We start from the raw sequence: 57,671 nt of genomic DNA, 5'->3' as shown, positions 1-57,671 counted from the left end.
GGGGCCGAGGTCGCACCACAACCCCGTGCCGCCCGGGAGCAGGACGGGTTCGAGCCCGAGGCCGACCAGGTGCTCGCGGACGACAGCGGTGGTGCGGCGCTCCTCGAACGAGAGCTCGGGATGCGCGTGCAGGTCGCGACGCCAGGCCACCAGCTGGTCCTCCGCGGTCCCCCGCGCGGCGGCCGGGACCCGCGCAGGCGTCCCGGGCTGTGCCGGAGTGAGGCGTGAATCGTTGCCGTGCACCGGGATCGGACCGGACAGGTCGGCACTGCGGCCCGCGGTCTCGGAGACCAGCAGATCGACCACATCCGTCAGACGACCGCGCCGGCGCAAGGCGCGGCGCTGGCGCGCGGCCGAGCTGCCCTGGTGCAGCGCAGCGGCGCACAGCTCCGACACCGTCTCCCAGTCCCCGTGGTCCTCGAGCTGAGGACGCAGCGACCGAACCAGGGACCGAACCATCTCGGCGGCCGGTCGAGGTGACCCGCGCTCGACGTCGACGAGTTCCGCCTCCAGGCCGGAGCGGGCCGCCCGCCACAGCGCGGCGCGGGCCAGCGTCGGTGAGATCACGACACCCGGGTCCCCGGCCCGCAGGGCGGTCACCTCACGCTCGACCAGGGAGCGAAAGAGCCCGGCCACCAGCACGACGGTGTCCAACCGCGGGCAACTGTCGCACACCCGCAACTCCAGGGTGGGCCACCGGGTCGACGGGCGCACGTCGAAATACACCATGCCCGGATCGCTGATCACACCACTCGAGACCAAGTCCGCGACCAGCGCGTCGTACGCCGCGACGGAGTCGACCGGCGCGGCCGGGCCCGTGGTCGGCCAACGCAGCCACGCCAGGGCCCGCGCGCTCGCGTAGCCGGTGTCCGAGCCGTCCGCCCAGAACGGCGAACTCGCGCTGAGCGCCAGGAAAATCGGCAGATGGGAGACCACTCTGGTGGCGACCTGCACCGCCTCGTCCCGGTCGGGCAGGTCGACGTGCACCTGGGTACCGCAGATCAGCTGTTCACGGGCCAGCAGCTGATAGTCGGCCAGCATGTGCTGAAACCGCGGTGAGCCGGTGACCTGCATCTCGGTCGGAAGCATCAGCGGCACCGCCCCCGCGGCCGCCACACCGATCCCCAGGGACTCCGCCGCGTCGACCAGGGTTCGACGATGCCCGACGAGGTCGGCACGCAACTGCGACAAGTCGTCGAACACGCCGCTGTTCGCCTCGACGACGCACCGCTGCAGCTCGCCGACAAACCGATCGCCGGGAAGCCGCGCGAGCAACTCCTGCGCCCGTGCAGTCAGGCGCCGGGTCTTGCGGTCGACGAGTTGGAACTCCTCCTCGACACCCACCTTCCGTGGGACGCTGCCGAGCACCTCGTCAGCCTAGCCCTCGAGACCGGATGGTTGGCGGCACCAGGCCTCGTCGGTGGTGCTGTCACACCCCGCGATCAGGTCCCCCTCCGGACCGGGTTGCTGCCGGGGACCAATTCAACCGCCGGAGTGATTAGGGGGCGAAGCATCGCTGACATCGGGTACCGGCGTGGCGGAGGATGAAACAGACCGGTCTCGCGGACTGGGAACGCGAGTACTACGGTCCTCACCGTCAGCGGCTGCGCCGGGTGAGAACCGCATACGCCGCTGTCAAGAGTCACCGGCCGGGACACCTCGCCTGGGCTCTGGAAGCATTTGTGGTCGGGACCTGGTTGCCCCTACCGATCCACTTCGTGGGCGCGAACCTCGCCATGCCGGCCGGCCGCGACGATCTCGCCGTTGGCTGCTCGAACCGCTCGAACTTCGCAGTCATCGCCCGCCGGCCCGAGGGTGGTGTCTACCACGGCACGGGTATCCGGGGAAGTGCGGGCGGAGCAGGCAGCGGAGGCAGCTGGATCTGCGGCAGACCGGGGATCAGGGGTCCGTGCCCGGCGGGGGTCGGCGCTGCGGGCACCGGGGCGGACACGCCCGATCCTTGGTCCGCGGCCGACGGCACCGAGACCGCGGCGCGGGGCGGTTCGACGGACACCGCCGCAGGCGGTGCGGCCTCGTGCACGGCCGGCGCCTCCGCGCTGGGCGCAGCAGGCTCCGGGACCGCCGGGCGGGGCGGGTCGACGGACACCGCCGCCGGCGGTGCGGCCTCGTGCACGGTCGGCGCCTCCGGGGTGGTCGCGGTCGGCACCGGCCCGGTGTCGCCCGGTGTGCCCTGCAGAGTGGTCACCAGTCCGAGTCCGAGACCGATCACGGTGACCGCGGCCACGGCACCGCCGGCGAGAGCCGAGCGTCGGGGCTTCCCCGCCGCGACCGCAAGCGCGTCCGTCGCCGCCGGATCCGGCTCCAGGGGCGCCGGGTACGACTCCGCGAGCAGTGCGGCACCTTCGGCGGCAACCAGCTCGGGCTGGTCGGGGACGATGACCGGCAGGTTCAGCCAGGTCTGTATCACCGACTGGACCAGCGGGATGCGGGCACCGCCCCCGATGAGGACGACGGCGTCCGCGACCCGGCCCGACTGGCCGACCACCTGGCGGGTCAGACGCGCCGACGCCTCCACCGGCTGCGCGATCAGCGACTCCAGACCGTCCTGCGACAACAGCAGCAGGCCCCCGTCGCCGGGCATGCACACGGCCCCGTGATCGGACAGGCGCTCCTTGACCTCGCGGCAGCGGTCGTCGAGCGCGCGCTGCGCCGCCGCGTCGGCGGGTTCGTCGACGCGGCGCTGGTCGAGTTGGTGGTCGCGGATGAGTTCGTCGACGAGATCGCCGCTGATCTCGTCGGTGCGGGCCCGCGACAGCACCATTCCGGTGGACCGGTCCATCACGGTGACGGTGAGTCCGGAACTGCCGAGGTCGTAGAGGACGAGGGTCGCGTGGTCCGCGAGCGCACCCGACTCCTCGAGCATCCGCAGCGCCGCCGTCTCCCCGGGCACCAACTGGACGTGCTGGATCTGGTGCCGGGCCAACGCCGCCGACACCGCGTCCGCCTGCTCCCGATCCCGGTAGGCGACCGCGACCGCCGGCGGGTGGTCGTCGCCGGACCGCTCGGCGAGCACGATGCCGACCGATTCCGCGGCGAGTTCCTCGGGTCGCGTCTCCTCGGCGCCGACGGCCCACCACCTGAACTCCGGCGCGTCGACGCCCTCCTCATCCGGGCACGCCAGCCTCACCGCACTCGCGCCGACAGAAACACCAAGACTCGAACCCATAACCAAACCATAACGGTTCGGTCACGGTCTCTCGAATCGGGCCCGAAGCGGCACGCGCGCAATGCAACACGGCCACACCCAGTCGTGACGCCACAACTGCGCACCCGTTGAACGCCGTGGCAGTTGCCCGCACCAGTTGTGTCGCACTCGCGGCAACGAACCCACGTCGCGTCATCCACCCGCATTCCGAATGAGCACGGGTGGCAGGAAGCCGGACCGGGCCCGCCTACGCGGGTTCGAGGTCGCGCTCGAACTCGATTTCGTCCCGAAGCGGGATCTTGTAGTAGCCCACGTCGGGGATGTCCGGCTTCAGGGTCCGTCTCGCCTCGTCCACTGCGCCGCATCGAACGGCCGCCAGGCGGAATCCGCGCCGCTGGTAGAACTGCATCGAGTCGAGGTTGTCGTTCGTCGTGACCAACCACAGTCGCGAACAGCCTCGTGCACGGGCGACTTCGGCGATGCGTTCGAGGAGGGCCGTGCCGACGCCGCCCCATTGGCCGGATGCGCGCATGTTCACGATTTCGCAGTTCGTGCCGTCGATGTCGTAGATCAGCACCCCGACCGTCTCGTCGTCGCTCGATGCGATCAGGGCCGGGCGGTCGCGTGCGTCGATCAACTCGCCGCGCCGGGCGATCTGCGTGGTGCGCTGCGCCTGGAGGAAGGACGTCAGGCGTGGCTCTCCTGCGGGTACCTCATAGATGTCGACCATCGTCCCTATTTTCCTCGCCCCACCGAGGCTGGACCAGATCTCGTGGGTGACGAACAGCACCGCCGTCCCGTGGGTGCGGCGGCGCCGGGCACACGAGACGACGATCACCGGGACTCCCGCGCTACGTGTTGGCCGAGCGGGCACCCCTGTCGACGTTCGGGGCTGCCCGGCGCGCCGGCCCGCACAGCCTCCCTCCCATGCGTACCGCCGCTCGACTCCTCCGCGCCCGACCATGACGGCGCCGACGTCTCTGCTGGTCAGAGTTCGCCGAGGAGAGCAGTGATGTTGTCGCCCAGGGCCGCGCGTAGCAGGTCCGGATCGCCGCCGTCGAGTGGGAGGGCACCGGCGTCGAGGTGCACGGTGGCGCGCGCCAGCTCGCGCAGGGCACGGTGAATCGCCGCCTCCGGCACCGCCACGGCGAGTACACCGTCATGGTCATTGTCGGTGGCGGTCCGTTCGATCATCAACGACCAGGCGGCGATCAGGGCGGTCGCCTTGCCGCCTGCGTGCCCGATGTCCTCACGATCGAGCCGAGCGGCAGCGGCTGTGATCGCGAGTTCGGAGGTGGCGGCCAGGCAGGCGAGGGTCCGGGCCACGACCGCAAGCGGCACCGTGTGGGTGACCGGGATGTCGAGGAGCTCCTGACCGGGCTCCCCCTTCGCGAACCCCGCGGAGGCCTCCCGTGCCATGTCCCGGATGTCGCCCTCGGAGATCCGGGTGCGTGCGGTGTTCACCGTCACGCCGAGCCGGAGGGCGACCTGGGCGGTGTGCCGGTCGATGATCCCGGCGACCGTGGTCCGAGGCGCGGTCAACCCGTGCCGTCGGGCCTCGTCGAGAAAGACGTCGATGAACTCGTCCGACCAGTTGTTCCGTGGACTCACCACAGCTGACCCTCACGAACGAACCCGTGACGGCGACACCGCCACACCCACCCACGATGCGTCGGCGACAAGGACCGCTTCCCGCATGTCCGAGTCCCGGACGAGGTCTGTCCTGCGTTGCCGACGTGAGGCGAGGTGGTCGTTGACCGCATCGGTGGTGACCCTTCCCTGTTTCGGTACTCCCGAACCGGGACGCCGGACCCCAGCGCGACAACCGAGGCCGAACCGAACCTGGCCGGTGGCTCGATCGGGGACCGGTCGCGTGTGGGGTGATGGTTCATGCGTTGTTCGTGTCCTTCCCCTTGTCGACCCCGTGGGGTGTTCGTGTCCGGGTGCATGGCGTGGTTGAGGCGGCGAGCGCCGGGCCCGGTGCCTGCGGGTTACAGGCCGGCGGCGTGCTCGAGGGCGCCCAGTTCGTCGTCGAGGTGGTCGAGGATCGGTGTCAGGCGGGGCAGGGCGCGCCGGCAGCCGGTGAGCCCGAACGCGATGTCGTCGTCGGTACTCGTGCAGGTGATGTTGAGGGCCTGGCCGTCGACCGGGATCGAGAGCGGGTACAGCGCGGTCATGCGGGCACCGTTCCAGTACTGCGGGGTCTTCGGGCCGGGCACGTTGGAGATCATCACGTTCGCCGGGCGGATCGGCCCACCGAGGCCGAACATCCCCAGGGCGACGGGGGCGATGCCGAGGGCGCTCATCGCCAGGATCTGGGTGCGGCTGCGGGTGCGCATCGCGGCCTTGCCCTCGGTCATCGACGCGCGCACCGCCTCGAACCGGCGGGCGGGGTCGGCGAGGTGGGTGCCCAGGTTGCACGCCAGCATCCCGATCTCGTTGCCGGTCTTGGTTTCCTGCTGTTCGCCGCGCAGGGAGACCGGGACCATCGCGATCAGTGGGCCGGCGGGCAGGGCGCCGAGTGCGCCCATGAAGGTGCGCAGCGCGCCGGAGCACATCGCGAGCACCACGTCGTTGACGGTGGCGTCGGCATGCTTGGCGACCAGGCGCAGGCGTTCGATCGGCCACGACCGGGCGGCGAACTGCCGGGCGCCGCCTATCGGCACGTTGAGCATCGACTCGGGTGCGGTGAGGGTGAGCGGTCCGCCCTGTCCGCGGCGGGCCGCGTCCACGGTCCCGGCGAGAGCGGGCAGCAGCCCGGCGACCTCCCCGACGGCGCCGCGCCCGGCGCGCAGGACCGCCGCGGGCAGGCCGAGCGGGGTGAATCCGCCGACGGCACCGGAGGACGTGCCCGGCACCACCCCTGGTTCGGGGCGCTCGCGCACCAGCGGCTCCCACGGTGCGGGCATCCCCGATACGTCGGGGTCCTCGCTGAGCGCGCTGCGCAGCAGTGCCATCGCCGAGACGCCGTCGGCCAGGGCGTGGTGGATCTTCATGTACACCGCGAGGCGTCCGTCTGCGAGCCCCTCGATCAGGTGCATCTCCCACAGCGGACGGCCGCGGTCGAGCAGTCCGGCGTGCAGGCGCGAGACCAGTGCCATCAGCTCCGCGATGCCTCCCGGTGCGGGCAGGGCGTCGTGGCGGACGTGATATTCCAGGTCGACCTCGACATCGCTCTCCCACCCCCACTGCCCCAGCGTGGATACCGACCGGCGGGCCCGTTTGCGCAGCAGCGGCGCCACCACGCCCCGCGTCAGGGCCGTGTCGAGCATCGCCCGCACGTCCCTGGCCTCACCGCCGTCCGGCGGTTCGAACAGGGCCAGGCCCCCGACGTGCATCGGATGTTCGCGGGACTCGCCGAGCAGGAACATCGAATCGGTCGGCGACATCGGGTACAGCACGGGTTCGGCCTTTCCGCCAGCCTGTACCCGGACCGAGGCGGTCCGGTCCCCCGGGACCATGGCATGTGGCGTGTTCTCGGTGGTGTCCAGCGAGTCGGTCTGCTCGCTGCCGGGGACGCTCGTCGGGGAGTGCGTTCGGCTCGGGCCCTACCCCAGTTCTGCTTCTCTGCGGCATGCGCGTGACGGAGCAGGACGAGCATCACCCGCTCCTCCACGATGAGGCCCCGAAACGAACCCCGTGTGAACTCCGGCCGCTGCGGAGGTGAGCAATGGCCGACGAATCACGCAGAGTGGCGACCGAGTGACCTCCGGTAGCGCACAGGGAGGGCGAGGGCTGCTCGTCAGGGCTCGTCGCGGGATGCACGACGCGTCGTCAACGCGCCTCACGCCGGGCGCAGCTCCCGCCACCCCGGTCTCGGCTCGGAACCGTCAGGCAGTTGGGTCGAGGCGCGCTTCAACTGTCGAAACCATATGCCGCGCAGCCCATTACACTTGCCGATGACGACCGTCACACAGTTCGGCCCGGCGGTGGCCCTGTTGCCGGTCACCGGATCGCGAACTGCACCGTCCCGAGATCGCGGTCGCCAGTACCTCAGGCCGCCGGTGCCGGCCGTCCGAGCGGATCGACCCAGCACAGCTGCGACAACTGGAGACACCCGCATCTGTGGCTCAAGCCCACTACGTCCGACGCAATGGTCCACTGCGTCGGAAGAATCCGGATGCAGAACCGATCCACACCCGTAGTCGTGTTCGGTCCCGGTGACGGGTGCGTGCGGCCGTCGTGGTGCGGACGAACTCGCCGATCTGCGCGATCGCGCGCTGTGCCTCGGGGATGACGTCGGCGGCCACGTGGAAAACGTGGATCTGCCGGTCCCACACCTCGAGCGTGACCGGGACCCCCGCCGCCGCGAGGCGCTGGGTCATCAGTTCCGCGTCGGGGTAGAAGATGTCGGTGGACCCGACCTGGATCAACACTGGCGGCAGCCCCTCCAGGACGCCGTCCACGGGCGAGACACGCGGTTCCCTCGCGCCGGTGGGCCCCCGGTGATCGACCCGGTCGGCCACGCCGGCGAGCGCCGCGAGAACCGAGCGCGGAAAGACCGCACACCGGTCGGCGCCCGGGTGGGCGAGTTTCCCCGCGGGATCCATGTCCATCAGCGGTGACAGCGCGACCAGGCCTGCCGGACGCGGCAGGCCCAGATCGGCGAGCGCACGCGCCGTCATGAAGGTCAGGTATCCGCCTGCCGAATCACCGGCGATCACGATCTGCCCCGCCCCGAACCCCTGCCCGAGCAGCCACCGGTAACCGTCGACGCAGTCGGCGACAGAATCACCGATCGGATGTCTGGGCATCATCCGGTAGTCGACACTGAGCACGGCGGCCCCGGCGGAGGCGGAGATCCGCGTGGCCAACCGCCGGTGGGTGTTCAATCCGCAGGTGAGGAACCCGCCGCCGTGCAGATACAGCACCACCGTCTCGCCGACCACGTTGCGGGCGTGGATCCATTCGGCGTCGCAGTTCTCGAGGCGCACGCGTTGGTGGGTGGCGCCCGCGAGGGGCGGGAGGATCTTCGCGGCATGGTCGATCACCCCGGCGGGCCACAGGGGACTCGGCCACTGCGCCCACACCCCGAGCAACGGTTTGACCGTCATCCGCAGCGTGTGTGCCAAGACCTGGGACCGAAGGCTGGCACCGGGAAAGTAGTCGGGTTCCGCGGCGGCCGCGAGAACTGGAGGACGCCTCCTCGTGATGCGGCGGATGGACCGCCCCGACGGCGACGGCGTTCGATTGAGTGACAATGCGACTCCCGGCGTCTGTGGACAGTGGACACACTGCCATCCGGGTCACCGAAAGCGCGCGAACCACGACCGACACGACCGGGGTGTCGGACGTGCTTCCGTCGGGCACCGCGCCGGCGACCGCCCGCAACTTCGTCGATTGCACACGCCTAGTCGTCGGTGCCGTCGGGGAGCGCGAAGACATCGGGGAAGCCGACATGCACCATGATCTGCCGCATCCCCGTCAATCCGCGCTGGATGGCGACCATTCCGCGGACGAATGACGGGTCTCGGTCGCCATGACCGCGAGCCACCTCACCCCAGGTGTTCCACAGCTCCCAGTCCAACACGGCCAAGACCCGCAGTGTCTCCCCCGGTGGATCCGCAAAGCTCATCGCGCCCAGCGCCCGAGCCCATGCCCGGGCGCTGTCACGCGGTAGTCCGACCGGGGTTTCGTACTCGAGTACGAAGAGCAGTCTTCCCTGGTACCTCTCGAACAGCTTCTCCGCCGCGGCCGAACCCGGGAGATCGGTGTCATCCACCGAGAGCTCGGGTGGGGGCACACCCAGCGTCCATCGCGCTCTCCCGTGATCGTGATCGAGGGTCGCGTCCCACACTGCACTCGATCGAGCCGCCAGGTCGTTCTCGAATGTCCGCTCGGAGTACCGCCGCTCCAGGTAGGCAGCCGAGTCACCGATCCCGTCCCCATCCGAGCTCACAGCCGCCACATCTCCGCAACTCCAAGCAGCTCCCGGGAGAATCGAGTCGCTGCGCCTATGCGTCCCACCAAGTCTCGTCGACGGACACGCGGTGAACCAGCACCCCAGGGCTCGATCACACCCACCCTGATCCCTGGCGCGGCCCGGCCTGCGCGGTGGACCACCGACGTCGGCTGGGTCAACTGACGGCCCAGGCGGCCATGTCCGCCCGATCGCACGGAACTCCGCCGACCCCGGAGGCCGGCGGAGTCCGTCACACGCGGTCCCGGGGCGGCGGCCCCGTCAGAGGGTCTGGGTCGACGACCCGGTGAACCACTGGATCGACTGCACGAGCGCGTCGAGGAGGCTGGTCGTCGGGGTCTTCACGATGTCGTGGAGGTGCAGGACGGCGTCGAACATGGGATCTCCTTCGGGTTGCGGGATGGGTGACGGTCGACGGGTCAGAGCTGGATCGGCGGACCGTACACGGCGAACGAGTCGTCGGTCTCCTTGGTGGACGCCGTCCACTGCGAGTACGTCCGCACCGTGACGGGGCCGGCGGCACCGTTGATCTGGAAGTGGATGTTGTCGAGGTTGACGTTGGCGTTGCCGGAGGACAGGGTCTTCTTGTTCAGCGAGATCGCGACGATCTGACCGGGCCGGATCGGGACCACCCAGTTCGCCTCGAGGGGGACAGCCAGCGACATCGTCAGCGTCGGCAGCCCACCGACCGGGATGCCCAGGGCCTCGAGCGGGGTGATGCCCGCCTTGCCGCCGAGCGACACACCGTTGGAGACGTCCACCATGTAGCCGACCTGGACACCGACGTCGACGGTGCCCGCGGTGATCGGGGCGCCGCCGCTGGAGTGGAAGGCGGTGTTCCCGCCGAAGAAGACGTCCTTGTCGAACGGGGTGCCGTTGAGTGGGATCACGTCGTTGAGCCACTGCCCGGACTGCACGATCTCGAGGTTCGTGCCCAGGACCGTGGTCTTGGTGGCGGAACTGTCGGCGATCCGGAGGACCTCGGCGTTGGCGGTGCCGCTGCCGACGGCGAAGGTGAGGGCGGCCAGTCCGGCCAGGGCGGCGGTCCGGGTGAGGGAGGTGACACGGGGCGACATTGCTCTCCTGTCCTGGTTCATCTCATGTCCGTCGTGAGGATTCGCCCAGGTGCGCCGCGGTCGCATCGGAGCGGACGGTCGGGAGTTGCGGGGCCCGGGACCTCTGGTGGATCCCGGGCCAGCATCGCCCGGTTCCGCGAACCGGGCGCGAACAGTGGGCGAACGGACGGTGACGGACCGCGTATCGTTCGATGCTCGGGATCCGGACCGGTTGGTACACCACAGTCGTTGCGCACCAGCGGAATTCGACATTTCACCCGATCGGCTCACCGACTCCGCGGCGGAGCGGCGCCGGTCCGGGCGGTCCCGGCCCCGAGCCGGGGACGCTGCGGCAGCCGCTCGTTCGATACCCTGACCTGAGCATGTCCACCACATCCCCCTCCGCCACGCCCGGCCCCACCCGCCGCGACCTCGGGCGGCAGCTGAGCGAACTGACCCTCCGCGACGAACACCGGCTGCGTCGGCGCCTGGACCGGGCCCGGACCCCCGAACAGCTCGACGCGGTCGCCGCCGAGGTGGCGCGAGGGCAGGCCCGGATCGCGACCCGGCGCGCCCACGTCCCGAAGACGAGCTACCCGGACGCGCTGCCGGTCAGCGCCCGGCGCGACGACATCGCCGCGGCGATCGCGTCACACCAGGTGGTGATCGTCGCCGGCGAGACCGGCTCCGGTAAGACCACCCAGATCCCGAAGATCTGCCTGGACCTCGGCCGCGGCATCCGCGGCGTCATCGGCCACACCCAGCCGCGGCGTCTGGCCGCCCGCACCGTCGCCGAACGGATCGCCGAGGAACTCGACACCCCCCTCGGCGACGCCGTGGGGTACACCGTCCGGTTCACCGACCAGGTCTCCGACGGCACCCTGGTCAAGCTGATGACCGACGGCATCCTGCTGGCCGAGATCCAGCGGGACCGCCTGCTGCGCCGCTACGACACGCTGATCATCGACGAGGCGCACGAGCGCAGCCTCAACATCGACTTCATCCTCGGCTATCTCCGGCAGCTGCTGCCCCGCCGCCCGGACCTGAAGGTGATCATCACCTCCGCGACGATCGACCCGGAGCGGTTCGCCGAGCACTTCGCCGTCGACGGGGTGCCCGCCCCGATCGTCGAGGTGTCCGGCCGCACCTTCCCGGTCGAGATGCGGTACCGCCCGCTGACCGTGCACGTCGGCGAGCAGACGATCGACCGCGACCCCGTCGACGCGGTCGGTGAGGCCGTCGAGGAACTCATGGCCGAGGGCGACGGCGACATCCTGGTGTTCCTCTCCGGCGAACGGGAGATCCGCGACACCGCGGACGCGTTGGGCGAACGCAAGATCCGCGGACTCGACATCCTGCCGCTGTACGCACGGCTGTCCGCGGCCGAGCAGCACCGGGTGTTCGAGCCACACACCGGCCGCCGCGTGGTGCTGTCCACCAACGTCGCCGAGACGTCGCTGACCGTCCCCGGCATCCGGTACGTCGTCGACCCAGGCACCGCCCGCATCTCCCGGTACTCGGTGCGCACCAAGGTGCAGCGACTGCCGATCGAGGAGATCTCGCAGGCCTCGGCCCGGCAGCGGGCGGGTCGCTGCGGCCGTGTCGCCGACGGTGTCTGCATCCGGCTGTACTCGGAGGAGGACTTCGACTCCCGGCCGGAGTTCACCGAACCGGAGATCCTGCGCACCAACCTGGCGTCGGTGGTGCTGCAGATGACCGCGCTCGGTCTCGGCGACATCGCCGCGTTCCCGTTCGTGCAGCCGCCGGACCCCCGGGCCGTCCGCGACGGCGTCGCGCTGCTCGAGGAGCTCGGTGCGCTCGTTCCGGCCCGCAAGGACGCGCCGGCCGAGCTCACGCCGGTCGGGCGCGAACTCGCGCAGATCCCGGTGGACCCGCGGATGGCGCGCATGCTCGCGCAGGCCAACCACACCGGCTGCCTGCGCGAGATGCTCGTGATCGTCTCCGCGCTGTCGATCCAGGACGTGCGCGAACGACCGGCCGAACACCAGCAGGCCGCCGACGAGAAGCACGCCCGCTTCGTCGAACAGGGGTCGGACTTCCTCGCCTACCTGAAGCTGTGGGAGTACCTCCGCACGCAGCGGAAGGAACTGTCGTCCAACCAGTTCCGCAAGATGTGCAAGGCCGAGTTCCTGCACTGGCTCCGGATCCGCGAGTGGCAGGACCTGCACGGCCAGCTGTCCCAGATCACCCGGTCGCTCGGGTGGTCGGTCGCCGACGGGGACGCATCCGCGGACTCCGTGCACCAGGCACTGCTCGCCGGTCTGCTCTCGCACATCGGCCTGCGCGAGGGCGAGAAGAAGGACTTCCTCGGAGCGCGCGGCGCCCGGTTCGCCGTCTTCCCCGGCTCGTCCCTGTTCAAGAAGCCACCCCGTTGGGTGATGGCCGCCGAACTCGTCGAGACCACCCGGCTGTGGGGCCGGATGGCGGCCGGGATCGAACCGGAATGGGCCGAGAAGCTCGCACCGCACCTGGTCAAACGCACCTACTCCGAGCCGCACTGGTCCACGAAGCGGGCGTGCGCGATGGCGTACGAACGGGTGACCCTGTACGGCATCCCGCTCGTCGCCAAGCGCGCGGTCACCTACTCGGCGATCGACCCGGAGGCCTCGCGCGACCTGTTCATCCGGCACGCGCTGGTCCAGGGCGAGTGGCAGACGCACCACGAGTTCTTCCACACCAACCGCGCCCTGCTCGAGGGCGTCGAGGAGATGGAGACCCGGGCCCGGCGCCGCGACATCCTCGTCGACGACGACGCCCTGTTCGAGTTCTACGACCAGCGGATCCCGCCGGAAGCGGTGTCCGCGCGGCATTTCGACACCTGGTGGAAGAAGGCGCGGCGCGCCGACCCGACCCTGCTCACGTTCACCGCGGCGAACGTCGTCAACCCCGAGGCCACCACCGTCCTCGGCGGCGACTACCCGAACACGTGGCGGCAGGGCGAGATCTCGTTCCCGCTCACCTACCAGTTCGAACCCGGCACCGAGGACGACGGCGTGACCGCCAGGATCTCCGTCGCCCTGCTCGCGCAGGTCCGGAACGTCGGGTTCGAGTGGCTCGTGCCGGGCATGCGCGAGGAACTGGTCACCGCCCTGATCAAGACCCTGCCGAAGGCACTGCGCCGCACCGTCGTTCCGGCCCCCGACTACGCGCGGGCGGCGCTGTCCACGGTGCAGGCACGTTCCGAGCCTCTGACGGTCGCGATCGCCCGCGAACTGACGCGGATGGCCGGCACCCCGATCACACCCGCCGACTTCGACCCGACCGCGGTGCCCGACCACCTGCGGATGACGTTCGCGGCCGTCGACCCCGGCGGAAAGGTCCTCGGCCGCAGCAAGAACCTCGACGACCTGCGATCCGGGCAGTCGCGCCGGGTCGCGGCCGCCGTGTCGAAGGCCACCGCGACCACCGAACGCCCCGCCGCGACGGTGTGGACGTCCGAGACGCTCGGGACCGTGCCGGACACCGTCACCCGCACGCTCGGTGGGCAGAAGGTCGTCGGCTATCCGGCGCTGGTCCCGGAGTCGGGCGGAGTCGCGGTGCGGGTCCTCGCGACCCCGGCCGACCAGCGCCGGGCGATGCGCGAGGGCACCCGGGCCCTGCTGCTCGAGGCGATCCCGACCCCGACGAAGTCCGCGATCGGCGGACTCGGCACCCGGGACCGGCTGGCCCTGAGCCAGAACCCGCACGGGAGCGTCGACGCACTCGTCGAGGACTGCCGCGTCTGTGCGGTCGACGCCCTGATCGACCGGCACGGCGGCCCGCCACGCACCCCGGAGGGCTTCGCGAGCCTGCAGCAGGCGGTCCGCGCCGAACTGCCCCGCGAGGTCGCGGTGCTGGTGCGACTGGTCGTCCCCGTCCTGGCCCACACCCAGCAGCTCCGGGTCCTGCTCGACGGAAGCCGCGGCGACGCCACCGACGACGTTCGCGACCAGCTCGACGCCCTCGTGTATCCCGGTTTCGTCGCCGACACCGGCGCCACCCGGCTGCGCGAGGTGCCGCGCTACCTCGACGCGGCGATCAGGCGGCTCGAGGCGCTGCCCGCCTCCGCGGTGCGGGACCGCCAGAACCTCGCCGTGCTGGACGGGGTGTTCGACGAGTACGGCAAGCTCCTCGCGCGCCTCGATCCACGCCGCCACCACGACTCGGACGTGGACGCGATCCGGTGGATGATCGAGGAACTGCGGGTGGGACTGTTCGCTCAGTCGCTGGGCACCCCGTACCCGGTGTCCGACAAACGAATCCGCAAGGCGATGGCCGCGATCGCGAAGTAGGGCGCTACACGTCCTGCTTCGCGCCGGACTCCGCCTCGGCCGCGCGGGCCGACTCCTCGCGGTGCACCCGCAGCTCGTGGATCTCGCGTTCGAAATCCTCCGCGGACGAGTACGACCGGTACACCGAGGCGAACCGCAGGTATGCGACCTCGTCGAGGTCGCGCAGCGGCCCCAGGATCGCGAGACCGATCTCGTTGCTGGGGATCTCCGCGGAGCCGTTGGCGCGCACGGTTTCCTCGACCTTCTGGGCGAGCTGGTACAGCGCGTCGTCGGCGACGTCGCGGCCCTGGCAGGCCCGCCGGACCCCACGAACGACCTTCTCGCGGCTGAACGGCTCGGTCACGCCGCTGCGCTTGACCACCGACAGCACCGCCGTCTCGACAGTGGTGAAGCGGCGACCACAGGCCGGGCACGAACGACGACGCCGAATCGCCTGCCCCTCGTCCGCCTCCCGCGAGTCGACGACGCGCGAATCGGGATGCCGGCAGTACGGGCAGTGCATGGCGAATCCTTCGTCTGAACCGTGGACGCAGTCGCGAGGCCCGAACGAACCGGGCCCGCGTGATCCACTGGATGTGGTGGGGCCAACAAGGTTCGACAATACCGTCGCGTCACGCACGGCCGTGCGCTAGCCCGTCACGGAGACCGGCACGACCAGCGTCTGCCCCGGATGGAGACCCGACCCGCCCAGTGCGTTGAGCTCGACGATCCGCTCCACCACCCGATCCACGGGAGCACCCGGCACAACCCGCCCCGCCACGTCACCGAGCGACTCGCCGGGGTGCACCCGCACCACCTCCGTGGCCGTGGCGACGTCGCTTCCGGACCGCCACTGCGCCAGCCCGAACAGGCCCGCGACCACCAGCGCCGTGGCCAGCATCCCGACGACCACCGCCGGCCACCCGACGTCCTGCGCCTGCCGCACGTGGGCGGCGCGGGAAACCCGGACGCGGGACCCGTCGTACGACAGCGGACGGCCCCCGGGCCGCCGCGCGCCGACCTGCCGCCGCGTTCCCGCCCGGCCGAGCACCCGCTCGCAGGAGCGTCGCCCGGCCTCCCACTCGCCGCCCCCGAAACCGTCGATGTCGATCGCAACGCTCATGAGAACCTCCGCCTGTGCCTGACCGGCCTGTGAGTGGCAAACCTGTGTCGCGTTCAAACCTGTGTCGCGTGCAAAATCTCCAGCGTTCGATCACCCGTTCGAAAGAACGCATGTTCGATTTCTACCACGCCTCCCCGACAAAGTCGCGCATCCGGACCGACTTTTCTCGAACAGATGTTTGATAACCACGGCGTTTGCGTCTAGATTCGTGTCAGGAGCCACAACACGCCCAGGCGTCCCACCCGACACGCCTGCCGCACCACGAGACGACACCAGCACCACCGGACGACACCAGCACCACAGGAGGCCTTCATGAAGGACGACAGCTCCAGCGAAGGCGCGGCGGCCGCTCCCGGCCCGGCCGGCGCCGCGGCGGGGCTCACGGACCGGCAGCGTCGAGTTCTGGAGGTGATCCGGGCCTCGGTCTCCGAGCGCGGGTACCCGCCCAGCATCCGGGAGATCGGCGACGCGGTCGGGCTGACGTCGACGTCCTCGGTGGCACACCAGTTGCGCACGCTCGAACGGAAGGGCTTCCTGCGGCGCGATCCGAACCGCCCCCGCGCCGTGGACGTCCGCGGGCTCGACGAGCCGGTGCCTGCCACCGACCACCAGGCGGGCTTCGAGCAGGCGGCAGCGGGATCGGAGGCCGGCGACTCGGAGTCGCCGAAGCCGGCCTACGTGCCGGTGCTCGGCCGGATCGCCGCCGGTGGGCCGATTCTCGCGGAGGAGGCGGTCGAGGACGTCTTTCCGTTGCCCCGCGAGCTCGTCGGCCAGGGTTCGTTGTTCCTGCTGAAGGTGGTCGGCGAGTCGATGATCGATGCCGCGATCTGCGACGGCGACTGGGTGGTCGTGCGCCAGCAGTCGGTCGCCGACAACGGGGACATCGTCGCGGCGATGATCGACGGGGAGGCCACCGTCAAGACGTTCAAGCGCAGCAAGGGCGACGTGTGGCTGATGCCGCACAACCCGCTGTTCGAGCCGATCCCCGGAAACGACGCGCAGATCCTCGGCAAGGTCGTCACGGTGATGCGCAAGATCTGAGCGCGCGCCTCGCCGGAGGCCGCCCAACGCGCTCGGGCCGTGACGGACGTCCGTCACGGCCCGAGGCGGCCCCTCAGCAGATGGTGGTCGTGGGTGTCGCGGTCTACAGGTTCAGACCGCGACCGATGATCTCCTTCATGATCTCGGTGGTGCCGCCGTAAATCGTCTGGACTCGGGAATCCATGTAGGCCTTGGCAATCGGGTACTCACGCATGTATCCGTAACCGCCGTGCAGCTGCAGGCAGCGGTCGATCAGGTCGACCTGCTTCTCGGTGGTCCACCACTTCGCCATCGCCGCCTCCTGGACGGTGAGCTTGCCTTCGTTCAGCAGCTCGATCGCCCGGTCGACGAACACCCGCGCGATCTGGGTCTCGGTCGCGAGCTCGGCGAGTTCGAAGCGGGTGTTCTGGAAGCTGCCGATCGACTTGCCGAACGCCTTGCGGTCGCGGCAGTACTGGATCGTCGACTCGAGCACCGACTCCATCGCGGCCGCCGCGACGACCGCGATCGAAAGCCGTTCCTGCGGCAGGTTCTTCATCAGGTAGATGAAGCCCATCCCCTCCTCGCCGAGCAGGTTCGCGGCCGGGACCCGGACGTCGGTGAAGCTCAACTCGGCGGTGTCCTGCGCCTTGAGGCCGATCTTGTCGAGGTTGCGGCCCCGCTCGAAACCGTCCATGCCACGCTCGACGACGAGCAGCGAGAAGCCCTGCGCACCCTTGTCGGGGTCGGTCTGCGCGACCACGATGACGAGGTCGGCGTTGATGCCGTTGGTGATGAACGTCTTCGACCCGTTGAGGATCCAGTGGTCGCCGTCCCTGACGGCCCGTGTCTTGATGCCCTGCAGATCCGATCCGGTGCCCGGTTCGGTCATCGCGATCGCGGTGATGATCTCACCGGAGCAGAACCCCGGCAGCCAGCGCTGCTTCTGCTCCTCGTTCGCCAGGTCCGTCAGGTAGGGCGCGACGACGTCGTTGTGCAGCATGAAGCCGATGCCGCTGAACCCGCGACGGGTGGTCTCCTCGGTGATGACCGCGTTGTAGCGGAAGTCGTGGACGCCGCCGCCGCCGTACTCCTCGGGCACGGCCATACCCAGGAAGCCCTGCTCACCGGCCTTCTTCCAGACCTCGCGGTCGACGATGTTCTGCTCCTCCCACAGGTCGTGGTGGGGCGCGACCTCCAGGTCGAGGAACTTGCGGTAGGACTCGCGAAAGAGTTCGTGCTCAGGCTCGAAGAGAGTGCGTTCCATGCGCCCAGGCTAGGCCCGGCGCCAAACCCCGGTCGATGACCCGAACGAGCGCAAACTGTGACCGACGGCGAGCCCGGTCACGGCTTCCCTTCAGCCGAGTCGAATCCGTGGTCGCACGGTCATCATGTTCGACAGCACCGACCGGGCTCTGCGGGCCGGTCACGCGCGGCGGTGGTGCGCTTCCGGACGGTTCTGCGTCCGACGGCGCACCACCGGCGGCGGAGCCGCCCCTGTGGGTCATCGCTGGATGGACTTGACCTCGAGGAATTCCTCGAGTCCGTACGCGCCGGCTTCCCGCCCGAGACCGGACTGCTTGTAGCCGCCGAACGGCGCGTTCGGGTTGAAGGCGCCCGCGTTGACCTGGACCTGCCCGGCCCGGATCTGCCGGGCGACCTTCTCGGCTCGTTCCGGCGACCCCCAGACCGCCCCCGCCAGGCCGTAGTCCGTGTCGTTGGCGATGGCGATCGCCTCCTCCTCGGAGTCGTACGCCACGATCGAGAGAACGGGACCGAAGATCTCCTCCTTGTGAATCGTCATGTCCCTGGTGACATCCGAGAACACCGTAGGCCGGACGAACGCGCCGGCGGCGTCGACGTCGACGTCGCCGCCGGTGACCACGCGGGCCCCCTCCTCGATCCCGGTACGGATGAACCCGAGCACCCGCTTCTGCTGGGCTCGCGAGGACAGCGGGCCGACGGCCGTACCGTCGTCGCTCGGATCACCGACCGGAAGCGCATCGGCGGTCGCCTTGGCGAGCGCTTCCACCTCGGCGACCTTGGCGCGCGGAACGATCATGCGAGTCAGCGCGGTGCACGTCTGGCCGGAGTTCATCATCATCATCTGGACCGACACCGGGACGACCGCGGAGAGGTCCGCGTCGTCGAGGATGACGTTGGGGCTCTTGCCGCCGAGTTCCAGCGACACCTTCTTGACGTTGCCGGCCGCGGCCTCCGACACCCGCTTGCCCGCCCCGGTGGATCCGGTGAAACTGACGACGTCCACGTCGTCGTGCCCGGCGATCGCCTCGCCGACCTCGGCGCCGGTACCGAACACGATGTTGAACACGCCCGGCGGCAGCCCGACCTCGTCGATGATCTCGGTCAACGCGATCGCGCACAGCGGCGTCACCTCGCTGGGCTTGACGACGACGGTGTTGCCCGCGGCCAGCCCGTAGGCCACCTTGAGCGCGATCTGGTGCAGCGGGTAGTTCCACGGCGTGATCGCCCCGAGAACGCCGAACGGTTCGCGCACGACCGTCGATCCGCGATGTTCGGTCTCGAACTCGTACTCCCGCACGATGTTCGCGGCCTCCGCGAAACTGTTGATCGGCAGCGGGATCTGGACGGCGCGCGCCACGGAGATCGGGCAACCCATCTCCGACGAGATGATGCGCACGATCTCCTCCGAGCGCTCGGCGAGCTTGCCCGCGATCGCGGTCAGGTGGCCGGCACGCTGCGAGACCGGCGTCGCCGACCAGGCCGGGAAGGCCGCGCGGGCGGCCGCGACCGCGGCGTCGACATCGGCGGCGGTTCCGGCCGTGACCTCGGCGATCACCTCGTCGTTCGCCGGGTTGGTCACGGGGATCCGCGTCGTGCCGCTCGCGGCGGTCCACTTGCCGTCGATGTAGTTGCTGTCGTGGTTCTGCATCGAATTCACGCTCCGGTTCTCTCGATGTCGTTGTGTCGGTGCGGTTGTCGGGCCGGGATCAGCCGAGGTGCCGGGCCCGCCCCGGTCGCCGGCACCGCGGGCGGCGACCGGGGCGGTGGAGGGGCTCAGTGGTCGGCGTCGGAGTAGACGACGACGCCGCGCAGGTTCTTGCCGTCGAACATGTCCTGGTAGCCCTGGTTGATGTCCTCGAGGCGGTATCTCGTCGTGACGAGCTCGTCGAGCTTCAGGTTCCCGGTCCGGTAGAGGTCGAGCAGCTTCGGAATCTGGGTGCGGGGCCCGACGCCGCCGAAGATGGCGCCCTGCACCCGCTTCTGGAGAAGGGTCAGCTCGAACAGGCTGAGGTCGACGACCGACTGCATGGCGTCGCCCATGCCGGTGACGATCACCCGGCCGCCCTTCGCGGTCATGCTCAGCGCCTGCTGGACGTGCTCGCCCTTGATCTCACCGACGGTGATGATCGTGACCTGTGCCATCTTTCCCCAGGTGAGGTCCGGGAGCTCGGCGAGGGCCTCCTCGACGGAGGCGTAGGTGTGGGTGGCCCCGAACTCGAGTGCCCGCTTCCGCTTGAACTCGACCGGGTCGATCGCGACGACGTACCGTGCGCCCGCGTGCTTCGCGCCCTGCACCGAGTTGATGCCGACACCCCCGACGCCCATCACGACCACGGTGTCGCCCGGCCGGGTGTCGCCGATCTCGGTCGCGGATCCCCAGCCGGTGGACACACCGCAGCCGAGCAGCGCCGCGACCTCGAGGGGGATGTCCTTCTCGATCTTGACGACCGATGCCTGGTTCACCGTCACGTAGGGGGCGAAGGTACCGAGCAGGCACATCTGGACGACCGGCCGGCCGTCCTTGGTCACGCGGAAGGTCTTGTCCGAGATGGCCTGCCCCGTCAGCAGTCCGGCGCCCTCGTCGCAGAGATTCTGCAGACCCGTGGCGCACGACGGGCAGATTCCGCAGGCCGGGATGAACGCGAGCACGACGTGGTCGCCCTCGTCGAGACCGGTGACACCGGGGCCGACCTTGGTGACCACACCGGCGCCCTCGTGTCCACCGAGGACCGGCATGAGCGGCACCGGGCTGGCACCCGCGACGACGTGCGCGTCGGAGTGACACAGACCGGACGCGGCCAGTTTGACCTGCACCTCGCCGGCCACCGGATCGCCGAGCTCGACCTCGGTGATCTTCCAGGGTCCACCGACCTCTTCGACGATCGCAGCCTTCACCTTCATGCACAGCCTCCTCGGGTAGCGCGGGCAGGCACGGCCCTGCGCCGCTGTGATGCACATCACTACCAGCACCGTAGGGTTGCCGCCCGGACCACGACAGGACAGTCCCGGCCACAACTCGACAGTTCCGGCCACGACGAGCGCGGCGCGATCGGTCTCGTTGACGCGGCATCGGGGGTCGGCGACACTGGCGCCATGACCTTCGGCACCGGTGCCCTCGACGATGCACCGCTGCCCTCGACGCTCGGCGGGACGTCGACGAACAGGGTCATCGCCGCCACCACGGACCCGTGGGACCACCCGCGGACCGCGGTGTCCGTCGCGATCATGTGCGAGTGGGCGGCGGAGCACGGAATCCCCGCCGAGTCGCTGCTCCGTGGGTCGCACCTCGATCGCGACTCACTGACCGACGTCGAGGCGTTGGTCGAGGCGAGCCAGGAGATGGCGGTGATCCGCAACCTCGTCGCCGCGGCCGGTGACCGGCCGGGGCTCGGCGTCGACCTGGGTCGCCGCTACCATCTGACGGCGTACGGCTATCTGGGATATCTGCTCGCCGCGTCCGCCACCGTCCGCGACACCGTCGAACACGGCCTCCACTTCGCGATCCTGACGTTCGCGTTCTCGACGATGACGGCGCGCATCGATTCCGGCCACCGGTATGTGCTGGCGTTCGAGGCGCGGGACGTCCCGGAGGACATTCGGCGCTTCGTCGTCGAGCGGGACCTCACCGCGGTCGTCCAGATCCAGCGCGACACGTTCCCGGGACCGGACGACGTTCCACTACTGGAGATCCGGCTCGCCGACGAGGGGGCCGACGATGCGGTCCACCGCGACCATTTCCGCCTTCCGGTGTCCTTCGGTGCGGGATGCAGTGAGATCGTCTACGACGCCGCGTATCTCGACCAGGTGCCTCCGATGGCGAACGCACACACGACGCAGTTGATGGTCGCGCAGTGCGAACGGATCCGTGCCGAGCGACTGCACCGTACCGGCGTCGCCGCCCGGGTTCGAGCGCATCTGCTCGACCGGTCCTCACTCGACCTCACGCTCGAGGACGTGGCACAACACCTGCACTACGCCCCGCGGACGCTGCGCCGGCATCTGGAACACGAGGGCACGACGTTCCGGACCCTCCTGGACGAGGTGCGCCGCAGCGTTGCCGAGAATCTCCTCCGCGCTCGCACGATCTCGCACTCCGAGATCGCGCGTCGGCTCGGCTACCAGGACTGGTCGAGCGTGGTGCGCGCCCGCAGGCGCTGGCGCCGTACGTGACCGGCGCCGGCGCCGCTAACGCCGAAGGCGCGCCAGCCGCCGCATCAGCGGGTAGCCGACGAGGATGCCGATCGACCCCCACGCGATGCCGCCGAGTTCGACGGATCCGATCGAGAGGGTCAGGTTCCCGATGCCGGCGACGAGTGCCGCCGCGACCACGGTCAGGTTCACCGGATCGGTGAAGTCGACCTTCGCATCGGTCCAGATCCGCACACCCAGGATCCCGATCAGGCCGTACAGCACCAGGGTCGCTCCGCCGATCACGCCGTCCGGCACCGTGAACACCAGTGCCCCGAACTTCGGCGAGAACGCCAGCACGACAGCCGTCGCCGCGGCGACCCAGTAGGCGGCGGTCGAGTACACCCGGGTCGCCGCCATCACCCCGATGTTCTCCGCGTAGGTCGTCGTGCCGGATCCGCCGCCGGCACCGGCGAGAGTCGTCGCGAGGCCGTCGGCGAACAGCGCGTCACCGGCGATCGCGTCGAGGTTGCGGCCCGTCATCGCCGAGACCGCCTTGACGTGCCCGACGTTCTCGGCGATCAGCACGATCACCACCGGCAGCGCCAGCGCGATCACCGACCACCGGAACTCCGGGCCGCGCAGATGGGGCAGCCCCACCCAGGCCGCCTCGTGCAGCGCGTCCAGGCGCTCGGCGGCGAGTGCGCCGGTGAGCGCCGCGAACACCCACCCGATCACGACCCCGACGAGGATGCCGAGCCGGCCCAGCAATCCGGGCCCGACCGCGGTGACGACGAGCACCGCCACGAGCGTGACCGCCGCGACGAGGGGCTGGGCCTCGAACGACCCGACCGCCGACGGCGCGAGGTTGAGACCGATCAGCATCACCACCGCGCCGGTGACCACGGGCGGCATCACCGCGTCCAGCACGTGCGCGCCGGCGAGTTTCACGAGCAGGCCGACGAGCATCAGCACCACGCCCACGGACAGCACCGCACCGAGTTGCGCGGCAGGGCCGTCCGCGGCGGACGCGGTGAGCGGCGCGATGAACGCGAACGACGACCCCAGATAGCTGGGCACCCGCCCGCGGGTGATCAGCAGGAACAGCACCGTGCCGACACCCGAGAACAGCAGGGTGGTGGTCACCGGGAACCCGGTGATCGTCGGTACCAGCAGCGTCGCGCCGAACATGGCGATCACGTGCTGCATCCCGATGCCGACCGTCCGGGGCCAGCTCAACCGTTCGTCGGGTGCGACGACGACGCCGTCGGTGATCGCCTTGCCGTCGCCGTGCAGGCTCCATCCCAGACCGGCGGGACGCAGCCGTGCCGCCCATGTCGTGGCACTCTCTCGCTTGGTCACGAGGCAAATACTGTCACAGCAAATGCCGGGTGACGGCGGCGCTTTCGGCGGCCGCCACGAGCGAAGCCCGACGCGGACGGTCGCTGCGGCGGGCCCGTTCCCCGGCTAGCGTTACCGGATCCGCACCCGTCGCCGGCGGGTGGGTCCAACTGTCCCGAGGAGCTTCATGACCATTCGTGACACCGTGGGGAGTGTCGGCGAACATGAACTGCAGCGCGAGTACGGCACGGCCGATCGCGCGGCACGGTTCTATTCCGATCAGGTTCTCGCGCACCTGAACCCGGCGATGATCGAATTCACCGGCCGGCAGGAGATGGCGTTCATCGCGACGTCGGACTCGCGGGGCGAGTGCGACTCGACGTTCCGGGCGGGCGCACCGGGATTCATCCACGTGATCGACCCGCACACGCTGGCGTATCCGGAGTACCGCGGCAACGGGGTGATGGCCAGCCTCGGCAACATCCGGGAGAACCCGCATGTCGGCATCCTGATGATGGATTTCGTGCACGACCTGATCGGGCTGCACGTCAACGGCAGTGCCCGCATCGTCGAGGATCCGGAGCTGCGTGCCACGGTGCCGGACCTGCCCGACGACCACAGCGGCGGCCGGACACCCGAGCGGTGGGTGGTCGTCGACGTCGAGGAGGCGTACATCCACTGCCGCAAGCACATTCCGCGGATGAAGCCGGTGACCACGAAGCGGGACTGGGGTACCGACGACACCCGCCGCAAGGGCGGCGACTTCTTCGACGCGAAGGCCACCTCGCGCGAGAGCCCGCGTGGCGCGACCGCCGACTCGAAGGTGGTGGTCCCCGATCCCGCGCCGCGCCGGCGCGCCCGCCGGACCGCGGCGGCGGTCGAGAAGTAGGCCCGCCGCCGGCGGTGACGTGGGGTCACCGCCGGCGGCGCGGGGTCAGCTGCCGAACGACGGCGCAGGGGGTGTGCCGTCGAAGAGCGCACGCACGAACGGCACCGTGTCGACCAGCGAGGCGGCCATCGTGCCGCTGTGGTCGGTCGGGTAGGTCTTGAACGTCACCGGCTGCCCGTTCCGCGCGAGCGTGCTGCCGAGCAGCAGCGTCGACGGCATGATGATGTCGGTGTCCTTCAGCCCCTGACCGATGAAGAACGGCTTGTCGTAGCCGGATTCGGGGACGCCCATGTAGTCGGTGAGCAGCCCGTGCACGTTCGGGATCGTCGACAGCGGCTTCGCGAACAGCGACCCGAGCACCAGCCCGCGGACCGACTCCTCGAACGGTTCGATGCACTGGGACTCGGCCTTCGCGAGCCACTGCTTGCCGGTGTCGTTGAGCAGCGACGGGATGTTCACCTCGGGGTGGGCGGCGTTCAACCCGGCGAGGATGTAGAGGCCGTACGCGGTCAGACCGGCGGGCAGCGCGATCGGGGGCACACCCGGGCCGGCGACCGCGACGATGTTCTCGATGTAGGCGGGCACCCCGGTGCCGACCGCGCCGCGGTAGTCGAGTGCGGGGCCGCCGAATTCGGTGGCGTAGCGCGCGGTGGTGATCGCGGCGCCGCCGCCCTGCGACTGCCCGATCGTCACCCACCGGGTCGACAGGCTGGGCTCGGCGTTGCGGCCCGCCTTGACCATGTCGACGACACTGTGCGCCTCGGCCCGGCCGTCGAGGTACGGCATCGTGCCGGGCGTGCCGAGACCGGCGTAGTCGCTGGCGACGATCGCGTACCCCTGCGACAGCCAGGTGCCGAGGTAGGCGAAGTCGCGGTCGCGCGCGGCCGGGCCCACCACCGACGGGGCGCAGTCGTCGCCGAGTCCGACCGTGCCGTGGGCCCACGAGATCACCGGCCAGCCGCCGGCGGGCGCCTGGCCCGCGGGGACGAACACGGTGCCGGTGCTCAACGCGGGTGCGCCGTTCGCGCCGGTGGTCCAGTACGTCAGCTTCTGTGCGTGAGCGGTGCCGGGGTACCAGAGGTCCTGGGGCAGGGGCGCGGTCTCGGTGACGGTGCCGGGCTCGGTGGACCCGGGTGCGGCGATCGCCGGCGCGGCGCCGAGCACGGCGCCGCCGACGGCGACGGCCAGGGCCAGCGCCCAGGCGCGGGATCGGATCGAGGTGCTGCGGGTGCTCACGGCGCTCCTTCTGCAGGACGGGGCCGATCTCGGGGGATGCGGCCGACGCGACGACAGTACGAGTTGCTTGACCGGACGGTCAAGCAATTCTTTCGGCGGACCACGACAGGAGCCGGTCGGCGCCCCAGGTGTTGACGATCCGGTCCGCGGGAACACCGCACGCCTGCGCCCGTTCGCAGCCGTAGCCCTGGAAGTCGAGCTGTCCGGGCGCGTGGGCGTCGGTGTCGATCGCGAACAGGCAGCCGCGTTCGAGGGCGAGGCGGATCAGCCGCGACGGCGGGTCCCGGCGTTCGGGGCGGCTGTTGATCTCGACCGCCGTGCCGAACTGCCTGCAGGCCTCGAACACGACCTCCGCGTTGAACGTCGACTCCCGGCGGGTACCCCGGCCACCCTCGACGAGCCGGCCCGTGCAGTGCCCCAGCACGTCGACGAGCGGATTGGCGACCGCCCGCACCATCCGCCGGGTCATCGCGTCGTGATCCATCGCCAGCTTCGAATGCACGCTCGCGACGACGATGTCGAGGTCGGCCAGCAGGTCCGGGTCCTGGTCGAGCGTGCCGTCGTCGAGGATGTCCACCTCGATCCCGGTCAGGATCCGGAACGGCGCGAGCTCGCCGTTGAGTTCGGCGACCACGTCGAGCTGGCGACGCAGCCGCTCGGCGGTGAGCCCGTTCGCGACGGTCAGCCGCGGCGAGTGGTCGGTCAGCGCGCAGTACTCGTGACCGATCAGGGCCGCGCGGCGCATCATCTCGCCGATCGGGCTGCCGCCGTCGGACCAGTCGGAGTGGGTGTGCAGGTCCCCGCGCAGCGCCGCGAGGAGCTCGCGGCCGCCCGCGCCGATCTGCTGCGCCGCGTCCTTCACCTCGATCAGGTACTCCGGCACCCGGCCGGCCCAGGCCTGCGCGACGACCGCCGCCGTCTTCGGTCCGATGCCGGCGAGCGCGGTCCACGTGTCGGTGCGGCCGAACCGCTCCCGCTGCTCGGGGGTCAACGCCTCGACGACGTCCGCGGCGCGGCGGTAGGCGCGCACCCGATGGGTCTCGGCCCGGCCCCGCTCGAGCCAGAACGCGATCTCCCGCAACGCCTCGACGGGGTCCATCACCCCATCCTGGGCCATCGCCCCCGACCCAGCTACCCGGCGAGGATGTGCGCGGCGCGCTCCCGGGCGGTCCGGGGGTCGGCGGCACCGAGCGCCGCCTCGGCCGCACGGCGGCACCGGTCGAGGTCCACCTCGGACAGCGCGGACCCGGTGGCCGCGACCGCGGTGGCCGCCATCGACAGCGAGGTGACACCGAATCCGGCCAGCACACAGGCGAGCAGCGGGTCGGCAGCGGCCTCGCCGCAGACACCGACCGCCTTGCCTGCCCGCGCACCGTCGGCGGCAGTCCGCGCCACCAACGCCAGCACCGCGGGCTGCCACGGGTCGCTCAGCGGTGCCAACGCGGCCGACAGCCGGTCCGCCGCCATCGTGTACTGGGTCAGATCGTTGGTGCCGAGCGAGAGGAAGTCGACGTGCTCGAGCATCCGGTCGGCCAGCAGCGCCGCCGCCGGGACCTCGACCATCACACCCGGCACCAGTTGCCGTGCCCGGGCCGCAGCGGCGAACTCCGCGGCCTCGGCGACCGTCGCGATCATCGGGGCCATCACCAGCACCGACGCGGTCGATCCCCGTGCGGCGAGCGCGATCGCGTCCAGCTGCCGGTCCAGGATTCCCGGGTCCTGTGCGGCGATCCGGTAGCCGCGCACCCCGAGGGCCGGATTGGGTTCGTCGGCCGGGCCGGCGAACCTCAGCGGCTTGTCCGAGCCTGCGTCGAGGGTCCGGACGACGACCTTCCGTCCGGCGAACGCGTCGAACACCTCGCGGTAGATCCGCGCCTGCTCCTCGACCGACGGCTCGCTGTCGCGGTCCAGGAACGCCAGTTCCGTGCGGAACAGGCCGACCCCCTCGGCCGCGGACCCGGCGGCGGCCGCGCGGGCCCCGGCGCCGTCCTGCACGTTCGCGAGCACCGCCACCGGGTGACCGTCGCGGGTGCGTCCGGGACCGGTCCAGGACGCGGTACGCCGTCGGAGCGCGGCGGCGTCGGCGACCTGGTCCGCCGCACGCTCGGGAGCCGGGTCGATCTCCACCCGGCCGGCACCCCCGTCCACCAGCACCGGTGTGCCGGTTCCGATGTCGTCGAGGCCGGTGACCCCGACCACGCACGGGATGCCCAACTGCCGGGCGATGATCGCGGTGTGGCTGGTCGGGCCGCCGAGCGTGATCGCGATCGCCGACACCAGGGCCGGGTCCAGGACGGCGGTGTCGGCCGGGGCCAGGTCCCGCGCCAGCAGCACCGACGGCACCGCGGGGGTCGGGATGCCCGGCTCCTGGACACCGAGCAGTTCGGCGACCACCCGGTCCCGCACGTCGAGCAGGTCGGTCACCCGTTCGGCCATCAGGCCGCCGAGCTTCGTGAACACCGCCACGAACTGCTCGGTGGCGGACGCGGCGGCGGACGCGGCGTCCGCACCACCGTCGACGAGGGCGGACGCGGCACCGAGCCAGCCCCGGTCGGTGGCCAGCGCGGCGGTGGCCCGCAGCACCTCCGCCCCGGCGCCGTCGGCGGACTCGGCGCGGGCGAGGAGCCGCGCGGACACCACGTCGGCGGCGGCGAGGAACCGCTGCTTCTCCGCGGCGCGCGCGTCCTCGGGCAGATCGGCGCCGCGCGTGGGCACGTCCGGTCGAGTGCCCGGCCGGACCACCGGCCCGTACCCGACGCCGGGCACCACGGGCGTCCCGACCAACACCGACGCGGTCTCCCGCGCCGGGTCGGCACCACCGCCCACCTGCGGCGCGACCCGTCCCGCCCCCAACCCGTTCATGCGCGCTCCTCGACTCGACTCCATCACGTCTCCCAGATCACTCAACACCGGCACTGTGACCAGGGTTACTCCAACCCATTGACATGTCAACACATCCAGGCGTAAAACAACATAAACCAACATTCATTCGGGCAGGAGGTCACATGTACGCCGAGGAGCGACAGCAGGCGATCGCGGGGCTGATCAGCCAGCGCGGTCGGGTCTCGGTCACCGACCTCGCCGACACCTACGAGGTGACCACCGAGACCGTCCGCCGCGATCTCGCAGCGCTCGACCGACTCGGTCTGATCCGACGCGTGCACGGCGGCGCCGTCTCGGCGGCGGCCATCACGCTGGGCGAGACGGTCCTGAGCGAACGCGAACACAGCAACGCGCAGGCGAAGGACCGCATCGCCGCCGCCGCGGTCGCCTACCTGCCGGGACAGGGCGGCAGCGTCATCCTCGACGCAGGCACCACCACCGCCCGGATCGCGCCACTGCTTCCCCTCGACCGCGAGCTGACCGTGGTGACCAACTCCATCCCGGTCGCCGCGCGCTGCGCGGGCAAGCACAACCTGCAGGTGCTCGGCGGCCGGGTCCGCGGCGTCACCCAGGCGGTGGTCGGCGACCAGGCCGTGACCACCCTCGCCGGTCTCCGCGTCGACGTCGCCTTCGTCGGGACCAACGCCCTGACCGCCGGCCACGGGTTGTCCACCCCCGACCCCGACGAGGCCGCCGTCAAGAAGGCGCTGGTGCGGTGCGCCAACCTCGTCGTGGTGGTCGCCGACTCGAGCAAGGTCGGCCGGGAGGATCTGGTGAGCTTCGCCTCCGTCGACGCCATCGACGTGCTGGTGACGGACAACGACCTCGATCCCCGCGCCCACACCGAGTTCGAGGCGCACGGCATCGAGGTCGTGGTCGCGTGATCGTCACCCTGACCGCCAACCCCAGTCTCGACAACACCGTCGAACTGGCCACCCGCCTCGAGCGCGGCGCGGTGCACCGCGCGACCGCCACCAGCACCGATCCCGGAGGCAAGGGCGTCAACGTCGCCCGCGTCATCGCCGCGGCGCAGTACCCGACGCTCGCGATCCTGCCCGCCCGCGCCGAGGACGCCCTGGTCACCGCGCTCACGGACCGGGGCATCGCCCACCGGCTGGTGCCGACCGCCGGTCCGGTGCGCAGCAACCTGACGATCACCGAACCGGACGGCACCACCACCAAGCTCAACGAGCCGGGACATCCGCTCGACGAGGCCCAACTCGAGGCACTCACGGGCCTGCTCACCGAGCACGTCCCGGACGCCGGATGGGTCGCGCTGTGCGGCTCGCTCCCGCCGGGCGCACCCGACGACTGGTACGGACGACTCGTACGGGCGTTGCGGCCGCTGCCGTGCGCGATCGCGATCGACACCTCCGACGTCCCGCTGCGCGCCCTCGCCGCGGGCTTCCCCGACACCGCGCCCGACCTGGTGAAGCCGAACTCGGAGGAGCTGTCCCAGCTGACCGGCTGCGACGCCGCCTCGCTCGAGGCCGCCGCCGCCGCCGGGGACCCGGGCCCGACCGTACGGGCCGCACGCGCCCTGCTCGACCGGGGTGTCGGGACCGTGCTGGTCACGCTCGGCTCCGCGGGCGCGGTCCTCGCGACCGCCGACGGCGCCTGGTTCGCCCGCGCCCCGCGGATCACTCCGCGCAGCACCGTCGGCGCCGGCGACGCCTCGCTCGCCGGCTACCTCCTGGCCGACGTGGCCGGGGACGACCCGGAACGAGCACTGCAACTCGCGGTCGCCTACGGCACCGCCGCCGCCGGACTGCCCGGCACCGCACTCCCCCGGCCCGACCAGGTCGACCGCGACGCGGTCACCGTCACCGCGCTCGACGCCCCGAATCCCACCGTCGGGGCCGCTGCACCATCCACCACGGTCGCCGATCCGGCCGCCGAGCACTGAGGACCCGCCATGTCCACTCCCCCCGCAGAATCCCCCGCGATCATCACCACCGACCTGATCGCGCTCGACGCCGACCTGGGCACCGAATCGGGAACTGTCATCGAGTCGCTCGCGGACCGGCTCGCCGGCGCCGGGCGTACCACCGATGCGGCCGCCCTCCGCGACGCCGCGCTCGCCCGCGAGGCGCAGTCCGCGACCGGGCTCCCCGGCGGCATCGCGATCCCGCACTGCCGGTCCGCGGCCGTCACCGCGGCCTCCCTCGGATTCGCCCGGCTGCAGCCGAAGGCGGACTTCGGTGCACCCGACGGGCCCGCCGACCTCGTCTTCCTGATCGCCGCACCCGAGGGGGCCGGAGCCGAGCACATGAAACTGCTCTCCGGTCTGGCCCGCGCGCTCGTCCGGCCCGAGTTCGTCGCGTCGCTGCGCGCGGCACCCGATGCCGACGCCGTCGTCGGTCTGGTGCACGAGGCGCTCGGCCTCGAGGTGCCCGGACCGGCCGCACCCACCCCGACCCCTGCCCCTGCCCCTGCCCCTGCCCCGACCGCACCCGTGGCCGCTCCGCCGGACGCGGAACGCTACATCGTCGCGGTCACCGCCTGCCCCACCGGCATCGCGCACACCTACATGGCCGCCGACTCGCTGGTCGCGGCCGGCGATCGGGCGTCGGTGCCGGTGCGGGTGGAGACCCAGGGCTCGAGCGGCGGCACGTCGCTGAGCCCCGAGGTGATCGCCGGCGCGGCCGCCGTCATCTTCGCCACCGACGTCGGGGTCAAGGGCCGCGAACGATTCGCGGGCAAGCCCGTGGTCGCGGCCGGCGTCAAGCGCGCGATCAACGAACCGGACACGATGGTCGCCGAGGCGGTCCGGGCGGCCGACGACCCGACCGCCGCCCGGGTCACCGGACCGGCGAGCCCCGCGGACACGGCCGGCCGGGCCGCATCGGACGTCGGCTGGGGCACCCGGCTGCGGCAGATCCTGCTGACCGGCGTGAGCTACATGATCCCGTTCGTCGCGGCCGGCGGCCTGCTGATCGCACTCGGGTTCCTGTTCGGCGGCTACGAGATCGGCAACAGCAGCAAGGACATCGTTCTCGACAACTCGCTGTGGAATCTGCCCGACGGCGGGTTCGGCACGTATCTGGGCGCCGTCCTGTACCAGATCGGGTCGCTGGCGTTCGGCTTCCTCGTCCCGGCACTCGCCGGGTACATCGCGTTCGCGATCGCCGACCGCCCCGGTCTCGCACCCGGATTCACCGCAGGCGCGGTCGCCGTGTTCGTCGGTGCGGGCTTCATCGGCGGCCTGGTCGGCGGCATCATCGCCGGATTCGCGGCGCTGTGGATCGGCCGGCTCCGGGTACCGCAGGTCCTCCGCGGACTGATGCCGGTGGTCGTCATCCCGCTGTTCGCCACGCTGGCCGTCGGAGCACTGATGTTCATGGTGCTGGGCCGTCCGCTCGCCGCGATCACCAGCGGCCTGACCAGCTGGCTCAGTGGCATGTCCGGCACCTCCGCGGTCGTGCTCGGCGTCATCCTCGGCCTGATGATGTGCTTCGACCTCGGTGGCCCGGTCAACAAGGCGGCCTACGCCTTCGCGGTCGCCGGGCTCAGTGTCGCCGACCCCGCCACCCTGCGGATCATGGCCGCGGTGATGGCGGCAGGCATGGTTCCGCCGCTCGCGATGGCGCTGGCGTCGACCGTGCGCCCGGGCCTGTTCAGCGAGGCGGAGCGGGAGAACGGCAAGGCGGCCTGGTTCCTCGGCGCCGCGTTCATCTCCGAAGGCGCCATCCCGTTCGCGGCGGCGGACCCGCTGCGGGTGATCCCGTCGATGATGGCGGGCGGCGCCGTCACCGGCGCGTTGATCATGGCCACCAACGTCACCCTCAGCGCCCCGCACGGCGGGATCTTCGTCCTCTTCGCGATCGGCAACATCGCCTGGTTCCTGATCTCGATCGTCGCAGGCACTGTTGTCGCCGCGGGCGCGGTGGTGCTCGCGAAGCAGTTCGTGCGCCGCCGCACCGCGACGCCGTCAGCGGACGACCTGGTCCCGGCCACCGCCTGAGCGCCCCCACCCGAAGCCCCACCGACAACCCACCCCAGGAAAGGTCCATCATGCCCAGCACCACCGTCGCCGTCGGCTCCTCCATCGGCCTGCACGCCCGCCCCGCCGCCGTCATCGCCGATGCCGTCACCTCCGCCGGAGTCCCGGTCACCCTGTCGGTCGCCGGCGGCGACCCCGTCGATGCGGGGTCGGCGCTGATGATCATGACCCTGGGCGCGACGCAGGGCGTCGAGGTGACCGTCACCAGCGACGACCAGTCCGCCGTCGACACGGTCGCCGAACTCGTCGCCGCCGATCTGGACGCGTGAGCTTCGTCGGGCCGGCACCCTCGTGCCGGCCCGACGAACCTCACGGCGCGAGCAGCCCGGTGCGAACGGCGATCCAGTCGAGTTCACGGGCGAACGCCGGCGTCCACACCCGGCCGCTGTGCGGACCGGGCAGCTCGTAGTAGCGCACGTCCATCCCGGCGGCCGCCGCGGCGGCGTACATCCGCTGCTGCTGGGGCCGGTACTCGTCGTCGTCCTCCCCCGCCACGAACACCCCCACCGCGGCCGGTCGCGCCCCGCCGGTGAGCTCGTCGCGTGCACTGACGGCCGCGAACGCGCGCTCGTCGCCGCCGTATGTCGCGGCCACGGTCTCGGTGTGGTCGCCGAGCGACGGCTCGTCCTGACCGGAGATGTCGAGGAAGGTCGGGTAGACGTCCGGCCGGTTGACGGCCAACTGCACCGCGCAGGTGCCGCCGTACGAGTAGCCGCCGATCGCCCACGCCCGCGGATCGGCGTCGACCTGCAGGTTCTCCGCAGCCCACGCGGGGACGTCGGCGGCGAGGTAGGTCTGGACGTTGCCGAGCCGCGAGTCGAGGCACAGCGGCACCGCGTCGTCGGCGCCCAGGGCGTCGGGCACGATCACGACCGGCGCCAGTCCCTGATGGGCGGCCGCGAACCGGGACACGATGTCGGCCAGCCCGATCCCGAGCCAGTCGTCGGGTTTGCCGGGGTTGCCCGCGACGAGCACCAGCACCGGCAGCAGCGGACGCGGCGAGTCCAGGTAGGCCGGCGGGAGGTACACCAGCGCGGGCCGGGCCGCGAACCCCGAACGCGCGCCGGGGATCGTCACGTGCGTCAGGAGCCCGTCCCGGGTGGCGCGCAGCGGGGGTCGCCACACCCGCGCCACCGGCGTCCCGGACAGCACCCGGTGCTGGGGCCCGGGGACGGCGTCGAAGTCCACGAACTGCACGGCCGCCGGTGGCCGATGCCCCACGACCGATCCGAGCGTCGGGTACCGGCCGGTGTCCCGGTTGACCACGACCACCGCGGTCACCGACAGGGCCGCGGCCGCGACGACCGCGACGGCGCCGTCGGCCCCGATCACGCGGCCCGGGGACAGCGGCACCGGGCGACCGCGGCGGGACGCCACCGCCGCACCCGCGGCACACGTCCCGGCCACGGCGACCGCGACGGCCGCGATGCCGACCTCGGACAACTGCAACGGCAGTGGACGGCCCACCGCCCACACGACGCCGGCGGCGCCGAGTGTGCCTGCGACCGCCGCGGCGCCGGCGATGCCCAGCGCACGACGCGACGACCGGCGCGCCGCGACGAGCAGCACCACGAGCGCGACCGCGCCGACGAGGGCCACCGTCGCCGTCGCGACGGGGCCGACCAGCGAGAGTCGCGACAGCGAGCTCAGCAGCGCGTGGGTGTCGGGCACCGGGTCAGTATCGGTCCACCCGGCCGGCGAATCGAATCGGACGTCGGAGGGCACCCGGTCGGGCCGGGCCTCAGGCGTCGCCGCGCCGTGACCGGACGACCAGGGCGCCGCCGACGAGCGCCGCCCCGACCCCGGCACCCGCGGCGATGGCCGCGACCGTGTTCGGTGCACCGCCCGCGCTCGCGGCCCGGGGTTCCGGCTCCGCGGGCGGCAGCGGCACCAGGCCGGTCGCGCCGCGGAGCACCAGGATCGCGGGCAGCGGACCGTCCGCGGCTTCGGATGCGCTGAGCAGGTCCCCGGACGGGGTGAACGCGACGGCTTCGCCCTGCGGCTGTCCCGGCATCGGCACCCGGATCGGTGTCGCGCCGGTCAGCGCGGCGACGATGTCGCCGTCCGGGGCCGGGTAGAGGTAGATGTCGGTGTAGGTGCGCAGCGCGACCACGCGCCCGTCGGCGCTGACCGCACCGCCGGTGACGAGGGTGGACGCGGCACCCGGCACCGGCAGCGGTCCACCGGGGGTGTCGGTCGGGCCGAGCCGGATCCGCCCGACCCGGCGCAGTGCGGTCGGCCCGGGACCGGACAGGTCGGCGACCGTCTCGCCGCCGGCGGTGGTGTAGATCCCGGAATCCGCGAGCAGTTCCTTCGTGACGACCACAGGCCGGCCGTCGCGCCCGATCAGCAGGGCCTCCGCGTCGTGCGCGCCGTCCGGGTAGGTCAGGACCCGGCTGGTGCCCGCCCCGGTGGCCGGGTCCATCTCGGTCAGCGCGACCGAGGTGCGGACCCTGTTGTTGTCCCCGGTGTCCGCGAGCCAGAGCCTGCCGCCGGAGCGCGCCAGGTCCTCGACGTCCACCGGCGTGCCCGGGACCGGCAGCGAACCGGCGACCTCGCAGTCCGCGCCGAGGACCCACAGCGTGCGGTCGGTGCCGCTGTCGCCGATCGCGAACATCCGGGTGCCGTCGACGGCCAGGCCGGACAGCTCCGCCAGCCCGGGTTCCGTTGGCGTGCACAAGGTCTCGAAGTGCGCGTCCACGACGCCGGAGGACCCGGCCGACCCGGTGGCCGATCCCTGCGCGGCCGCCGGGGCCGCGGTCAGGATCGCCGATCCGATCGCGGTCAGTGCGAGCACCGTCACCCGCCTGCGGGCACCGCCGTCCGATCCGGTCATTCCCCGTGTCCTCCTCGGTGTCGGGCAGCGGCACCGGGGTGCGCTGCTACACGGCGCTGCGACGGTACCGGTCGAGGGCGGAGGCCAGCGCCGGGGGCACCTTCGCGCGGACCAGTGTGCCCTCCGCCTCGTGCGAGGACCCGAGAATCCGCCCATCCGTGTGGATCCGGGCCACCAGGTCGCCCCGCGTGTACGGGAGCAGCACCTCGACCTCGACCTCCGGTGGGCTGACCATCTCCGCGAGGGTGTCGCGCAGGTCCTCGATGCCCTCCCCGGTGCGCGCCGACACGAACTTCGCACCCGTCAGCAGCCCCCGCAACTGGGTCAGGGTGATCGGGTCGGCCGCGTCGATCTTGTTGACCACCAGCAGTTCCGGAGGCGGCGGCGCGTCGGACTCGCGGAGCACGTCGGTGATCACCTCCCGCACCGCCTTGATCTGGTCGGTGGGCAGCGGGTCCGAGCCGTCGACGACGTGCAGCAGCAGGTCGGCGTCGGTGACCTCCTCGAGCGTCGACCGGAACGCCTCGACCAGCTGGGTCGGCAGGTGCCGCACGAACCCCACGGTGTCGGTGAGCACGTACTGCCTGCCGTCGGCGAACTCCGCCTTGCGGGTGGTCGGGTCGAGGGTCGCGAACAGCGCGTCCTGGACCAGCACACCGGCACCGGTCAGGGCGTTGAGCAGGCTCGACTTGCCGGCGTTGGTGTAGCCGACGATCGCGACCGACGGGGTGTCGCTGCGCAGGCGGCGGGTGCGTTTGGTGTCGCGGGCGGCCTTCATCGCCTTGATCTCGCGACGCAACCGGGCCATGCGCTCACGGATCCGGCGACGGTCGGTCTCGATCTTCGTCTCGCCGGGGCCACGCAGACCCACACCGCCGTTGCTGCCGGCACGGCCACCGGCCTGCCGGGACATCGACTCACCCCAGCCGCGCAGTCGCGGCAGCATGTACTCCATCTGGGCGAGCGCGACCTGCGCCTTGCCCTCGCTGGACGTGGCGTGCTGGGCGAAGATGTCGAGGATCAGTGCGGTCCGGTCGATGACCTTGACCTTCACGACCTTCTCCAGGGCGGTCAGCTGGGCGGGCGTGAGTTCACCGTCGCAGATGACGGTGTCGGCGCCGGTCGCGAGCACCACCTCACGCAGCTCGTCGGCCTTGCCGGACCCGATGTAGGTCGCGGCGTCGGGTTTGTCGCGACGCTGGACGAGGCCCTCGAGAACCTCGGAGCCGGCGGTCTCGGCGAGCGCGGCGAGTTCGGCCATGCTGGCGTCGGCCTGGGCCGCGGTGCCGGAGGTCCAGACGCCGACCAGCACGACCCGTTCCAGGCGCAGCTGCCGGTACTCGACCTCGGTGACGTCGGTGAGTTCGGTGGACAGCCCCGCCACCCGGCGCAGCGCGCTGCGGTCGTCCAGTTGCATCTCGCCGACCGACGGGTCGTGACCCGTCCGATCGAACTCCGCGGAGTGGTGGTCGGCTGTGTTCGTCATGATGTCTGATTTCGTCATACAACGCCCATGGTCCCACGTCCGACCACCGCCCCGCATCCGGATTACCCGCCGAGCGCCGCCCACCACACGTCGTCGATGCTGCCTGCCGCGACCAGAACGGACGGTCCCCGCAGTGTCGCCTTGCCGTCGGTGATCGTGACGGTGACCTCGCCACCGGGCACCCTGACCCGGACCTCGCCCTCGGTGCGGTCCTCGGCGCGCAGGGCCGCGGCCGCCGCGGCGACGGTCCCGGTGCCGCAGGACCGGGTCTCCCCGACACCGCGTTCGAACACCCGCATGTCGACGGCGCCGTCGGAGATCGCGGTGAGGATCTCGACGTTGACGCCGCTGCCGAAGAACGCGGTGTCGAACACCGGAGCCTCGGTCAGGTCGAGGGCCGCGAGCGTCTCGGCGGTCAGGGTGTCGGACACGCACGCCAGGTGCGGGTTGCCGACGTCGATGCCCAGCCCGGTGAACTCGGTGCCTGCGACGGTGGCGGTCGAGGTTCCGAGGTCCCGCACCCGGCCCATGTCGACGGTCACGTCGGCGGTCGCGCCCGCCACCCTGTGCACGACGACCGGACGTGCGCCGGCCCGGGACCCGACCACGAACTCGTCGGCCAGCTCGAGACCCGACGCGCGCAGGAAGTGCGCGAACACCCGAACCCCGTTGCCGCACATCTCGGCAACCGACCCGTCGGCGTTGCGGTAGTCCATGAACCAGTCGTCGGCCCCGACACCGGACGGGAGGGTGTCCAGCACCCCGGCCTGCTTCAGCGCGCCGGCGCGGGCGACCCGCAGCAGCCCGTCGGCGCCGAGACCGCTGCGCCGGTCGCACAACGTCGACACCCGCTCGGTCGTCAGGTCGAGTTCGACGTCCAGGTCGGGCAGCACGACGAAGTCGTTCTCCGTGCCGTGACCCTTGCTGAACTGCATGGCGGCCATGCTACCGAGGGCGGGCAGCGACGCCGCCGCGCCGAACAGACTCCGCCGCGCCGCCAGGTGATCCGCGAGGCTCATCGGGTGCCCTCCGCAACACCGGACCGCACCGCGGTCGCCCGCTGGCGGGTGATCTCGTACAGGCAGACCGCCGCCGCGGACGGGGCGCCGAGCGAACTGGCCGCGCCGCCGATCGGGATGCCGACGGTCGCGTCGCACGCGCCGCGCCAGGCGGCGCTCATGCCGCGGGTCTCGTTGCCGATCACCAGGATCGTTCCACCTCTCATGTCGTGGTCGGCGATCGTGACGGCACCGTGTTCGTCGGTGCCGACGATCTGCATCTCCCTGTTCTGGCGGTCGCGGAACGCGACCACCTCGTCCGGATCGGCGGCGGTGAACACCGGCATCGCGAACAGCGAGCCGGTGGACGCGCGCACGCACTGGGGGTCGAACGGGTCCGCCGCGTGGCCGGTGACGATCACCGCGTCGGCGCCGAACGCGTCGGCGCTGCGGATCACGGTCCCCAGGTTGCCCGGCGACGACGGCCGGTCGAACACCACCACCAGCGGCGCCACGGTCGAACGCGGCAACGTCAACGCCGACAGTGGCCGCGACCGCGTCACCGCGACCGCGATCAGCTCGGGCGCCGACCCGGTCCGCTCCCCCAGCTCCGCGATGAGTTCACCGGCGACAGCGACCGTCTCACCCGGCCAACGGTCGAGGACGCCGCGCGCCCACTCCGACAGCGCGGGCCCGTCGGCCCGGTGCAGCAACGCCTCGATCGGCCAGTCGTGCTCGAGCGCGAGCGTGATCGGCCGGACGCCCTGGATCAGGAACCGGCCCGCCTTCGTCCGCTTCGCCCGGGTCGTCAGATACGACTGCCACTGCTGGAACCGCGCATTGCGGACCGTCACCCTGCGCTCGGCCGGGTGCGTGCCCCGGCCCGTCTTCCTCGTCACGTCTGCTCCAGAACCGTCAGTGCCGCGTCGGTCAGGTCCGACCGAGCGGCGTCCAGCCAGTGCACCCGGCGATCGCGCCGGAACCAGGACCGCTGCCGCCGGACGTAGCGCCGCGTGCCGATCAGGGTCCGGTCCCGGGCCTCGTCCATGTCGTACTCGCCGTCGAGTGCGGCGAGCACCTGCGCGTACCCGATCGCCCGGGGTGCGGTGACACCGTCCCGCAGGCCGACCGCGATCAGGGACTCGACCTCGTCGACGAGCCCGGACTCGAACATCAGCCGGGTCCGCAGCGCGATCCGATCGTCCAGTTCCGCGGTGTCGCGGTCGACGCCGAGAACGACCGTGCCCCACCGGGGCTCCCCGATCGTCGGCGCGGACGCCGCGAACGGCTCGCCGGTCAGCTCGACAACCTCGAGCGCCCGCACCATCCGGCGGCCGTCGGTCGGCAGGATCGTCGCCGCGGCCTGGGGGTCGACGCGCCGCAGCTCCTCGTGCACGCCCGCCACCCCGCGGTCCGCGAGCACCGCCTCCCACCTCGCCCGCACCTGCGGGTCGGTGGCCGGGAACTCCCAGTCGTCGAGGAGGGACTGCACGTACATCATCGACCCGCCGACGATCACCGGCACCGCGCCGCGCGCCGCGATCGCCTCGACATCCGCCCGGGCCGCCTGCTGGTAGCGCGCCACCGACGCGGTCTCGGTGACGTCGAGGACGTCCAGCTGGTGGTGCGGGATGCCGCGGCGCTGGTCGACCCGCAGCTTCGCGGTGCCGATGTCCATGCCGCGGTAGAGCTGCATCGCGTCGACGTTGACGATCTCGCCGCCGAGCCGCTGGGCCAGCTCGAGCCCGAGGTCGGACTTGCCGGACGCGGTCGGCCCGACCACCGCGACCGGGCGGATCGCGGTCACGGCAGCCACATCCCGACGTGATAGGCGACGCCGTACGGCGCGCCCTGGTAGTCGGTGCGGCACTCCCGCGGCGGGTGTCCGAACAGCCCGGCGAGCACCTGCCAGGCCGCGCGGCCCGCGACACCGAGGTCGGCGCAGGCGACCGGGTCGAGCTGGGCGAGGTGGTCGAGGTCGCCGGCACCGAGCGCGCGGTCCAGGTCGGCCTGGGCCTCGGGCGCGCGGTCGTCGTAGGCGCCGGGTGCCTTCGCGGTGAGGGTGTTCGCACCGTCCGCGACCACCAGCACCCCCCGCGGTCGAGGGTCCTCGTCCAGGACGCGGCGCAGCCGGGCACCGTATTCGGCGCAGTACACCGGGGAGGTGTCCGGCGCCAGCACCACGGCGTCGATTTCGACGGTCGGCGCCGCCTCCGCCCGCAGCCACCCGGCGATCAACGCCGACAGCGGCAGGTTCGGGTCCGCGACCAGGTTCTCCCCGCCCGCCCCCAGCGCGACCCGGACGTCGGCGCCGTAGCCGAGGAACGTTCCCCGCGACGCCGCCGGAACGTGCTCCTCGGTCGCGCCGACGCCGATCGCGGTCCAGCTCGGGGCGAGCTCACCGAGCTCGCGGGCGACCGCGAGACTCGCGCCGCGCAGGTCCGCGGTCTCCGCCGCCGCCGCACCCGCGAGGTCGGGTATCAGCAGGGGTGGGGACGAGACCAGAGCCGCAGCGGTGAACACACCGGCCCACGGTAGTCGGCGCCCCCGAGGCACTCGGCATCAGATCGGTGTAGCGGCTCGCGCGCCGTGCCTCCGGCAATCCCGTGACCGAGGGCCCGAGCTGTTTCAATGGTCCTGACACCTCGTTCCGGGTTGAATGGAGCCAGCGCGCGTCGACGAACGGCCCGACGCGCGACGAACGAGGGCGGCAGCCGTGACGCGCGGCAGAGATGAGGAGTCATGACCGACAACAGCGCACCCAAGCCCGGCACCCCGAAGCCGGGCGCTCCCCGGCCCGGCGCACCGAAGCCGGGTGCCGCTAAACCGACTGCCGCGAAGCCGTCCGCCCCGAAACCGTCCGCGCCCGCCGCGGTCCACCCGCCGGTCGTGACCCCGCCGAGCGACCCGAGCCTGTTCGGCCGCGTCGACGAGGACGGGACGGCGTGGGTGAAGACCGCCGACGGCGAACGGCAGATCGGCTCCTGGCAGGCCGGTGACGCCGCCGAGGGGCTCGCGCACTTCGGCCGCCGCTACGACGACCTGGCCACGGAGGTGACGCTGCTCGAGGCGCGCCTGACGTCGGGTACGGGCGACGCCCGCAAGACCCGGACCGCAGCGGTGGCGCTCGCACAGTCGCTGCCGACCGCCGCGGTGATCGGCGACATCGACGCCCTCTCCCGTCGGCTCGACGCCGTCATCGCCGAATCGGAGGAGGCCGCGGAGGCCGCCAAGGCCGAACGCGAACACGAACGCGAGGAGCACACGCACCGCAAGGAGGAACTCGCCGCCGAAGCCGAGCAGATCGGCGCCGAGTCCACCCAGTGGAAGGCGGCGGGCGACCGGCTCCGCGAGATCCTCGACGAGTGGAAGACCATCCGCGGCGTCGACCGCAAGCTCGACGACGCGCTGTGGAAGCGCTATTCGAAGGCCAGGGAGGCGTTCAACCGCCGGCGCGGCGCCCACTTCGCCGAACTGGACCGGGAGCGGGCCGCCGCCAAGGCCCGCAAGGAGGAGCTCTGCGAGCAGGCGGAGGCGCTGCAGAGCTCCACCGACTGGGGTCCGACCGCGGCCGAGTTCCGCGACCTGCTCGCCGAGTGGAAGGCCGCCGGGCGAGCGCCGCGCGAGGCCGACGACGCACTGTGGAAGCGATTCAAGGCCGCCCAGGACGTCTTCTTCGGCGCCCGCAACGCCGCCGCGTCCGAACGCGACGCCGAGTTCGAGGGCAACGCGACGGCCAAGGAGGAACTGCTCGGGTCCGTGCACATCGACCCCGCCAAGGATCTCGACGGCGCCCGGGCGGCGCTGCGTGACCTGCAGGAGAAGTGGGACGAGATCGGCAAGGTCCCGCGGGAGAAGATGCACGACCTCGAGGGTCGGCTGCACGCGATCGAGAAGAAGGTCCGCGACGCCGCGGACTCGCAGTGGCGCCGCACCGACCCGGAGGCGATGGCCCGTGCCGCGCAGTTCCGGGAGCGGGTCGCCCAGTTCGAGGAGCAGGCAGCGAAGGCAACCGCGGCCGGCAAGACGAAGGACGCGGAGAAGGCCCTCGCCCAGGCACAGCAGTGGCGCGAGTGGGCCGACGCCGCCGAGGGCGCGGTCAACGACCGCTGACGGCGGCCCGGCACGCTCAGGCAGTCCTCCGGCCGACGACCCACCGTCGTCGGCCGGAGGCGACGAGCACCACCGTGCAGACGGTGACGGCCGGCCACACCAGGGTCGCGCCGGTCGATCGGAGCGCCGGGTGTGCACTGGCGGCCGCAACGGTCATCGCGGCCGCCGACGTCATGCCCATCGGGAACACGGTCGACCATCGCCGCGGGTCGAACCGCAGGCGCGGCCACCGCACCTCACAGCACACCAGCAGCAGACAGGCGGCCAGTTCGACGGCTTCGAGCGCGAGCGCGGTGACCCGGATCGTCGACACGCCCCACCCGGTCCAGCCGGCCGCGTCGGCGGCCAGGACCAGCTTGCCTGCGGCCAACGCAGTGATCGCGAGCGCACCGGCCGACACCCAGTGATCACCGGCCGGCGAGGGCCAGCTGTCGAACGTCGAATCGCACGACGACCACCACGTAGCAGCACAGCCCGAGCCCGAAGAACGCGGTGGCGGCGACCGTCAGCCACGGCCGACCGGTCGCCACCGCCAGTGTCGCGGCGAGCACCACCGGACCCTGGGTGGCGACGCACAGCAGGAAACTCGCCCCGACGGTCGGTGTCGTCCGGCCGCGCAGCACCGACGGCGTCAGCACCAGCCACGCCACGACCGCCACGATCAACGCCGCGGCCTGCCGGCCCAGCAGCGAGAGCCGGGTGCCGAGCACGGTGGTCGCGGCGACACCGGTCAGCGCCGCCGGCGTGCGGGACTCGTCCATCCAGCGCGGCCGGTCGAGGACCAGCCGGCCGGCCGCGACGACGACCAACGCCGCCCACGTCACGATCCCGAGCACCAGCCACGGCAGGGACAGGGTGTCGAACCCGGCGACGTGCAGTGCGATGGACACGATGCCGAACGACATCGCGGCCGCCCCGGCTACGGGACGGGTGGATGCGGTGACACGGACCGCCGCGGTGGCGGCCCGCACCCACGCGGATCCCATGTCGGGGTCAGCGATCGCCCCACAGCAGGTGGTGCTCGGTGTCCGCGGTCTTGCGCCGGCGTTCCTCCTCGGCCGCCAGCTGGATCGCGGTGCGCTGCCAGACGACGTGCACCCAGTGGAAGGTCAGCACCATGATCAGGATCCAGCCGAGGATCAGCCCGATGCCGGGTCCGGCGGCGGACGACCCCGGTTCGAGGGTCTGCCGCGACCAGATCGCGAGCATGCCGAACACACTGGCCACCGCGGATCCCGCGACCGCCACCCACGCCAGCGCCCAGCGGCGGGTGGCGAGGGCGAGCATGCCGAACACGACGCCGAACACCAGGGTCAGCCACACGAACACCCGCGATGTCAGCGCGATGTCCTCGTCGATCGCGTCGCGGTTGTAGACGAGAACGTCCCAGCCGTTCGCCGAGCCGGCGTGCGGCAGCGCGAAGGTCACCAGCAGCAGCAGGATGCCGACCGCCACGACCATCGCCCGGACGCCGGGGTCGATCTCACGGGCCACCTTCTTCTCGGCGGCGTCGATGTCCTTGCGGTACTGCTCGATCGGGTCGTTGTACTCGTTGTTGCTCATGCTCCACATCCGGTCACGGTCGGCAGCGGCGCGGGCGCGCCGATCTGCGGAAGACCCAGGCCGACGCCGATCGGCGGGGTCTTCGGGGTGATGCCACGTTCGTGCGAGTCGCCGGCTCGGGTGCGGCGGTGGGTGAGGATCGGTCCGTCGGCGATCAGGTGGTGCGGCGCGGCAGCGGTGACGACCGTGGTGATCACGTCGCCCGCCCGGACCGGGCCGTCGACCGCGCCGTCGGGGCGGAAGTGCACGAGCCGGCCGTCCCGGGCCCGGCCGCTCATCCGGTGCGTCTCGGCGTTCTTGCGTCCCTCCCCCGCGGCGACCAGCAACTCCACCTCGGCGCCGACGAGCTTCTCGTTCTCCTCGAGCGTGATCTGTTCCTGCAGCGCGATCAGGCGGTCGTAGCGTTCCTGGACGACCTGCTTCGGCAGCTGGTCGTCCATCTCCGCGGCCGGGGTGCCGGGACGCTTCGAGTACTGGAACGTGAACGCGCTGGTGAACCGCGCCTGCCGGACGACGTCGAGGGTGGCCTGGAAGTCCTCCTCGGTTTCGCCGGGGAAGCCGACGATGATGTCGGTGGTGATCGCGGCGTGCGGCATCGCGGCCCGCACCTTCTCGATGATCCCGAGGAACTTGGCGCTGCGGTAGGAGCGGCGCATCGCCTTGAGGACCCGGTCCGACCCCGACTGGAGCGGCATGTGCAGCTGCGGGCACACCGTCGGCGTCTGGGCCATCGCCTCGATGACGTCGTCGGTGAACTCGGCCGGATGCGGGGACGTGAACCGGACCCGTTCGAGGCCCTCGATCTCACCGCAGGCCCGCAGGAGCTTCGCGAAGGCGCCGCGGTCGCGGGGCTGGTCGGGATCGGCGAACGAGACGCCGTAGGAGTTGACGTTCTGGCCGAGCAGCGTCACCTCGAGGACGCCCTCGTTCACCAGCGCCTGCACCTCGGCGAGGATGTCGCCGGGACGCCGATCGACCTCCTTGCCGCGCAGCGACGGCACGATGCAGAACGTGCAGGTGTTGTTGCAGCCGACCGAGATCGACACCCAGCCGGCGTAGGCCGACTCGCGCTTGGCCGGCAGCGTGGACGGGAACGCCTCGAGCGAGTCGAGGATCTCCACCTGGGCCTGCTCGTTGTGGCGGGCCCGCTCCAGCAGGACCGGCAGCGACCCGATGTTGTGGGTGCCGAACACGACGTCGACCCACGGCGCCTTCGTCACGACGGTGTCGCGGTCCTTCTGGGCGAGGCAGCCGCCGACCGCGATCTGCATGCCGGGATGCGCGTCCTTGACCGGACGGAGATGACCGAGGGTGCCGTACAGCTTGTTGTCGGCGTTCTCCCGGACCGCACACGTGTTGAACACGACGAGGTCGGGATCGGCACCGGGTGCGGCCTTGGTGTAGCCGGCGTCCTCGAGCAGACCGGACAGCCGCTCCGAGTCGTGCACGTTCATCTGGCATCCGAAGGTGCGTACCTCGTAGCTACGCGGCGCGGGGGTGTCTCGGTCGATCGTGTCCACGTCATCCAGGGTACGGCCCGGTGAACGCCATCCCGCCTGCACCCGGGCGGTCAGAGCGGATTCCACCACCTGACGAATGCCGTGTACAGGTTGGTCGGGAAGAAGAAGTCCCAGTCCAGCCCTCCGTACGGCAGGTCCGGCAGGTTGCCGTGCATGGCCGCCTCCTGAGGTCGGACTTCATCGTAGGTCGGTACGGGTCGCGCGGGCACCCCCGGAGTGCGGCCGCCGGGTCACCGGCAGGAGGGCCTCGGCGGCCGCACTGCCCAGCCCGGACAGGCGACGATTCATCGCCGTGGCGATCCCGGTTCCCTGCGCCTTCGCCCGGTCGGCGCGCGGTCCGGCGTACATCTCGTCGACGGCCTCGCACCACAGCTCGAGCCACCGGTCGAAGTGCTCGGCTCCGAACGGATACCGGGCGCGGACCCGTTCGTGCACCCGCAGCGCGCTGCCCCGGTACAGCCCGGCGCCGAACAGGACGGTCTCCCAGAAGTCGCACATCACCGGCAGGTGCGAGTCGAGACCCTGCTCCGCGACCTCGGTGAACGGTTCCGCGAGCAGGTCGTCGACGAGGGCGCGGCCGTAGAAGCGCCGCAGCAACGCCTCGATGTCGGCGCGGGTCGCGATGTCGGCCCGCGCCGTCACAGCACCGCTCCCGCGACCGCATCGGCCAGGGCGATCGCCAGCGCCACCAGCAGCGCGACCTTCACGATCTCGAGCACCACGTACGCGTGGTGCATCCGGGACCTCGGCGCCTGCTCGCCCGCCAGGATCCGGTTCGACCGCCGGGTCAGCGGGGGCCGGACGGCGAGCAGCTGGACGGCCAGGACCGCGAGGGTGGCGAGGAGCAGTGACCAGGACACCGCACCCGGACCGGCGACCGCGCAGGCGGCGAGCAACAGGGCCGCGAGCACCACCTCGACCGTGTTGAGCGCACGGAACACCAGCCGTCCGATGCCGAGGCCCACCGCCAGGCTCACCCCCGGTGCACGGAACTTGAGCGGGGCCTCGATGAACGAGATGGCCAGGACCAGCCCGAGCCACAGCATCGGGAGGAAGAGCAGCAGGCAGCGTGCGACCTCGGTCATCGGCCGGACCTCCTCGGGGTGTCGATCACGGGACCCGACCCAATAAAGAGGACCGAGATCCTTCTTATTCTAGGATGGACGCATGGGCACCCTGCAGTCCCCGGATCCTCGTGTGACGCTGTCCACACCGAGCCGGCGCCGCGTGTTCGACCTGGTCGCGACGCACGAGTGCGGCGTGACCGCGCATCGGCTCGCCGAGATCACCGGCCTGCACGTCACGACGGTCCGCCACCATCTCGCCGCGCTCGAGGAACGCGGACTCGTCACCGCCACTCGGATCTCCCGCCCGGTACCGGGCCGGCCGGAACACCGATTCGTGGCCGTGCCGAGCGCCACCGACCGCCCGGACACCGGCGCCGAATCCGGCAGCTACCGGCGCCTGACCGCAGCACTGCTCGGCCGGTGGGGCGACGACCCGGGCCAGGCGTCCGTGCTCGCCGAGCGCGCCGGTGACGACTGGGCCGCGCGGGAACTGTCGGCGCGACCGCCGGCGGAGCCGCGGTCACTTCCCGATGCCGCCCGCGGCGCGAGCGCGGTCTTCGCGGATCTCGGATTCGACCCGCGGGTGACGGACCACGGCACCGGCGGCGTCGAGATCGCCCTCCACGCCTGCCCGTACGCACCGGTCGTCGCCGAGCGCCCCGACGTGGTCTGCTCGGTCCACCTCGGCCTGCTCCGCGGCCTGATCGGCCGGCTCGGTCGGCCCGGCGGCGACGTCGCCGTCGGACCGTGGGCGACACCGGGGCACTGCATGGCCGTTCTCACGCCACCGACGGACGCACGGCCGGCCGGTGGGGGTCAGTCCGGCACGGCGGCACCGGATTCGGCGAGCACGTCCGACCGGTGACCGGGTGTGCCCGCGTGCGCCTCGGCGCGCATCCGATCCACCATGTGCGGGTAGTGCAGCTCGAACGCCGGGCGCTCCGAGCGGATCCGGGGCAGCTCGGTGAAGTTGTGCCGCGGCGGCGGGCAGCTGGTCGCCCACTCGAGCGAGTTGCCGTAGCCCCACGGGTCGTCGACGGTGACGACCTCGCCGTAGCGGTAGCTCTTGAAGACGTTCCACAGGAACGGCAGCGTGGAGGCACCGAGGATGAACGCGCCGATCGTGGAGATCGTGTTCAGCGTCGTGAAGCCGTCGGAGGGCAGGTAGTCGGCGTAGCGGCGGGGCATGCCCTCGTTGCCGAGCCAGTGCTGCACCAGGAACGTGGTGTGGAAGCCGATGAAGGTGGTCCAGAAGTGCCACTTGCCGAGGCGTTCGTCCATCAGCCGTCCGGTCATCTTCGGGAACCAGAAGTAGATGCCGGCGTAGGTCGCGAACACGATCGTGCCGAACAGCACGTAGTGGAAGTGGGCGACGACGAAGTACGAGTCGGTGACGTGGAAGTCGAGCGGCGGGCTGGCGAGCACCACCCCGGACAGGCCTCCGAACAGGAACGTGATGACGAAGCCGACGGAGAACAGCATCGGCGCCTCGAACGTCAGCTGACCCTTCCACATGGTGCCGATCCAGTTGAAGAACTTCACACCGGTCGGGACCGCGATCAGGAACGTCATGAACGAGAAGAACGGCAGCAGCACCGCGCCGGTGGCGTACATGTGGTGCGCCCACACCGCCATCGACAGCGCGGCGATCGACATCGTCGCGTAGACCATGCCGGTGTAGCCGAACAGCGGCTTGCGGCTGAACACCGGAATCACCTCGGTGATGATCCCGAAGAACGGCAGCGCGACGATGTACACCTCGGGGTGCCCGAAGAACCAGAACAGGTGCTGCCACAGCAGGTTTCCGCCGTTGGCCGGGTCGAACAGGTGCGCGCCGAAGTGCCGGTCGACGAACAGGCCCATCAGGGCGGCGGTCAGGATCGGGAACGCGAGCAGCACGAGCAGCATCGTGATGAAGATGTTCCAGGTGAAGATCGGCAGCCGGAACATCGTCATGCCGGGGGCGCGCAGGCACACCACGGTGGTGATCATGTTGACACCACCGAGGATGGTGCCGACACCGGCGATCGCCAGGCCCATGATCCACATGTCCGCGCCGACACCGGGCGAGTGCAGGGCGTCGGTCAGCGGGCTGTAGGCCGTCCAGCCGAAGTCGGCGGCACCGCCCGGGGTGAGGAAGCCCGCCATCGCGACCAGCGCGCCGAACAGGTACAGCCAGTAGCTCAGCGCGTTCAGACGCGGGAACGCCACGTCGGGCGCACCGATCTGCAGCGGCAGGATGTAGTTGGCGAAGCCGAACACGATCGGCGTCGCGTACAGCAGCAGCATGACCGTGCCGTGCATCGTGAACAGCTGGTTGAACTGCTCGTTCGACAGGAACTGCAGGCCCGGGACCGCGAGTTCGGCCCGCATCAACAGCGCCATCAGGCCACCGGCCAGGAAGAACGCGAACGACGTCACCAGGTAGAGGATCCCGAGCATCTTCGGATCCGTGGTGGTGACCATGCGGTAGACGTAGGAGCCCTTGGGCCCCAACCGCGCCGGGAACGGCCGGGCCGCCTCCAGATCCGGCCGCGGCGAGACCGCCGTCACGGCCGACGGCCCCTGACACTCTCGGGTCGCACGCCCGACCGCCGGCGTCGGCGGTCGGATCCCGCAACCCTGTTCGGATCCGCGATCACGTACGTCATCGAGCCCCCTAGGCAGGCCTGCTCGTACCCGATCCAGTAAACACCCGCCACCCGCCGCCGGGCGCGGGTTCCGCGGACGTCCGTCCGCAATGACCGACGATCCGTTACCTCGGTAAAGGTTCCGTCACGCCGACGAGCCGAATGGGGGCAAAGGCTGGGGTTCGCGATTCCCAGCACCTAGGGTCTCCGAATATGACGACCGCAGGTGACGCGCACGCCTCCGCACCGACCGCCGCGGTGCCGATGATCTCGATGGCGGGGGTGCAGAAGTACTTCGGCGACCTGCACGTCCTGCGTGACATCACCCTCGACGTCCCCACCGGTCAGGTGGTGATCGTGGTCGGCCCGTCCGGGTCCGGGAAGTCGACGCTGTGCCGCACGATCAACCGGCTCGAACCCGTCGACGCCGGCACCATCGCGGTCGACGGCCGCGAGCTTCCCGCCGAGGGCAAGGCACTGGCCGCGCTGCGCGCCGACGTCGGGATGGTGTTCCAGTCGTTCAACCTGTTCGCGCACAAGACGATCCTCGAGAACGTGATGCTCGCCCCGGTGAAGGTCCGGAAACTGAGCCGGGCCGACGCGAAGGCCCGCGCCGTCGAACTGCTCGACCGCGTCGGTATCGGGAACCAGGCCGACAAGTACCCGGCGCAACTGTCGGGCGGCCAGCAGCAGCGTGTCGCGATCGCCCGGGCGCTGGCGATGAACCCGAAGGTGATGCTGTTCGACGAGCCGACCTCCGCGCTCGATCCGGAGATGGTCAGCGAGGTCCTCGACGTCATGACCGCCCTGGCCAGGGAGGGCATGACGATGCTCGTCGTCACCCACGAGATGGGCTTCGCCCGCAAGGCCGGCAATCGGGTGCTGTTCATGGCCGACGGCCAGATCGTCGAGGACACCGACCCGGACACGTTCTTCACGGCCCCGAAGTCGGCCCGCGCCCAGGACTTCCTCGGCAAGATCCTCGGCCACTGATCCGCGCCGACCACCGTCAACCCTCCGCCAGCGAAGCCGAACGAGAGAGGAACACCATGAGGATCACCCGCGCCGTACGAGTCGGGGTCGGTCTGCTCGCCGTCGCCGTCGTCGCGACCGCCTGTGGCGGTGACGAGCAGAAGAGCGCCACCCAGAGCGCCGAGTCCGGCAAGCTCACCGTCGGCATCAAGTTCGACCAGCCGGGGCTGGGCCTGCGCAACCCCGACGGCACCTACAGCGGGTTCGACGTCGACGTCGCCACCTACGTCGCCGGCAAACTCGGGGTGCAGCCGTCCGACATCACGTTCAAGGAGTCCCCGTCGGCGCAGCGCGAGACGCTGATCCAGAACGGCGAGGTCGACTACGTGGTCGCGACGTACTCGATCACCGACGCCCGCAAGGAGAAGGTCGACTTCGCGGGCCCGTACCTGACCACCGGGCAGTCGCTGCTGGTGCGGGCCGACAACACCGACATCACCGGCCCGGAGTCCCTGAACGGCGGCAAGAAGCTCTGCTCGGTGAGCGGGTCCACGCCGGCGCAGAAGGTCAAGGACACCTACGCCAACCAGGTGCAGCTGCAGGAGTTCGACACCTACTCGGCGTGCGTGGAGGCGCTGCGCAACGGCGCCGTCGACGCGGTCACGACCGACGCGATCATCCTCGCCGGCTACGCCGCCCAGTACCCGGGCCAGCTCAAGGTGGTCGGGCAGCCGTTCACCACCGAGAACTACGGCATCGGCCTGGCCAAGGGCGACACCGAGTCCCGGAACAAGATCAACGACGCGATCGAGGCGATGATCGCGGACGGGTCGTGGCAGGCCTCGCTGGAGAAGAACGTCGGGCCGTCCGGGTACCCGATCCCGGCTCCGCCGACCGTCGACCGCTACTAGGGGCGTTCCGCCCGTGAGTGACGTTCACGCCGGCCGGGGTGGAGATTCACTCACGGGCGGTGGCCGCAGGAGGACTCCGTGGACCTGATCGGCAAGTACGGGGATCAACTGATCTCCGCGTTCTGGATGACGATCAAGCTGACCGTGCTGTCCGGTGTCGGCGCGCTCGTCATCGGCACCGTGCTCGCGGCGATGCGGGTCTCCCCGATCCCGGTGGCGCGCTGGCTGGGCACCGCGTACGTGACGATCTTCCGCAACACCCCGCTGACGTTGATCATCATCTTCTGCTCGTTCGGGCTGTACCAGACGATGGGCATCCGCCTCGCGCCGGAGAACTCGCCCACCTCGCTGGTGGACAACAACTTCCGGCTCGCCGTCCTCGGTCTGAGCGTGTACACGGCGGCGTTCGTGTGCGAATCGCTGCGCGCGGGCATCAACACCGTGCACGTCGGGCAGGCCGAGGCGGGACGGTCGCTGGGCCTGACGTTCGGCCAGAACCTGCGGCTGATCGTGCTGCCGCAGGCGTTCCGCACGGTGATCGCACCGCTCGGCAGCGTGCTGATCGCGCTGACGAAGAACACGACGATCGCGTCGGTGATCGGGGTCGCGGAGGCCTCGCTGCTGATGAAGACCATGATCGAGAACGAGGCGGCCATCTTCGTCGTCGGTGGGATCTTCGCCCTCGGCTTCGTGATCCTGACACTGCCGGTGGGGCTGTTGTTCGGCTATCTCGGCAAGCGGATGGAGGTGGCCCGGTGACCCGGCAGGCGACCGTCCTCTACGACTCCCCCGGCCCCCGCGCCCGCACGATGTACCGGCTCGCGTCGGTGGCCGTCGCGGTGGTGCTCGTCGTCGTCGCCTGGCTGGTGTTGCGGGCGCTCGACGAGAAGGGCCAGTTGACCGCGGCGAAGTGGAGCCCGTTCACCGAGGCGACGTCGTGGACGACGTACCTGCTGCCCGGTATCCGCGGAACCCTGATCGCGGCCGCGATCTCGATCGTGCTGGCGCTGGTCCTCGGCGTCCTGCTCGGTCTCGGGCGGCTGTCGGACCACCGGTTCGTCCGGGTGGTGTGCGGGTTCGTCGTCGAGTTGTTCCGGGCGATCCCGGTGCTGATCCTGATGATCTTCGCGTATCAGTTGTTCGCCGACTACCACGTCGTGAAGTCGAAGTACCTGGCGCTGGCGGCGGTGGTCACGGGCCTGACGCTCTACAACGGGTCGGTGATCGCGGAGATCGTCCGCGCCGGCATCACCGCGTTGCCGCGCGGACAGACGGAGGCCGCGAAGGCGCTCGGCATGCGCAAGGGCCTGATCATGCGCGCGATCCTGCTGCCGCAGGCGGTCACCGCCATGCTGCCGGCGCTGATCTCACAGATGGTGGTGGCCCTGAAGGACTCCGCGCTGGGCTACCTGATCGGCTACGTCGAGGTGGTGCGCTCCGGGCAGCAACTCGGCGCGTTCTACGGCAACTACCTGCCGGCGCTGCTGGTGGTCGCGGCGATCATGATCGTGCTGAACTCGGCGCTGTCCACGCTCGCCACCTACGTCGAGAAACGGCTGCGCACCGGTCGGCGGGGCCAGCCCGCTCTTGCCGAGCCCGCGGTGCCACCGGCGGCACCGGGGATGGACCTGGCCTGACGCACCCGCTCGACCCGAGCATTACCCCGGATCGGCGCGGCGCGACAGTGCTATCGCCCGCCCACTGGGACAATATTCTGATGATGAATGTCACACTTCCGCTGCGGGTGTGATTCAGGATTGAATGTTGCGTCGCCCCATCCGGAGCGACGCAGCGCCCTGCTGCGCACGTACACAGAAAGGGATCATCATGACCTCTTCGGAAACCGTTCCTCTCGCCCTGATCGGCCTGATCGGCAACGTTCTCGCGGGCCTCGCCGCCGGCTCCGCCGCTTAGCAGCAGGGGTACCCGCTTTTCAACCGGGGGCTGTCGAGGGGTTGAAAAGCGCGTACCGCCCGGATCTCACGATTCGGTGAGATCCCCGGTGTCCGTACCCGCCTGCGCGAGTTCGGTTTTCACCACGTCGAACGCCATACCCTGCGGGTAGCCTCGCCGGGCGAGCATCGACACCAGCCGGCGCACGAGACGGTCCCGCTCGCTGCTGCGACCGCCCGGCCCGTCGACCTCGAAGTCCAGTGACGCCGTGCGCAGCTTGCGGCGCACCAGTTCCGCCGCACGTTCCCGTTCGTCGTCACGGTCGATCTGGTCGAGCGCGACGGCCGCAACCTCCGCGGCGACACCCTTCGTGCGCAACTCGAGTGCCAGCGCGCGCTTCCCCTTGCCGGAGAACGTGTGCCGCGACTGCACCCACTGCGACGCGAATGCCGCATCGTCGATCAGTCCGACCTCGGTGAGCCGGTCCAGGACCCGCGCGACCACATCGGCGTCGAATCCCTTGTCCGTCAACTTCTTCGCCAACTCCGCGCGGCTGCGAGCCCGGTCCGTCAGGAGACGCAGACACAGTTCCTTGGCCTGCGTCTCCTGCTCGGCCGGAGTCCGGGAGCCCAGGTCGGCGCCCCGGCGGGGGCCACCGTCGCCGGCCCGCCGGCGGGACGTCCGCGGGCGGTCGTCCGGTTCCACGGTGGATCCCCTAGAAGTCGACGGGGGCGTCGTCGGCGTCCTCGGCGGTGACGTCGGCACCGATGCCCAGCTTCTCCTTGATCTTCTTCTCGATCTCGTCGCGGACGTCGGTGTTCTCCAGCAGGAACTTGCGCGCGTTCTCCTTGCCCTGACCGAGCTGGTCGCCCTCGTAGGTGAACCAGGAACCCGACTTGCGGATGAAGCCGTGCTCGACACCCATGTCGATCAGCGAGCCCTCCTTGGAGATGCCCTGGCCGTAGAGGATGTCGAACTCGGCCTGCTTGAACGGCGGCGACACCTTGTTCTTGACGACCTTGACACGGGTGCGGTTGCCGACCGCGTCACCGCCGTCCTTGAGCGTCTCGATGCGGCGCACGTCCAGGCGCACCGAGGAGTAGAACTTCAGCGCCTTACCACCGGTCGTGGTCTCCGGGGAGCCGAACATCACGCCGATCTTCTCGCGCAGCTGGTTGATGAAGATCGCGGTCGTGCCCGAGTTGTTCAGGGCGCCGGTCATCTTCCGCAGCGCCTGGCTCATCAGGCGAGCCTGGAGACCGACGTGGCTGTCGCCCATCTCGCCCTCGATCTCGGCGCGCGGCACCAGGGCGGCCACCGAGTCGACGACGATGATGTCGAGCGCGCCGGAACGGATCAGCATGTCGGCGATCTCCAGCGCCTGCTCACCGGTGTCCGGCTGGGACACCAGCAGCGCATCGGTGTCGACACCGAGCTTCTTCGCGTACTCCGGGTCGAGAGCGTGCTCGGCGTCGATGAACGCCGCGATGCCGCCGGCGGCCTGCGCGTTGGCGACCGCGTGCAGCGCGACCGTCGTCTTACCCGAGGACTCCGGGCCGTAGATCTCGACGACGCGGCCGCGGGGCAGGCCACCGATGCCCAGCGCCACGTCCAGGGCGATCGAACCGGTGGGGATCACCGAGATGGGTTGGCGGGCCTCCTCCCCGAGGCGCATCACCGAACCCTTGCCGAAGTTCTTGTCGATCTGCGCCAGTGCGAGCTCGAGCGCCTTGTCGCGATCGTGTGCCTGCGGTGCCATCGGTTCTCCTTAGTCAGCAGCTGGTGCTCGGTCAGCAACCCGTGTCCGAGCGGGCCTCGGTGTTCGAGCGGTTTTCCGTGATGCCGTCACCGTAGAGGGAGGCACCGACAGATTTCGCCGACGCGACCTGACGAACACTCCCCCAGTGTAGGGGAACACCTGTTCGAGTCAATCGGCCGGGCCCGCGTGTCGCGCTTCCGGACCGCACTCCTACCAGCGGTTACGCGGAACGTCGAACTCGGCGCACAGCGCGCGCCACACCTCGCGCGGTTCCTGACCGTCCTCGATCGCCTGGGCCGCCGTCCGGCCGCCCAGGCTGAGCAGTACGTGGTCCACCAGCAGGGATTCGCCGTACAGACGGCCGAACTCGCCGTGCACCAGTTCGTTGAACTCGGTCAGTCGCACACCGCCACCGTAGCGCGGCCGCCGCGACGCCCCGTCACCGCGCGGCCGCGGCCGCCCGGCACACCGCCACGGGATCCTCGACGTCACCGGCGGACGCCGCGGCCGTGCGCGCGGATTCCGCGAACGCCGGATCGTCGAGCACGCGCAACACCGACTCCCGCAACGCGTCGGCGGTCAGCGGCCGCACCAGCCGGGCGCTGCCCTGCCGGGCCGCCCGGTTCGCCAGCTCCCACTGGTCGCCGCCACCGGGAACCGTCACCGCGGGCACGCCGGCCAGCAGCGCCTTCGCGAGCATGCCGTGACCGCCGCCGCACACGGCCACCGACGCGTCCGCCAGCAGCGCGTCCTGCCTGCCCAGTCCGGCGCGCGCCCAGGACGGCAGATCGGTCGGCGGGGTGTCGAGCATCGACGCCACCACCCGGACCCCGGTCCCGTCCAGCGCCGACAGCGCGGTCTCGAGCATGCCCTCGGCACCGGTGTGTGCGGTCGACGGCGCGATCATCACCAGCGGCCCGTCACCGGGCGGCGGGTCGAGCAGGTCGGCGGTCGGCTCCCACAGCAGCGGCCCGACGACGTGCGTGTGCTCCGGCCAGTCCGGCCGGGGCACCTCCAGCGCGGGCAGCGTCGCGATCAGCCGGGCCGCCGGGCCCGGGTCCTCGGCCGGCAACCCGACCCCGACCCGGGCCTGCGCCCGCTGTCGCAGCCCCTGTTTGATCGACCGGGCGGTCGCGGCCCGCATCAGCGCATCGCGGAGCCGGCCCCGCGCCCCGACGCCCGGCTCGAGTCCGCTGCCGATCGGCGGGAGCCCCTTCGACGGCGCGTACAGCGGGTGCGGCGAGAGCTCGACCCACGGCACGTCGAGCCGCTCGGCGGCCATGCCGCCGCCGGCGGTGAGGATGTCGGAGACCACCAGGTCCGGCAACATCGCGCTCAGGTCCGGGAGGATCTCGGTCGAGATGTACGCGGCCCGCGAGTGGATCCGTGCACCGGCGTCGAGGTCGTCGTCCTCCGGCCGCGGCGCCAGACCCTTGAGCCTGCGGGCGGACAGGCCCGCCGCCCGCGCCGGCCCGAGCCAGCGGTCGCCGGTGAACAGCACCGGATCATCCCCCGCGGCAAGCAGTTTCAGGCACAGGGCGATGGCGGGGATGGCATGACCGGGATCGGGTCCGGCGACGACGGCGACGCGCATCCGATCAGGGTGCCACAGCCGCCGCTCAGCCGGACACGAGTGGGGTCAGCGTGCGGCCGGCGAGCTCGACGACGCCCGGCTCGTGACCGTTCGCGACCAGGTTGACCACGATCCCGTCGATGCCGCGGTCGAGGACCCGGGTCTGGATCTGCTCGGCGACCTCGTCGGGGGAACCGACGAACTGACGGTCGACGGCGGCGGCGCGGGCCTCGTCGGACATCGTGTCCAGGTCCACGCCGCGGGAGAGCAGGAACTCGCGCTGCAACTGTCGGGCCCGGTCGCCGTCCTCGTCGATCATCACGAACGCCAGGAAGCTGGTCTCGAGGGTGGCGCGGTCGCGGCCGGCCTCCTCGCACCGCTGCGCGAGGGCGTCGAGTTTGCGCGGCAGTTCGGACGCGTTGCAGATGACGTTCAGGTGGTCGGCGTAGCGGGCCGCATAGCCGAAGGTCTTGCGTTCGCCGCCGCCACCGAGCAGCACCGGCAGGTCGTCACGCAGGCGCGGCTCGTTGATCGCGCTCTCGGTGCGGTACCACCGGCCCTCGAACGTCGGCCGCTGCCCGCGGAGCATCGGCACGATGATCTCCAGCGCCTCGCCGAGCCGCTCGAACCGGTCGGTGAACGTGCCGAACTCGTATCCGAACTGGCGGTGTTCGAGTTCGAACCAGCCCGCACCGATGCCGAGGACCGCGCGACCGCCGGAGACCACGTCGAGGGTGGTGACGGTCTTCGCGAGCATCGGCGGGTTCCGGTAGGTGTTGCCGGTGACCAGCGCCGACAGCTTGATGTCGGTGGTGGCCATCGCCAGCCCGGACAGCGCCGAGTACGCCTCGAGCATCGGCTCGTCGGGTTCCCCGATGCCGGGCAGTTGATAGAAGTGGTCCATCACGAACGCGGTGTCGAAGCCGGCCGCCTCGGCCTCGCGCGCCTGCGCCACCACGGTCGGGAACAGGTCCCGCACCGGAGTTCCGTAGCTGAAGTTGGGCATCTGGTAGCCGAGCCGAATGCTCATGGCGCTTGACGGTACGCCGCACGTCGGCCGCGCGCGCGTCGAGCGACCGAAGGTGGCAACAATTCTCACCCTGGGGTGGCTTGTGGCGGACCCGGCCGGGAGCGACCCTGTGGGCGACGGCCCGAAAGCACGTCCTCGGGCCCGCGCGAGGAGAACAACGATGTCCAGCGTCGATTCAGGATTCACCGCACGGCCCGCGCCCGACACCAGCACCCGCGGCACCCGGGGCGAACAGCTCGTGCAGGACGAGCTGGGGACCACGTTCCGCGCCGACCGCTTCCACGCCCGCCAGATGTGCACCCACCTCAACCCGGCGATGATCGAGTTCGTCGAGCGGATGGAGATGGTGTTCATCGGGACGTCCGCGGCCGACGGAACCTGCGACGTGTCGCTGCGCGCCGGGCCACCCGGCTTCGTCCACGTCTTCGACGCCGACCTGGTCGGCTATCCCGAGTATCAGGGCAACGGGGTCATGGCCAGCCTGGGCAACATCGTGGAGAACCCGCACGTCGGACTGTTCATGGCCGACTTCGTCACCGACCTGATCGGCCTGCACGTCAACGGCTCGGCCGACATCGTCCCCGACGACGAGGTCCGCCTCGCACACCCGGATCTCCCGGAGGAGCGGGTGCGCGGGCGCCGCGCGGAGCGCTGGGTTCTCGTGCACGTCGAGGAGGCGTACATCCACTGCCGCAAGCACATTCCGCACATGGTGCCGGTCGACCGGGACCGCGCGTGGGGCACCGACAACCCGGAGCGCAAGGGCGGCGACTACTTCGGCGTGGCCGCGGAGCGCGGGTTCCCCCACTAGTGCGGACGGGGCACCGGCGGATCCGGACCCACCGTCACCGAGGGCGGCGACGACGGTGGACCGGGGTCCGACGAACGGTCAGAACTCCATTCCCGCGTCGGCGCCCAACTGCATCGTGGTGTTCGCGCCGTCGAGGCTCTCGCGAATGATGTCGGCGTGCCCGGCGTGCTGCGCGGTCTCCCGCAGGATGTGCATGAGGATCTTGATC

Annotated in this window: 52 protein-coding genes (2 of these 52 only partly in view); 15 read left to right on the top strand and 37 right to left on the bottom strand. The window is 71.1% G+C overall.

The features are described from left to right. The 8 genes from ABD951_RS08915 to ABD951_RS08880 all read right to left on the bottom strand — a co-directional run. Positions 1-1,368 carry the 5' portion of a glutamate--cysteine ligase gene (locus tag ABD951_RS08915; RefSeq protein WP_345343707.1) on the bottom strand. 981 nt of this gene lie to the left of the window's left edge, so 1,368 of the gene's 2,349 nt are visible here — the first part of the coding sequence; its start codon is at positions 1,366-1,368; its stop codon lies off the left edge, out of view. A gap of 454 nt (positions 1,369-1,822) precedes the next feature. Next, positions 1,823-3,187, bottom strand: a complete 1,365-nt coding sequence (locus ABD951_RS08910; protein ID WP_345343705.1) for a DUF7159 family protein — start codon at positions 3,185-3,187, stop codon at positions 1,823-1,825. A 226-nt stretch (positions 3,188-3,413) separates the two neighbouring features. Beyond that, a complete protein-coding gene (locus tag ABD951_RS08905; protein WP_345343703.1) occupies positions 3,414-4,004 on the bottom strand; it encodes a GNAT family N-acetyltransferase in 591 nt (196 codons plus the stop codon). A gap of 149 nt (positions 4,005-4,153) precedes the next feature. Beyond that, complete coding sequence (locus tag ABD951_RS08900) at positions 4,154-4,777, bottom strand: hypothetical protein (protein ID WP_345343702.1); 624 nt, start codon at positions 4,775-4,777, stop codon at positions 4,154-4,156. Positions 4,778-5,157: 380 nt separating this feature from the next. Further along, the gene (locus tag ABD951_RS08895) at positions 5,158-6,567 is read right to left on the bottom strand and encodes a WS/DGAT/MGAT family O-acyltransferase (RefSeq protein WP_345343701.1); all 1,410 of its coding nucleotides are present in this window, start codon (positions 6,565-6,567) and stop codon (positions 5,158-5,160) included. Between the two features lie 678 nt (positions 6,568-7,245). Beyond that, positions 7,246-8,220 carry an alpha/beta hydrolase gene (locus ABD951_RS08890; protein ID WP_345343699.1) on the bottom strand — a complete coding sequence of 325 codons (975 nt, stop codon included), beginning with the start codon at positions 8,218-8,220 and terminating at the stop codon, positions 7,246-7,248. A 296-nt stretch (positions 8,221-8,516) separates the two neighbouring features. After that, positions 8,517-8,888 (bottom strand): hypothetical protein, encoded by a 372-nt coding sequence (locus tag ABD951_RS08885; RefSeq protein WP_345343697.1) that lies wholly within the window; start codon positions 8,886-8,888, stop codon positions 8,517-8,519. A 617-nt stretch (positions 8,889-9,505) separates the two neighbouring features. Next, complete coding sequence (locus ABD951_RS08880; protein WP_345343695.1) at positions 9,506-10,162, bottom strand: MspA family porin; 657 nt, start codon at positions 10,160-10,162, stop codon at positions 9,506-9,508. A 362-nt stretch (positions 10,163-10,524) separates the two neighbouring features. Here ABD951_RS08880 and hrpA point away from each other — a divergent pair, with 362 nt between their 5' ends. Then, on the top strand, positions 10,525-14,433 hold the full coding sequence (hrpA, locus tag ABD951_RS08875; protein ID WP_345343693.1) for an ATP-dependent RNA helicase HrpA: 3,909 nt from the start codon (positions 10,525-10,527) through the stop codon (positions 14,431-14,433). Between the two features lie 4 nt (positions 14,434-14,437). Here the strand turns inward: hrpA and nrdR are convergent, their stop codons facing one another. Continuing rightward, positions 14,438-14,935: a transcriptional regulator NrdR gene (nrdR, locus tag ABD951_RS08870; RefSeq protein WP_345343691.1), complete on the bottom strand. Its 498-nt coding sequence runs from the start codon at positions 14,933-14,935 to the stop codon at positions 14,438-14,440. Positions 14,936-15,061: 126 nt separating this feature from the next. Further along, a complete protein-coding gene (locus tag ABD951_RS08865; RefSeq protein ID WP_345343689.1) occupies positions 15,062-15,535 on the bottom strand; it encodes a LysM peptidoglycan-binding domain-containing protein in 474 nt (157 codons plus the stop codon). A 312-nt stretch (positions 15,536-15,847) separates the two neighbouring features. On the opposite strand from ABD951_RS08865, the gene lexA reads away from it, so the two are divergent. Continuing rightward, positions 15,848-16,576, top strand: coding sequence for a transcriptional repressor LexA (gene lexA, locus ABD951_RS08860; RefSeq protein WP_345343687.1), 729 nt, complete (start codon positions 15,848-15,850; stop codon positions 16,574-16,576). Between the two features lie 103 nt (positions 16,577-16,679). Here lexA and ABD951_RS08855 read toward each other — a convergent pair whose 3' ends face one another. The 3 genes from ABD951_RS08855 to ABD951_RS08845 form a co-directional block, all read right to left on the bottom strand. Beyond that, positions 16,680-17,822 (bottom strand): acyl-CoA dehydrogenase family protein, encoded by a 1,143-nt coding sequence (locus tag ABD951_RS08855; RefSeq protein ID WP_345343685.1) that lies wholly within the window; start codon positions 17,820-17,822, stop codon positions 16,680-16,682. A 237-nt stretch (positions 17,823-18,059) separates the two neighbouring features. Further along, positions 18,060-19,469: an aldehyde dehydrogenase family protein gene (locus ABD951_RS08850; protein ID WP_345343683.1), complete on the bottom strand. Its 1,410-nt coding sequence runs from the start codon at positions 19,467-19,469 to the stop codon at positions 18,060-18,062. Between the two features lie 125 nt (positions 19,470-19,594). Beyond that, positions 19,595-20,722, bottom strand: coding sequence for an NDMA-dependent alcohol dehydrogenase (locus ABD951_RS08845; protein WP_345343681.1), 1,128 nt, complete (start codon positions 20,720-20,722; stop codon positions 19,595-19,597). Positions 20,723-20,914: 192 nt separating this feature from the next. Between ABD951_RS08845 and ABD951_RS08840 the strand changes: the two genes are divergently transcribed. Continuing rightward, positions 20,915-21,991, top strand: coding sequence for an AraC family transcriptional regulator (locus ABD951_RS08840; protein WP_345343679.1), 1,077 nt, complete (start codon positions 20,915-20,917; stop codon positions 21,989-21,991). A gap of 15 nt (positions 21,992-22,006) precedes the next feature. On the opposite strand, the gene ABD951_RS08835 is transcribed toward ABD951_RS08840, so the two are convergent. Further along, positions 22,007-23,311: a uracil-xanthine permease family protein gene (locus ABD951_RS08835; protein WP_345343677.1), complete on the bottom strand. Its 1,305-nt coding sequence runs from the start codon at positions 23,309-23,311 to the stop codon at positions 22,007-22,009. Between the two features lie 166 nt (positions 23,312-23,477). On the opposite strand from ABD951_RS08835, the gene ABD951_RS08830 reads away from it, so the two are divergent. Next, positions 23,478-24,179 (top strand): pyridoxamine 5'-phosphate oxidase family protein, encoded by a 702-nt coding sequence (locus ABD951_RS08830; RefSeq protein WP_345343675.1) that lies wholly within the window; start codon positions 23,478-23,480, stop codon positions 24,177-24,179. 45 nt (positions 24,180-24,224) lie between these two features. On the opposite strand, the gene ABD951_RS08825 is transcribed toward ABD951_RS08830, so the two are convergent. The 3 genes from ABD951_RS08825 to ABD951_RS08815 all read right to left on the bottom strand — a co-directional run bounded on the left by ABD951_RS08825 (position 24,225) and on the right by ABD951_RS08815 (position 28,277). Next, positions 24,225-25,415 carry a lipase family protein gene (locus ABD951_RS08825; RefSeq protein ID WP_425569798.1) on the bottom strand — a complete coding sequence of 397 codons (1,191 nt, stop codon included), beginning with the start codon at positions 25,413-25,415 and terminating at the stop codon, positions 24,225-24,227. A gap of 79 nt (positions 25,416-25,494) precedes the next feature. Then, on the bottom strand, positions 25,495-26,514 hold the full coding sequence (locus tag ABD951_RS08820) for a PHP domain-containing protein (protein ID WP_345343674.1): 1,020 nt from the start codon (positions 26,512-26,514) through the stop codon (positions 25,495-25,497). Between the two features lie 32 nt (positions 26,515-26,546). Next, positions 26,547-28,277, bottom strand: a complete 1,731-nt coding sequence (locus ABD951_RS08815; protein WP_345343672.1) for a putative PEP-binding protein — start codon at positions 28,275-28,277, stop codon at positions 26,547-26,549. 143 nt (positions 28,278-28,420) lie between these two features. On the opposite strand from ABD951_RS08815, the gene ABD951_RS08810 reads away from it, so the two are divergent. From ABD951_RS08810 to ABD951_RS08795, 4 genes are read left to right on the top strand one after another with little or no spacing between them, the layout of a single operon-like run. Further along, a complete protein-coding gene (locus ABD951_RS08810; RefSeq protein WP_345343670.1) occupies positions 28,421-29,182 on the top strand; it encodes a DeoR/GlpR family DNA-binding transcription regulator in 762 nt (253 codons plus the stop codon). Continuing rightward, positions 29,179-30,204: a 1-phosphofructokinase family hexose kinase gene (locus tag ABD951_RS08805; protein ID WP_345343668.1), complete on the top strand. Its 1,026-nt coding sequence runs from the start codon at positions 29,179-29,181 to the stop codon at positions 30,202-30,204. The genes ABD951_RS08810 and ABD951_RS08805 overlap by 4 nt, the downstream gene beginning before the upstream one ends. A gap of 9 nt (positions 30,205-30,213) precedes the next feature. Continuing rightward, positions 30,214-32,262, top strand: coding sequence for a PTS fructose transporter subunit IIABC (locus ABD951_RS08800; protein ID WP_345343667.1), 2,049 nt, complete (start codon positions 30,214-30,216; stop codon positions 32,260-32,262). Between the two features lie 50 nt (positions 32,263-32,312). After that, positions 32,313-32,570, top strand: coding sequence for an HPr family phosphocarrier protein (locus ABD951_RS08795; RefSeq protein ID WP_345343665.1), 258 nt, complete (start codon positions 32,313-32,315; stop codon positions 32,568-32,570). 40 nt (positions 32,571-32,610) lie between these two features. Here ABD951_RS08795 and ABD951_RS08790 read toward each other — a convergent pair whose 3' ends face one another. The 7 genes from ABD951_RS08790 to ABD951_RS08760 all read right to left on the bottom strand — a co-directional run bounded on the left by ABD951_RS08790 (position 32,611) and on the right by ABD951_RS08760 (position 40,144). Continuing rightward, a complete protein-coding gene (locus ABD951_RS08790) occupies positions 32,611-33,972 on the bottom strand; it encodes an alpha/beta hydrolase (RefSeq protein ID WP_345343663.1) in 1,362 nt (453 codons plus the stop codon). 70 nt (positions 33,973-34,042) lie between these two features. Then, complete coding sequence (locus ABD951_RS08785; RefSeq protein ID WP_345343661.1) at positions 34,043-35,137, bottom strand: hypothetical protein; 1,095 nt, start codon at positions 35,135-35,137, stop codon at positions 34,043-34,045. A 46-nt stretch (positions 35,138-35,183) separates the two neighbouring features. Then, on the bottom strand, positions 35,184-36,623 hold the full coding sequence (gene hflX, locus ABD951_RS08780; protein WP_345343659.1) for a GTPase HflX: 1,440 nt from the start codon (positions 36,621-36,623) through the stop codon (positions 35,184-35,186). A gap of 62 nt (positions 36,624-36,685) precedes the next feature. After that, complete coding sequence (gene dapF, locus ABD951_RS08775; protein ID WP_345343956.1) at positions 36,686-37,558, bottom strand: diaminopimelate epimerase; 873 nt, start codon at positions 37,556-37,558, stop codon at positions 36,686-36,688. Positions 37,559-37,638: 80 nt separating this feature from the next. After that, the gene (locus ABD951_RS08770) at positions 37,639-38,520 is read right to left on the bottom strand and encodes a TrmH family RNA methyltransferase (RefSeq protein WP_345343657.1); all 882 of its coding nucleotides are present in this window, start codon (positions 38,518-38,520) and stop codon (positions 37,639-37,641) included. Next, complete coding sequence (gene miaA, locus ABD951_RS08765) at positions 38,517-39,437, bottom strand: tRNA (adenosine(37)-N6)-dimethylallyltransferase MiaA (protein WP_425569797.1); 921 nt, start codon at positions 39,435-39,437, stop codon at positions 38,517-38,519. Before miaA ends, ABD951_RS08770 begins: the two co-directional genes overlap by 4 nt. Beyond that, a complete protein-coding gene (locus ABD951_RS08760; protein WP_345343653.1) occupies positions 39,425-40,144 on the bottom strand; it encodes a class III extradiol ring-cleavage dioxygenase family protein in 720 nt (239 codons plus the stop codon). The genes miaA and ABD951_RS08760 overlap by 13 nt, the downstream gene beginning before the upstream one ends. A 219-nt stretch (positions 40,145-40,363) precedes the next feature. On the opposite strand from ABD951_RS08760, the gene ABD951_RS08755 reads away from it, so the two are divergent. After that, positions 40,364-41,734, top strand: coding sequence for a DUF349 domain-containing protein (locus ABD951_RS08755; protein ID WP_345343651.1), 1,371 nt, complete (start codon positions 40,364-40,366; stop codon positions 41,732-41,734). 16 nt (positions 41,735-41,750) lie between these two features. On the opposite strand, the gene ABD951_RS08750 is transcribed toward ABD951_RS08755, so the two are convergent. From ABD951_RS08750 to ABD951_RS08725, 6 genes are all read right to left on the bottom strand, one after another. Further along, the gene (locus ABD951_RS08750; RefSeq protein ID WP_345343649.1) at positions 41,751-42,134 is read right to left on the bottom strand and encodes a TDT family transporter; all 384 of its coding nucleotides are present in this window, start codon (positions 42,132-42,134) and stop codon (positions 41,751-41,753) included. Between the two features lie 7 nt (positions 42,135-42,141). Continuing rightward, a complete protein-coding gene (locus ABD951_RS08745; protein ID WP_345343647.1) occupies positions 42,142-42,720 on the bottom strand; it encodes a TDT family transporter in 579 nt (192 codons plus the stop codon). Positions 42,721-42,727: 7 nt separating this feature from the next. Next, positions 42,728-43,297, bottom strand: coding sequence for an Rv2732c family membrane protein (locus tag ABD951_RS08740; protein ID WP_345343645.1), 570 nt, complete (start codon positions 43,295-43,297; stop codon positions 42,728-42,730). Continuing rightward, positions 43,294-44,817 (bottom strand): tRNA (N6-isopentenyl adenosine(37)-C2)-methylthiotransferase MiaB, encoded by a 1,524-nt coding sequence (gene miaB / locus ABD951_RS08735; RefSeq protein ID WP_345343643.1) that lies wholly within the window; start codon positions 44,815-44,817, stop codon positions 43,294-43,296. The genes ABD951_RS08740 and miaB overlap by 4 nt, the downstream gene beginning before the upstream one ends. 177 nt (positions 44,818-44,994) lie before the next feature. Further along, the gene (locus tag ABD951_RS08730) at positions 44,995-45,459 is read right to left on the bottom strand and encodes a group III truncated hemoglobin (RefSeq protein WP_345343641.1); all 465 of its coding nucleotides are present in this window, start codon (positions 45,457-45,459) and stop codon (positions 44,995-44,997) included. Continuing rightward, on the bottom strand, positions 45,456-45,902 hold the full coding sequence (locus ABD951_RS08725) for a hypothetical protein (protein ID WP_345343639.1): 447 nt from the start codon (positions 45,900-45,902) through the stop codon (positions 45,456-45,458). The genes ABD951_RS08730 and ABD951_RS08725 overlap by 4 nt, the downstream gene beginning before the upstream one ends. 82 nt (positions 45,903-45,984) lie before the next feature. On the opposite strand from ABD951_RS08725, the gene ABD951_RS08720 reads away from it, so the two are divergent. Further along, entirely contained in the window at positions 45,985-46,749 is a 765-nt protein-coding gene (locus ABD951_RS08720; RefSeq protein WP_345343637.1) for a helix-turn-helix transcriptional regulator, read from the top strand. On the opposite strand, the gene ctaD is transcribed toward ABD951_RS08720, so the two are convergent. Beyond that, positions 46,701-48,437, bottom strand: coding sequence for an aa3-type cytochrome oxidase subunit I (gene ctaD, locus ABD951_RS08715; RefSeq protein ID WP_345343635.1), 1,737 nt, complete (start codon positions 48,435-48,437; stop codon positions 46,701-46,703). The two genes, ABD951_RS08720 and ctaD, sit on opposite strands and share 49 nt — an antisense overlap. Positions 48,438-48,778: 341 nt before the next feature. Here ctaD and ABD951_RS08710 point away from each other — a divergent pair, with 341 nt between their 5' ends. From ABD951_RS08710 to ABD951_RS08695, 4 genes are all read left to right on the top strand, one after another. Further along, entirely contained in the window at positions 48,779-49,507 is a 729-nt protein-coding gene (locus tag ABD951_RS08710; protein WP_345343954.1) for an amino acid ABC transporter ATP-binding protein, read from the top strand. 56 nt (positions 49,508-49,563) lie between these two features. Then, positions 49,564-50,397, top strand: coding sequence for a glutamate ABC transporter substrate-binding protein (locus ABD951_RS08705; RefSeq protein WP_345343633.1), 834 nt, complete (start codon positions 49,564-49,566; stop codon positions 50,395-50,397). 78 nt (positions 50,398-50,475) lie between these two features. After that, the gene (locus tag ABD951_RS08700; protein WP_345343631.1) at positions 50,476-51,156 is read left to right on the top strand and encodes an amino acid ABC transporter permease; all 681 of its coding nucleotides are present in this window, start codon (positions 50,476-50,478) and stop codon (positions 51,154-51,156) included. Beyond that, positions 51,153-52,034 carry an amino acid ABC transporter permease gene (locus ABD951_RS08695; RefSeq protein ID WP_345343629.1) on the top strand — a complete coding sequence of 294 codons (882 nt, stop codon included), beginning with the start codon at positions 51,153-51,155 and terminating at the stop codon, positions 52,032-52,034. Before ABD951_RS08700 ends, ABD951_RS08695 begins: the two co-directional genes overlap by 4 nt. Positions 52,035-52,377: 343 nt before the next feature. Here the strand turns inward: ABD951_RS08695 and recX are convergent, their stop codons facing one another. From recX to ABD951_RS08670, 5 genes are all read right to left on the bottom strand, one after another. Further along, positions 52,378-52,995: a recombination regulator RecX gene (gene recX / locus ABD951_RS08690; RefSeq protein WP_345343627.1), complete on the bottom strand. Its 618-nt coding sequence runs from the start codon at positions 52,993-52,995 to the stop codon at positions 52,378-52,380. Between the two features lie 10 nt (positions 52,996-53,005). Continuing rightward, positions 53,006-54,049, bottom strand: a complete 1,044-nt coding sequence (gene recA, locus ABD951_RS08685) for a recombinase RecA (RefSeq protein WP_345343624.1) — start codon at positions 54,047-54,049, stop codon at positions 53,006-53,008. Positions 54,050-54,259: 210 nt separating this feature from the next. Continuing rightward, the gene (locus ABD951_RS08680; RefSeq protein WP_345343621.1) at positions 54,260-54,454 is read right to left on the bottom strand and encodes a DUF3046 domain-containing protein; all 195 of its coding nucleotides are present in this window, start codon (positions 54,452-54,454) and stop codon (positions 54,260-54,262) included. Between the two features lie 34 nt (positions 54,455-54,488). Next, a complete protein-coding gene (locus tag ABD951_RS08675; RefSeq protein WP_345343619.1) occupies positions 54,489-55,643 on the bottom strand; it encodes a glycosyltransferase in 1,155 nt (384 codons plus the stop codon). A 25-nt stretch (positions 55,644-55,668) separates the two neighbouring features. Then, positions 55,669-56,652 carry an LLM class F420-dependent oxidoreductase gene (locus ABD951_RS08670; RefSeq protein WP_345343617.1) on the bottom strand — a complete coding sequence of 328 codons (984 nt, stop codon included), beginning with the start codon at positions 56,650-56,652 and terminating at the stop codon, positions 55,669-55,671. Positions 56,653-56,812: 160 nt separating this feature from the next. Here ABD951_RS08670 and ABD951_RS08665 point away from each other — a divergent pair, with 160 nt between their 5' ends. Further along, positions 56,813-57,463 carry a pyridoxamine 5'-phosphate oxidase family protein gene (locus ABD951_RS08665; RefSeq protein ID WP_345343615.1) on the top strand — a complete coding sequence of 217 codons (651 nt, stop codon included), beginning with the start codon at positions 56,813-56,815 and terminating at the stop codon, positions 57,461-57,463. A 78-nt stretch (positions 57,464-57,541) separates the two neighbouring features. Here the strand turns inward: ABD951_RS08665 and ABD951_RS08660 are convergent, their stop codons facing one another. Beyond that, positions 57,542-57,671, bottom strand: the 3' end of a protein-coding gene (locus tag ABD951_RS08660) for a DinB family protein (protein ID WP_345343613.1). 401 nt of this gene lie beyond the right edge of the window; the window shows 130 of its 531 coding nt (coding positions 402-531); its start codon lies beyond the right edge, outside the window — the gene reads right to left on this strand; the stop codon is at positions 57,542-57,544.

This window comes from Rhodococcus olei (assembly GCF_039540555.1).
Lineage (GTDB): Bacteria > Actinomycetota > Actinomycetes > Mycobacteriales > Mycobacteriaceae > Rhodococcus_G > Rhodococcus_G olei.
This window is presented reverse-complemented; position numbering and strand designations above follow the sequence as displayed.

Bases quoted from the DNA above. Each gene is read 5' to 3' on its own strand.
- ABD951_RS08910 (WP_345343705.1), bottom strand. From the start codon at position 3,187: ATGGGTTCGAGTCTTGGTGTTTCTGTCGGCGCGAGTGCGGTGAGGCTG.
- ABD951_RS08890 (WP_345343699.1), bottom strand. From the start codon at position 8,220: ATGACGGTCAAACCGTTGCTCGGGGTGTGGGCGCAGTGGCCGAGTCCC.
- ABD951_RS08880 (WP_345343695.1), bottom strand. From the start codon at position 10,162: ATGTCGCCCCGTGTCACCTCCCTCACCCGGACCGCCGCCCTGGCCGGA.
- hrpA (WP_345343693.1), top strand. From the start codon at position 10,525: ATGTCCACCACATCCCCCTCCGCCACGCCCGGCCCCACCCGCCGCGAC.
- nrdR (WP_345343691.1), bottom strand. From the start codon at position 14,935: ATGCACTGCCCGTACTGCCGGCATCCCGATTCGCGCGTCGTCGACTCG.
- ABD951_RS08865 (WP_345343689.1), bottom strand. From the start codon at position 15,535: ATGAGCGTTGCGATCGACATCGACGGTTTCGGGGGCGGCGAGTGGGAG.
- lexA (WP_345343687.1), top strand. From the start codon at position 15,848: ATGAAGGACGACAGCTCCAGCGAAGGCGCGGCGGCCGCTCCCGGCCCG.
- ABD951_RS08855 (WP_345343685.1), bottom strand. From the start codon at position 17,822: ATGGAACGCACTCTCTTCGAGCCTGAGCACGAACTCTTTCGCGAGTCC.
- ABD951_RS08850 (WP_345343683.1), bottom strand. From the start codon at position 19,469: ATGCAGAACCACGACAGCAACTACATCGACGGCAAGTGGACCGCCGCG.
- ABD951_RS08845 (WP_345343681.1), bottom strand. From the start codon at position 20,722: ATGAAGGTGAAGGCTGCGATCGTCGAAGAGGTCGGTGGACCCTGGAAG.
- ABD951_RS08840 (WP_345343679.1), top strand. From the start codon at position 20,915: ATGACCTTCGGCACCGGTGCCCTCGACGATGCACCGCTGCCCTCGACG.
- ABD951_RS08830 (WP_345343675.1), top strand. From the start codon at position 23,478: ATGACCATTCGTGACACCGTGGGGAGTGTCGGCGAACATGAACTGCAG.
- ABD951_RS08820 (WP_345343674.1), bottom strand. From the start codon at position 26,514: ATGGACCCCGTCGAGGCGTTGCGGGAGATCGCGTTCTGGCTCGAGCGG.
- ABD951_RS08815 (WP_345343672.1), bottom strand. From the start codon at position 28,277: ATGAACGGGTTGGGGGCGGGACGGGTCGCGCCGCAGGTGGGCGGTGGT.
- ABD951_RS08810 (WP_345343670.1), top strand. From the start codon at position 28,421: ATGTACGCCGAGGAGCGACAGCAGGCGATCGCGGGGCTGATCAGCCAG.
- ABD951_RS08800 (WP_345343667.1), top strand. From the start codon at position 30,214: ATGTCCACTCCCCCCGCAGAATCCCCCGCGATCATCACCACCGACCTG.
- ABD951_RS08795 (WP_345343665.1), top strand. From the start codon at position 32,313: ATGCCCAGCACCACCGTCGCCGTCGGCTCCTCCATCGGCCTGCACGCC.
- ABD951_RS08785 (WP_345343661.1), bottom strand. From the start codon at position 35,137: ATGACCGGATCGGACGGCGGTGCCCGCAGGCGGGTGACGGTGCTCGCA.
- hflX (WP_345343659.1), bottom strand. From the start codon at position 36,623: ATGACGAACACAGCCGACCACCACTCCGCGGAGTTCGATCGGACGGGT.
- dapF (WP_345343956.1), bottom strand. From the start codon at position 37,558: ATGCAGTTCAGCAAGGGTCACGGCACGGAGAACGACTTCGTCGTGCTG.
- ABD951_RS08755 (WP_345343651.1), top strand. From the start codon at position 40,364: ATGACCGACAACAGCGCACCCAAGCCCGGCACCCCGAAGCCGGGCGCT.
- ABD951_RS08745 (WP_345343647.1), bottom strand. From the start codon at position 42,720: ATGGGATCCGCGTGGGTGCGGGCCGCCACCGCGGCGGTCCGTGTCACC.
- ABD951_RS08740 (WP_345343645.1), bottom strand. From the start codon at position 43,297: ATGAGCAACAACGAGTACAACGACCCGATCGAGCAGTACCGCAAGGAC.
- ABD951_RS08725 (WP_345343639.1), bottom strand. From the start codon at position 45,902: ATGACCGAGGTCGCACGCTGCCTGCTGCTCTTCCTCCCGATGCTGTGG.
- ABD951_RS08720 (WP_345343637.1), top strand. From the start codon at position 45,985: ATGGGCACCCTGCAGTCCCCGGATCCTCGTGTGACGCTGTCCACACCG.
- ABD951_RS08710 (WP_345343954.1), top strand. From the start codon at position 48,779: ATGATCTCGATGGCGGGGGTGCAGAAGTACTTCGGCGACCTGCACGTC.
- ABD951_RS08705 (WP_345343633.1), top strand. From the start codon at position 49,564: ATGAGGATCACCCGCGCCGTACGAGTCGGGGTCGGTCTGCTCGCCGTC.
- recA (WP_345343624.1), bottom strand. From the start codon at position 54,049: ATGGCACCGCAGGCACACGATCGCGACAAGGCGCTCGAGCTCGCACTG.
- ABD951_RS08675 (WP_345343619.1), bottom strand. From the start codon at position 55,643: ATGCGCGTCGCCGTCGTCGCCGGACCCGATCCCGGTCATGCCATCCCC.
- ABD951_RS08670 (WP_345343617.1), bottom strand. From the start codon at position 56,652: ATGAGCATTCGGCTCGGCTACCAGATGCCCAACTTCAGCTACGGAACT.
- ABD951_RS08665 (WP_345343615.1), top strand. From the start codon at position 56,813: ATGTCCAGCGTCGATTCAGGATTCACCGCACGGCCCGCGCCCGACACC.